Annotated in this window: 55 protein-coding genes and 3 pseudogenes (2 of these 58 running past the window's edge); 43 read left to right on the forward strand and 15 right to left on the reverse strand. The window is 32.9% G+C overall.

Annotation, left to right across the window (positions count from 1 at the left end; translation table 11 throughout):
- The 24 genes and pseudogenes from ACE1MS_RS23130 to ACE1MS_RS23245 form a co-directional block, all read left to right on the forward strand.
- Window positions 1–1,020, forward strand: partial view of a hypothetical protein gene (locus tag ACE1MS_RS23130; protein ID WP_447402980.1) — the 3' portion only. The gene continues 36 nt to the left of window position 1, outside the view; the window shows 1,020 of its 1,056 coding nt (coding positions 37–1,056); the start codon falls outside the window, past its left edge; the stop codon is at window positions 1,018–1,020.
- A 130-nt stretch (window positions 1,021–1,150) separates the two neighbouring features.
- Window positions 1,151–2,572: a hypothetical protein gene (locus ACE1MS_RS23135; protein WP_447402981.1), complete on the forward strand. Its 1,422-nt coding sequence runs from the start codon at window positions 1,151–1,153 to the stop codon at window positions 2,570–2,572.
- 44 nt (window positions 2,573–2,616) lie between these two features.
- Window positions 2,617–3,576, forward strand: a complete 960-nt coding sequence (locus tag ACE1MS_RS23140; protein WP_447402982.1) for an SAF domain-containing protein — start codon at window positions 2,617–2,619, stop codon at window positions 3,574–3,576.
- Window positions 3,576–4,469 (forward strand): hypothetical protein, encoded by an 894-nt coding sequence (locus ACE1MS_RS23145; RefSeq protein WP_274996954.1) that lies wholly within the window; start codon window positions 3,576–3,578, stop codon window positions 4,467–4,469. The genes ACE1MS_RS23140 and ACE1MS_RS23145 overlap by 1 nt, the downstream gene beginning before the upstream one ends.
- Before the next feature lie 7 nt (window positions 4,470–4,476).
- Window positions 4,477–5,283, forward strand: a complete 807-nt coding sequence (locus ACE1MS_RS23150; RefSeq protein ID WP_274996953.1) for a hypothetical protein — start codon at window positions 4,477–4,479, stop codon at window positions 5,281–5,283.
- Window positions 5,280–7,220, forward strand: a complete 1,941-nt coding sequence (locus ACE1MS_RS23155) for an ATPase, T2SS/T4P/T4SS family (protein ID WP_447402983.1) — start codon at window positions 5,280–5,282, stop codon at window positions 7,218–7,220. The genes ACE1MS_RS23150 and ACE1MS_RS23155 overlap by 4 nt, the downstream gene beginning before the upstream one ends.
- Window positions 7,221–9,284: a hypothetical protein gene (locus ACE1MS_RS23160; protein WP_447402984.1), complete on the forward strand. Its 2,064-nt coding sequence runs from the start codon at window positions 7,221–7,223 to the stop codon at window positions 9,282–9,284.
- Window positions 9,285–9,347: 63 nt separating this feature from the next.
- Window positions 9,348–9,821, forward strand: a complete 474-nt coding sequence (locus tag ACE1MS_RS23165) for a hypothetical protein (protein ID WP_090002793.1) — start codon at window positions 9,348–9,350, stop codon at window positions 9,819–9,821.
- 58 nt (window positions 9,822–9,879) lie between these two features.
- Window positions 9,880–10,254: a hypothetical protein gene (locus tag ACE1MS_RS23170; RefSeq protein ID WP_447402985.1), complete on the forward strand. Its 375-nt coding sequence runs from the start codon at window positions 9,880–9,882 to the stop codon at window positions 10,252–10,254.
- 19 nt (window positions 10,255–10,273) lie between these two features.
- On the forward strand, window positions 10,274–10,831 hold the full coding sequence (locus ACE1MS_RS23175; protein WP_447402986.1) for a hypothetical protein: 558 nt from the start codon (window positions 10,274–10,276) through the stop codon (window positions 10,829–10,831).
- Entirely contained in the window at window positions 10,828–11,814 is a 987-nt protein-coding gene (locus ACE1MS_RS23180) for a hypothetical protein (protein WP_274996941.1), read from the forward strand. The genes ACE1MS_RS23175 and ACE1MS_RS23180 overlap by 4 nt, the downstream gene beginning before the upstream one ends.
- A 13-nt stretch (window positions 11,815–11,827) precedes the next feature.
- Entirely contained in the window at window positions 11,828–12,415 is a 588-nt protein-coding gene (locus ACE1MS_RS23185; RefSeq protein ID WP_447402987.1) for a hypothetical protein, read from the forward strand.
- A 190-nt stretch (window positions 12,416–12,605) separates the two neighbouring features.
- Window positions 12,606–12,977, forward strand: a complete 372-nt coding sequence (locus ACE1MS_RS23190) for a helix-turn-helix domain-containing protein (protein WP_274996936.1) — start codon at window positions 12,606–12,608, stop codon at window positions 12,975–12,977.
- Window positions 12,943–13,659, forward strand: a complete 717-nt coding sequence (locus ACE1MS_RS23195) for an ImmA/IrrE family metallo-endopeptidase (protein ID WP_274996934.1) — start codon at window positions 12,943–12,945, stop codon at window positions 13,657–13,659. Before ACE1MS_RS23190 ends, ACE1MS_RS23195 begins: the two co-directional genes overlap by 35 nt.
- A 532-nt stretch (window positions 13,660–14,191) precedes the next feature.
- Window positions 14,192–14,821 (forward strand): hypothetical protein, encoded by a 630-nt coding sequence (locus ACE1MS_RS23200; RefSeq protein ID WP_274996932.1) that lies wholly within the window; start codon window positions 14,192–14,194, stop codon window positions 14,819–14,821.
- A gap of 541 nt (window positions 14,822–15,362) precedes the next feature.
- Window positions 15,363–15,714, forward strand: a pseudogene (locus ACE1MS_RS23205) (ArsR/SmtB family transcription factor).
- A 1,028-nt stretch (window positions 15,715–16,742) separates the two neighbouring features.
- Window positions 16,743–17,159 (forward strand): hypothetical protein, encoded by a 417-nt coding sequence (locus ACE1MS_RS23210; protein ID WP_274996930.1) that lies wholly within the window; start codon window positions 16,743–16,745, stop codon window positions 17,157–17,159.
- Complete coding sequence (locus ACE1MS_RS23215; RefSeq protein ID WP_447402988.1) at window positions 17,152–17,940, forward strand: ImmA/IrrE family metallo-endopeptidase; 789 nt, start codon at window positions 17,152–17,154, stop codon at window positions 17,938–17,940. The genes ACE1MS_RS23210 and ACE1MS_RS23215 overlap by 8 nt, the downstream gene beginning before the upstream one ends.
- 108 nt (window positions 17,941–18,048) lie before the next feature.
- A complete protein-coding gene (locus ACE1MS_RS23220; protein ID WP_447402989.1) occupies window positions 18,049–18,486 on the forward strand; it encodes a hypothetical protein in 438 nt (145 codons plus the stop codon).
- A gap of 17 nt (window positions 18,487–18,503) precedes the next feature.
- Window positions 18,504–18,635: a hypothetical protein gene (locus ACE1MS_RS23225; RefSeq protein ID WP_274996924.1), complete on the forward strand. Its 132-nt coding sequence runs from the start codon at window positions 18,504–18,506 to the stop codon at window positions 18,633–18,635.
- Window positions 18,636–19,424: 789 nt separating this feature from the next.
- A complete protein-coding gene (locus ACE1MS_RS23230) occupies window positions 19,425–19,973 on the forward strand; it encodes a hypothetical protein (RefSeq protein ID WP_274996922.1) in 549 nt (182 codons plus the stop codon).
- 168 nt (window positions 19,974–20,141) lie between these two features.
- On the forward strand, window positions 20,142–20,318 hold the full coding sequence (locus tag ACE1MS_RS23235) for a hypothetical protein (RefSeq protein ID WP_175445559.1): 177 nt from the start codon (window positions 20,142–20,144) through the stop codon (window positions 20,316–20,318).
- A 324-nt stretch (window positions 20,319–20,642) separates the two neighbouring features.
- Window positions 20,643–21,896, forward strand: coding sequence for an S-layer homology domain-containing protein (locus tag ACE1MS_RS23240; protein WP_274996918.1), 1,254 nt, complete (start codon window positions 20,643–20,645; stop codon window positions 21,894–21,896).
- A gap of 15 nt (window positions 21,897–21,911) precedes the next feature.
- Window positions 21,912–24,980 carry a DUF5704 domain-containing protein gene (locus ACE1MS_RS23245; protein ID WP_447402990.1) on the forward strand — a complete coding sequence of 1,023 codons (3,069 nt, stop codon included), beginning with the start codon at window positions 21,912–21,914 and terminating at the stop codon, window positions 24,978–24,980.
- Window positions 24,981–25,036: 56 nt separating this feature from the next.
- Here the strand turns inward: ACE1MS_RS23245 and ACE1MS_RS23250 are convergent.
- Window positions 25,037–25,229 (reverse strand): annotated as a pseudogene (locus ACE1MS_RS23250) (IS3 family transposase); the annotation flags it as partial.
- A gap of 72 nt (window positions 25,230–25,301) precedes the next feature.
- On the opposite strand from ACE1MS_RS23250, the gene ACE1MS_RS23255 reads away from it, so the two are divergent.
- The 4 genes from ACE1MS_RS23255 (at window position 25,302) to ACE1MS_RS23270 (ending at window position 26,573) form a co-directional block, all read left to right on the forward strand.
- Entirely contained in the window at window positions 25,302–25,601 is a 300-nt protein-coding gene (locus ACE1MS_RS23255) for a hypothetical protein (protein WP_447402991.1), read from the forward strand.
- Window positions 25,602–25,631: 30 nt separating this feature from the next.
- Window positions 25,632–25,790 (forward strand): hypothetical protein, encoded by a 159-nt coding sequence (locus ACE1MS_RS23260; protein WP_447402992.1) that lies wholly within the window; start codon window positions 25,632–25,634, stop codon window positions 25,788–25,790.
- A gap of 164 nt (window positions 25,791–25,954) precedes the next feature.
- Window positions 25,955–26,152, forward strand: coding sequence for a hypothetical protein (locus ACE1MS_RS23265; RefSeq protein WP_274996908.1), 198 nt, complete (start codon window positions 25,955–25,957; stop codon window positions 26,150–26,152).
- 151 nt (window positions 26,153–26,303) lie between these two features.
- Window positions 26,304–26,573: a hypothetical protein gene (locus ACE1MS_RS23270; protein ID WP_447402993.1), complete on the forward strand. Its 270-nt coding sequence runs from the start codon at window positions 26,304–26,306 to the stop codon at window positions 26,571–26,573.
- Between the two features lie 56 nt (window positions 26,574–26,629).
- Here ACE1MS_RS23270 and ACE1MS_RS23275 read toward each other — a convergent pair.
- From ACE1MS_RS23275 to ACE1MS_RS23295, 5 genes and pseudogenes are all read right to left on the reverse strand, one after another.
- Window positions 26,630–26,911 (reverse strand): annotated as a pseudogene (locus ACE1MS_RS23275) (IS3 family transposase); the annotation flags it as partial.
- 21 nt (window positions 26,912–26,932) lie between these two features.
- Complete coding sequence (locus tag ACE1MS_RS23280; RefSeq protein ID WP_447402994.1) at window positions 26,933–27,184, reverse strand: hypothetical protein; 252 nt, start codon at window positions 27,182–27,184, stop codon at window positions 26,933–26,935.
- Window positions 27,185–27,362: 178 nt separating this feature from the next.
- Window positions 27,363–27,467, reverse strand: coding sequence for a putative holin-like toxin (locus ACE1MS_RS23285; protein ID WP_374700723.1), 105 nt, complete (start codon window positions 27,465–27,467; stop codon window positions 27,363–27,365).
- 159 nt (window positions 27,468–27,626) lie between these two features.
- The gene (locus ACE1MS_RS23290; RefSeq protein ID WP_447402995.1) at window positions 27,627–28,436 is read right to left on the reverse strand and encodes an endonuclease I family protein; all 810 of its coding nucleotides are present in this window, start codon (window positions 28,434–28,436) and stop codon (window positions 27,627–27,629) included.
- Window positions 28,436–29,398, reverse strand: a complete 963-nt coding sequence (locus ACE1MS_RS23295) for a S8 family peptidase (RefSeq protein ID WP_447402996.1) — start codon at window positions 29,396–29,398, stop codon at window positions 28,436–28,438. The genes ACE1MS_RS23290 and ACE1MS_RS23295 overlap by 1 nt, the downstream gene beginning before the upstream one ends.
- 420 nt (window positions 29,399–29,818) lie before the next feature.
- Between ACE1MS_RS23295 and ACE1MS_RS23300 the strand changes: the two genes are divergently transcribed.
- Entirely contained in the window at window positions 29,819–30,706 is an 888-nt protein-coding gene (locus ACE1MS_RS23300) for a hypothetical protein (protein WP_198696132.1), read from the forward strand.
- Window positions 30,707–31,099: 393 nt separating this feature from the next.
- Window positions 31,100–31,576 carry a GNAT family N-acetyltransferase gene (locus ACE1MS_RS23305; RefSeq protein ID WP_150908129.1) on the forward strand — a complete coding sequence of 159 codons (477 nt, stop codon included), beginning with the start codon at window positions 31,100–31,102 and terminating at the stop codon, window positions 31,574–31,576.
- Window positions 31,577–31,889: 313 nt separating this feature from the next.
- On the opposite strand, the gene ACE1MS_RS23310 is transcribed toward ACE1MS_RS23305, so the two are convergent.
- The gene (locus tag ACE1MS_RS23310; RefSeq protein WP_447402997.1) at window positions 31,890–32,759 is read right to left on the reverse strand and encodes a LysR family transcriptional regulator; all 870 of its coding nucleotides are present in this window, start codon (window positions 32,757–32,759) and stop codon (window positions 31,890–31,892) included.
- 91 nt (window positions 32,760–32,850) lie between these two features.
- Here ACE1MS_RS23310 and ACE1MS_RS23315 point away from each other — a divergent pair, with 91 nt between their 5' ends.
- Entirely contained in the window at window positions 32,851–34,038 is a 1,188-nt protein-coding gene (locus ACE1MS_RS23315; RefSeq protein ID WP_447402998.1) for an MFS transporter, read from the forward strand.
- Between the two features lie 534 nt (window positions 34,039–34,572).
- On the opposite strand, the gene ACE1MS_RS23320 is transcribed toward ACE1MS_RS23315, so the two are convergent.
- Window positions 34,573–35,196, reverse strand: coding sequence for a DUF3885 domain-containing protein (locus ACE1MS_RS23320; protein ID WP_090002811.1), 624 nt, complete (start codon window positions 35,194–35,196; stop codon window positions 34,573–34,575).
- Window positions 35,197–35,226: 30 nt separating this feature from the next.
- On the reverse strand, window positions 35,227–36,042 hold the full coding sequence (locus ACE1MS_RS23325) for a hypothetical protein (RefSeq protein WP_090002812.1): 816 nt from the start codon (window positions 36,040–36,042) through the stop codon (window positions 35,227–35,229).
- Between the two features lie 660 nt (window positions 36,043–36,702).
- Between ACE1MS_RS23325 and ACE1MS_RS23330 the strand changes: the two genes are divergently transcribed.
- The 7 genes from ACE1MS_RS23330 (at window position 36,703) to ACE1MS_RS23360 (ending at window position 45,056) form a co-directional block, all read left to right on the forward strand.
- Window positions 36,703–37,683, forward strand: coding sequence for a GGDEF domain-containing protein (locus tag ACE1MS_RS23330; protein WP_447402999.1), 981 nt, complete (start codon window positions 36,703–36,705; stop codon window positions 37,681–37,683).
- Window positions 37,684–37,972: 289 nt separating this feature from the next.
- On the forward strand, window positions 37,973–38,449 hold the full coding sequence (locus ACE1MS_RS23335; RefSeq protein WP_447403000.1) for a hypothetical protein: 477 nt from the start codon (window positions 37,973–37,975) through the stop codon (window positions 38,447–38,449).
- Between the two features lie 503 nt (window positions 38,450–38,952).
- Window positions 38,953–39,723 carry a DeoR/GlpR family DNA-binding transcription regulator gene (locus ACE1MS_RS23340; protein WP_447403001.1) on the forward strand — a complete coding sequence of 257 codons (771 nt, stop codon included), beginning with the start codon at window positions 38,953–38,955 and terminating at the stop codon, window positions 39,721–39,723.
- Between the two features lie 457 nt (window positions 39,724–40,180).
- Window positions 40,181–42,232, forward strand: a complete 2,052-nt coding sequence (locus tag ACE1MS_RS23345; RefSeq protein WP_447403002.1) for a LamG-like jellyroll fold domain-containing protein — start codon at window positions 40,181–40,183, stop codon at window positions 42,230–42,232.
- A gap of 771 nt (window positions 42,233–43,003) precedes the next feature.
- Window positions 43,004–44,071 (forward strand): hypothetical protein, encoded by a 1,068-nt coding sequence (locus tag ACE1MS_RS23350; RefSeq protein ID WP_447403003.1) that lies wholly within the window; start codon window positions 43,004–43,006, stop codon window positions 44,069–44,071.
- Between the two features lie 19 nt (window positions 44,072–44,090).
- Window positions 44,091–44,681, forward strand: coding sequence for an RNA-binding domain-containing protein (locus tag ACE1MS_RS23355; RefSeq protein WP_447403004.1), 591 nt, complete (start codon window positions 44,091–44,093; stop codon window positions 44,679–44,681).
- Window positions 44,682–44,696: 15 nt separating this feature from the next.
- Window positions 44,697–45,056, forward strand: a complete 360-nt coding sequence (locus tag ACE1MS_RS23360) for a hypothetical protein (protein WP_447403005.1) — start codon at window positions 44,697–44,699, stop codon at window positions 45,054–45,056.
- Window positions 45,057–45,166: 110 nt separating this feature from the next.
- Here ACE1MS_RS23360 and ACE1MS_RS23365 read toward each other — a convergent pair whose 3' ends face one another.
- Both ACE1MS_RS23365 and ACE1MS_RS23370 read right to left on the reverse strand, forming a co-directional pair.
- Window positions 45,167–46,057, reverse strand: a complete 891-nt coding sequence (locus ACE1MS_RS23365) for a hypothetical protein (RefSeq protein ID WP_447403006.1) — start codon at window positions 46,055–46,057, stop codon at window positions 45,167–45,169.
- Window positions 46,050–46,595, reverse strand: coding sequence for a hypothetical protein (locus ACE1MS_RS23370; protein ID WP_447403007.1), 546 nt, complete (start codon window positions 46,593–46,595; stop codon window positions 46,050–46,052). Before ACE1MS_RS23370 ends, ACE1MS_RS23365 begins: the two co-directional genes overlap by 8 nt.
- 382 nt (window positions 46,596–46,977) lie before the next feature.
- On the opposite strand from ACE1MS_RS23370, the gene ACE1MS_RS23375 reads away from it, so the two are divergent.
- The 4 genes from ACE1MS_RS23375 (at window position 46,978) to ACE1MS_RS23390 (ending at window position 50,403) form a co-directional block, all read left to right on the forward strand.
- Complete coding sequence (locus tag ACE1MS_RS23375; RefSeq protein ID WP_447403008.1) at window positions 46,978–47,907, forward strand: hypothetical protein; 930 nt, start codon at window positions 46,978–46,980, stop codon at window positions 47,905–47,907.
- Between the two features lie 655 nt (window positions 47,908–48,562).
- Window positions 48,563–48,931, forward strand: a complete 369-nt coding sequence (locus ACE1MS_RS23380) for a hypothetical protein (RefSeq protein WP_447403009.1) — start codon at window positions 48,563–48,565, stop codon at window positions 48,929–48,931.
- 407 nt (window positions 48,932–49,338) lie between these two features.
- The gene (locus ACE1MS_RS23385; RefSeq protein ID WP_447403010.1) at window positions 49,339–49,434 is read left to right on the forward strand and encodes a putative holin-like toxin; all 96 of its coding nucleotides are present in this window, start codon (window positions 49,339–49,341) and stop codon (window positions 49,432–49,434) included.
- A gap of 243 nt (window positions 49,435–49,677) precedes the next feature.
- Window positions 49,678–50,403: a hypothetical protein gene (locus ACE1MS_RS23390; protein WP_447403011.1), complete on the forward strand. Its 726-nt coding sequence runs from the start codon at window positions 49,678–49,680 to the stop codon at window positions 50,401–50,403.
- Between the two features lie 188 nt (window positions 50,404–50,591).
- Here the strand turns inward: ACE1MS_RS23390 and ACE1MS_RS23395 are convergent, their stop codons facing one another.
- The 3 genes from ACE1MS_RS23395 to ACE1MS_RS23405 all read right to left on the reverse strand — a co-directional run bounded on the left by ACE1MS_RS23395 (window position 50,592) and on the right by ACE1MS_RS23405 (window position 53,227).
- Window positions 50,592–50,816 carry a hypothetical protein gene (locus ACE1MS_RS23395; protein ID WP_447403012.1) on the reverse strand — a complete coding sequence of 75 codons (225 nt, stop codon included), beginning with the start codon at window positions 50,814–50,816 and terminating at the stop codon, window positions 50,592–50,594.
- Between the two features lie 292 nt (window positions 50,817–51,108).
- Window positions 51,109–52,089, reverse strand: coding sequence for a hypothetical protein (locus ACE1MS_RS23400; protein WP_447403013.1), 981 nt, complete (start codon window positions 52,087–52,089; stop codon window positions 51,109–51,111).
- Window positions 52,058–53,227: a hypothetical protein gene (locus ACE1MS_RS23405; RefSeq protein WP_447403014.1), complete on the reverse strand. Its 1,170-nt coding sequence runs from the start codon at window positions 53,225–53,227 to the stop codon at window positions 52,058–52,060. Before ACE1MS_RS23405 ends, ACE1MS_RS23400 begins: the two co-directional genes overlap by 32 nt.
- A gap of 336 nt (window positions 53,228–53,563) precedes the next feature.
- Here ACE1MS_RS23405 and ACE1MS_RS23410 point away from each other — a divergent pair, with 336 nt between their 5' ends.
- Window positions 53,564–56,080: a DEAD/DEAH box helicase gene (locus ACE1MS_RS23410; RefSeq protein ID WP_447403015.1), complete on the forward strand. Its 2,517-nt coding sequence runs from the start codon at window positions 53,564–53,566 to the stop codon at window positions 56,078–56,080.
- A gap of 525 nt (window positions 56,081–56,605) precedes the next feature.
- On the opposite strand, the gene ACE1MS_RS23415 is transcribed toward ACE1MS_RS23410, so the two are convergent.
- Window positions 56,606–57,671, reverse strand: the 3' end of a protein-coding gene (locus ACE1MS_RS23415) for a lanthionine synthetase LanC family protein (RefSeq protein WP_447403016.1). It continues 1,250 nt past the right edge of the window; the window shows 1,066 of its 2,316 coding nt (coding positions 1,251–2,316); its start codon lies beyond the right edge, outside the window; the stop codon is at window positions 56,606–56,608.

Raw genomic sequence — 57,671 nt, forward strand, 5'->3', positions numbered from 1 at the left:
GTTGGGGGAGAAATAAAAGAACAAGAAACATTCAGTGATTATTTTTATTTAGCGTATAAGCCATATGATTTCTCAATAACTTGGGACTGGCAGCATTCAATTTTTGCTAGAGTTGGATTTATGCACGATGATGTTTATCATCCATTTATAAATCATATCAAGACTTCTGCTCGTAAACATCAAATGCGGATATTACATTTATCTACTGAAATGATACAAGATCAATATGTGGATAAAGATATTATTAACTTATACGATTATGAATTATTGTCGACTGAAGAAGGGGCAACAGAACTTGAAGAAACAAGAATGAAGTGGGTTCAACTTTATCTTAAGTTGTTGTGTTATGTAAATGGAAAAGAACGAGCCAATTTTATACCTCAAATGAAGTATTATCGGACTGAAGAAGGACCTCTTGCGGGTTATTTAAGAGCAATTGATGAAATGCCTGAAACAAACGAAAAGACAGTCTTAGTAAAACATTTGGAAAAACTACAAATAGTAAAGTGGGGGATTAAATATAACGACGATAAAGGTATAACTGATTTTTTATATCATGTAAATGGTTCTACATTTAAGGAACAATTAGAATCCTTTTTTATAGGGGCTTGGGCAATTACAAATATTCACTATGCAAGAGACTTTAATGATGAGCATATGGATAGTTTATTAACGATGATACAATTTAGTAAGAACTTTATTAATCCTTCAATAGATCAAACTGGACGAGATATTATTGAGGAAGTTATCCAATTACTGGCTAATTTAACTATGATCTCAACTGATGAAATCCTTATTAAGCAAAAACATGCTCTGTTTATTCAGTCTCCTCAATTGTTTCCAAATCATTATCCGCAAGTAAGCCATATGTTTTATGGGATGGATCAATCCGCAGACTTTAATTTACATTCAGTAATACCTGATTTAAAACCATTAATGCCAAATGAAGCTATATATAGAAGTAAAGTTATTCAAAATGAAGAATTTGTAAGGAAAGTTTTTTTGGCTATTGCAACCTGAAAAAGGATATGCTAATATATTCCACATAAAGCAACCAATTTAATACTAAAATTTTACAATGCGAAGCACGCATTATCCTTTAAAGGGGGTAATGTGTGCTTTTTTTGTTTTCTACAAAGGAGGGATAATTTTGAATCTTATTATCGCCACTTCAAATACTGATTTTGCAAAATCACTACGGGAAAAACTGAAAGAGGTGGATTGCAATGTCCTGGACATAGTCTCATGTGTAGAAGATTTGATTACTTGTATCAGTGAGCACCCAGGTAAAATCGATGGCATTCTTCTCAAAACAGATTTAGCAAAGAAAAACAGTGACTATCGTCTAGAAGTATTAAGTGACGTTGTACTAAGTATTCGACAGACACCCGAATTCCAAAAAGTTATTTTCACTGTGTTATCTGACTATCCAGAAGGACACCCATTATTGGCTGAGTTTTTTAATATGGGTATCTATAATTTCTTCGCTCGTAACGGGATTAAGTTTAATGTTCATAACTTGAAAGAATCATTTGAAAGCCCAATGTCATTTTCAATGGCTCTAAAGTATGGAACTGTTAACAGGGAAATACCGTGGAGAAGAGATTTATCAAAAACTCAAACTCTTGAAGTAAAGTTTATTAATCCTGAGTCTGAATCACAAAGTCAAGAACCGTCAACAGGGGATTCAGATAATAAAGATAGCAAAGATAGTTCTGAATCTAAAAAAAATCCAATGGACTTTTTAAGTAAACTTCCAAAACCGAACATTCCAAAACCTAATATTTCTTTACCTAAGATGACAGTATCTGAAAAGGACACAACTAATGAATCAGTAAATGATGAATGGATATTCGAGAAGAATGAAAATTCTTTTACGAACAAAATGCCAGTAGTTGGTACAGTACTAATTGGAGTTGCGGCTGTTGAAAAACATTTAGGTGCTACAAATACTGCAATTAACATAGCCAAGTTTCTAAGTAAGGCAGGTCATAATGTAGCATTGGTTGAGGCAAATAAGAATATGGATTTTGATAGAATACATTCGTTAATTGAGGGTGAAACAATAACATTAAATGAAAAAGAATTTAACTTCCAAGGCATCACGCATATCAAATATAGAGATGACATGGATCTTAGTGGAGTTTATACCAATTTCCAATTTGTTGTTTTAGATATTGGCGATATACGAAACTCACAATTTAGAACAGAATTCAATCGTTCCCATATTAAATGCGTTGTTGCAACAGCTGATGAATGGAAATATCACTGGATAGAGGAATTTTTACTTAATGTTGATTCGACAGAGGATCTTGTTTTTTTGGTACCAAGCAGTGACTTTAAGTCAACAAATGATCTTGAGTCAAGATTAAAAAAATATGTTGTATATCCACTTGAAAAACACTCAAATCCATATGAAGTACCAGAAGAGTCAGGAGAAGTATTTAAGCAACTTTTAAAGTTATACCTAAAGAGTCATGAACTAAGGATTAAAGGAAAACACCTATTGTTGACAGCATTGCTGGGCGCTTTAATTTCAGCTATAGGTTTTACATTCTTTATTTTTAAATAATAGAAAAGGTGGTGAATCCTGTTCGGTAATCGAATAGGGGAAATTTGGGGATTCGACTGAAGACAAAGAAATTAATACTAGTTGGAACAGCTGGATTTGTGTTGGCAACAGGCATTTATAGCGGCGGTGTTTATTATTGGCACTCTAAGGTCCAAGAGAACGAATTGAAGTTAATTGATAAATACGAGAAACAGATTGAGATGTTGGAAACGACTGCAGCACAAAACTTCACTGCTTATGCGTTAAAACAGGATGTAGAAAAAGGCGATTTAATAACTCCTGAAATGCTAACAGCGGTTACTGTGCCTGAAGCAGCAAGTGCAGTCGATATTATACGACCTGGAGATTTAAAAAAGGGTGACAAATTTGTGTTTTATGCAAAAACCGACATGAAAGCAAGAGCAGTACTTGTCCAGTCTATGGTATACAAAACAGTTAATATAACGAATGATATTCGTGAAGCTGAATACAGTTTCATAGAACTACCATCAAATATTTCGACAGATAGTTACGTCGATATTCGTATTCAATACCCGACAGGTGATGATTATGTAGTACTCACTAAAAAGCATATTAAGAAATTAGCGGGTATAACTGTTTGGCTAGATATTGGTGAATCTGAAATATTAACCATCAGTTCTGCAATTGTTGATGCATATCTAGAAGGTGCCAAAATTTATGCGATTCCGTATGTAGATGAACATATGCAAGAAAAATCAACTATGACTTATCCAATCAAACCAAATGTCCAGGAATTAATTAAAGAGTCACCAAACGTTGTAAATCTTTATCAAATGGAACTAGAGAAATTAAATCGTGGTCGTCTTGAGAACAATCTACGTGAATTGAGTGAAGAGCAGAAATCAAAAATTCAAGATGGGGATCAGCAAATACAATCCAAAGTCTCAGAAGAAAATGCTAAAGCAGCTGAGGAAGACCGTTTAAATGCTATGAATCAACAAGCTCAGCAACAGCAAGCTTTGATTGGAGGCGAAAGTGAGTAATGAAATTAGTTCAACTACTTGGTTCAAAAAGTAAATCTGATTTTGCAATTTATCTTGGGCATACTATTGCAGCATTAGGAAAACGAGTATTAATCGTTGATTCTACAAGTAACAACGAATATCAACACGCTTTTATTCAGTTGGAAGGAAATGAGCATCTGTATGAATTTCAAGATGTAGATATCCTTATCAATACAAAATCATTGCAAGAGTTAATAACTAAATTAAGCGATGCTAATGAAACATTAGAAAACTATGATTGCATTATCGTAGATGCTAACGACAACAGTACTATCATTAATGATTGGCCTAAGTTCCAACATGTTCTTTATATAAGTGACAATACTCGTTTTACAATAACTCAAGATATAGCTATTTTAAATGACTATGTAGATTCAACTGGAACTACTGTGCTTAAGCGGGTACATTTCGAATCTGCGTACAAGATTCCGAACGATTATTTAGATGTATTAATTAATAACCGATTGGAATTCAAATTGATTGATGATCCTTTAGAATACGACGATTTAGAACATAAATTGCGTAACTTTATGCAGCACGAGGGAGTTATTCCATATAGTAAATTACCAAAAGATTATAGAAGATTATTAAAATCTATTGTTACAGAAATTTACGATATTGGGAATAAAGATTTTGATGCATCTACTCATCGTGGTCCATTGGGTATCTTATTTGGTCGCTTCAAGTCAAAAGTTGCCGCTAATAATGAAACTAATTTAATAAATCATGTGGAAGAAATAAACCTTGATGAGCAGACACAGACGGTATTAGTACTAAAAAATACAAAGAAAAGTACAAATACAGAATTAAATAAACCTGATGTTAATAATAAGACTGGAAATAAAAAAAATAAAGAAGTTGTAGGAGGGTGATCATCATATGGGCAAGACAATAGTAAGTTGGTCACCAGTTCATGGGCAAGCCGCGACTACATCAAATGTTGCTGCATTAGCTGCCCACTTTGCACTAATTTACACACATCAATCGTTAATTACACATACTCAGTTAACGTATTCTTCCTTAGAATCATTATTTAAAAAAGAGATGACAGATTCCAGAGGATTTGACAGTGGTATTGAGGCCTTAGAACGACTAGCACAAAGTAGTTTACTAAAGCCTGATGCCGTTAGAGATTATACTGAAACAGTTTACAAAAATCGATTGGATTTACTCGGTGGAACTCAAAACCAATCACTAGAAACACCTCATCTTTTAGAAATACTGTTAAAGGTTGCTGAAAGTGCTTACGACATTGTGTGGATAGACGCCCATTCGGGAACTCGAAGCAATACTTCAAAAAGGTTATTGAAAAAGGCAGATTTAGTAATAGTTAATTTACCTCAGAATAGATTTGTGTTAGATCAATTTTTCTCTGGTGAAGGTATCCCTGAAGAATTAAAAAACAAGGATTTCATTGTTTTAATTAGTCAATATGATCAACATGTTAAACCAGGAATTCAAAAAATAAAAAGTAAGTATGGGAAGAAACATCCAGTGTTTGCGATAAATTACTCAAGTAAATTTAAAGATTCAGCTAACAAGTTTGAGTTTACAGAACTTTTTTACCGAGTAGTCAATTCAAGTAAAGGTTCTGATATACAAGACTTTATTAAATCGTTAGATAAAGTAAACAAATACATCTTGAAAAAACTCGATCTGGAAGAATTAGAGGAGGAAGACGAATGACTTATTCGCTAAATCTTCTTATCATTATCGGTATTCTTTCATTAATCCTCTTCCTAATACTTATGAAGCTTGCACAAGCTAAAAAAGAGAATAAAAGTTTGGAGTTAAAAAAAGGCGACATTAATAAAGAAGAATATACCATTGCAGCACTACAAGAGTACATAAGTGAAGTAATGATAGCAAATACCACGGGTAATATTTATGAAGAGGGCTTGACTGAAGAATCATTTAATCGAAAAAAAAGACGAAGAAATGAATTAAAAGAGGCACTTAAAAACTGTAATACGGGTAATTTGGCTGCGAAGAAATTAGTTAGGGCTTATATATATGATTCCCTAAAAAAAGATAAGAAAATTAACGAAACAACAATCAATTATGCAATTCCTTTTAATGTACCTTCAAAAATGACTGCACGCGATAAATTTGATACAGCATTATATGTAGCATTCAAAAAGAAGAAATATAACGCGCTAGGTTGGTTGATTGAAACATTCAAATTAGATGAACCTAAAGAAGATGGAGGATTACGCGTTTTAGCAGATGAGATTGATAACATTTATGATCAAGTAGTTCTTAATTACCCGTTGAAATTAGCTGACAAATTACATGTGTTGTCGCAAAGGATTTACAGCCATTACAAAGGGTTTGGAATTATAGACGAGATTCGTGATATGAACATTGATGGAACATCAGGAGGAGTTTCAGGTTTACCAGAGAGATTAACAAATCTTATGGATATTGACGACCCTTATTATCTTGAAAATTCGGATGGTACTGTAATTGATGAAGAATTTGCTGAACATGTGTTAGAGCAGAATCAAGATGATTTTACTTTTTTAAATAGTGCTTGGATTATGTACAAAGGTAAAACAATACACTTATCATTTCTATCATTTGAACATGAAGCCGAATTAATTCGAGTTACTAATAATGTTTATAAATTTGGTTATCCAGGACAACTTTCAGAAACAAAACCTGCAATTATCAATGAAATGGCTGATGGATCTAGGGTAACAGTAATGCGACCTAAACTAACGGAATCTTGGGCGTATTTCATTAGAAAGAAATTCAATGCTCGAAAAATTTCAGTAAGAGAACTCTTTAAACAAGAGAACAGTGAATTACTTATTACCTTGCTTGCATTTTTAGCAAAGTCTAACCGAACACTTGCAATAACAGGACAACAAGGAAGTGGTAAAACAACACTACTCATGGCTTTATTTGAATATTTAAATAAAACTCTAAATGTCCGTGTACAAGAAACCAAGTTTGAGCTTAATTTACGAAATCAATATCCAAATCATAATATTTTATCATTTCAGGAAACTGAAACTTACAGTGGACAGGATGCTTTGGACTTAGCGAAGAAAACAGATGGAGATATAACAATCCTAGGTGAAATTGCAACTGACCCAGTTGCAGCCCATTTTGTACAGATAGGACAGGTAGCTTCCCGTTGTGTTTGGTTTTCACATCATGGCAAAACCCTTTCACACTTAGTTTTTGCGTTACGTAATTCATTGCTTAAAACCAATGTCTTTAGTGATGAAAAAATTGCTGAACAACAAGTTGTAAGTGTACTTGAATTTGATATTCATATGAGACAAGACAAAGCTACAGGTGAACGTTTTGTAGAAAGAATAACTGAATGTATACCAATTACCTATAAAGATGAAAAATCATCTTTTGAAGCTTTAAACAACGCAAAAGATAAGGAGTCAAAAACAAATTTACTTATTGATTTAATGTCTAACTATTTCCATCAGAGAACGCAAATAAAGCAATTTATCGAAAATATAATTTTGGAATACCGTGATGGCAAATATGTACCTGTAAATCGAATCTCTGAAGAGAGAATTAAAGAAATAAAACTTGAACTAACTTTAGATGAACGCATACAGTTTGATGCATTCATTCGAGAATTTTGGGGGGAGTAAATGATGAATATGCTTGCTCAATACATCATAGTGGTTGCATTAATCATTACTATCCTGTATGTGGTCAACCAATATTACAAGTATTCACGGGCAAAGCGTAAAAGACAAGAGACAATTGGTGCTGGGAAAGGAATACCATTCCCAAGAATACTAAACAAGTATACTCAAAAAGGATACAACGTTATATTAAGAATTCCTATTTTAAGGACAGTTCTTATAAAGGTACGTAAGAAACTAGAAACACTATCTGTGTATGACGAATATACTCTTCGTCGTGAAGTCATGAAGATTATATTTTCTATAATTGCACTATTTAGTATCGGATGTCTGTTTTTAGTTATAATCCGGCCTTCTTGGCTAGTAATATTTTGGATTCTTCTAGGAATCTTATTGCTATCAGGAATATTAATAGACTTCTTTGTTTATAGAGTAGAAAACCGGTTATTAATTCAACTTAAAAATTTTATCACTCGAGTAACTTTTAACTACCAACAAACAAAAATGGTCGATGAGGCGGTATTTGATTCTATTCAGTACGCTGGACCAGAAATGAAAGTACACGCTGAGCGTATCAATAAAATTTTGAATGACCTTCATTCAGAAAAAGAACTGGCTGCTTATGAGGAAGTTGCACCATCTCGTTATTTACGCGTTTTTGCTAGTTTAACAGTTTTAGTTAAAGATCGAGGTGACAATTTTGATGATGAAAAAGGAAGTTCATTTGTTAGAGGTGTCACCTCAATTAACAAAGAGTTAAACGATGAGATTTTATATCGCTCCAAACTATCCTATGCACTTCGTAGTATTAGTGCATTAGCGTTAATTCCTATTTTCTTAGCACTACCAACAAAAAATTGGTCTATCTCACAATTTCCTACAACGGAATCTTTTTATGGCTCAAGAATTGGATTTTTAGCAGAAATTGCGGTATATGCAATAAGCGTCGCATGTTATTTAATCGTTAGAAAAATGCGAGAAATCAATGATAATTCTACGGAATTTAAGCCAACAAGAATTAAGTGGGAACAATGGTTATTTAAGAAAATACCCCTTTTAGAAAAGTTTTGTGAGGCACTATCGCCACAAAAGTTTACTAAGAAGTATCACGAACGCCAACAACTAATTAAGGAAGCCAATGAAAACCTGGAAGTTAAAGAACTAACTTTACAGCAAGTATTGTCATGTATTGCAGTTTTCATAGTACTAGTAACAACTCTTACATTAGCTCATGTTCGTGAAACTAACACGGTGTTAAATCAAGTTGCTACTCAGTCTATATTCACCTCGCAATTAACTGAAAAGGAATTGCAAGGAGTAGCAGAAAAGAACGAATTTGATAGGAACGTTATTGAAGACTTAAAAGAAATGAAGAAGTTACCTACTGACGAAGAACTGAGAGAATTGATTGCTGATCAACTTAATTTAGATTCAATGGATTTAGAGGTAACGAATGCTTATAAACGCATTACTGGAAAGTGGGCAACTATATCTAATTCGTTTCTACAATGGTGGGAAGTTTTAATTGCTATAGTAATAGCTTTTATTAGCTATCTAATCCCAGTTCAAATTCTTATGGCAAAACGAAAAGCACGTCTGAAATTAATGGAAAGAGAAGTCTATCAATTACTTGTATTGATTTCTATACTCCGAGATTTTGATGGTATGAGTGTATCAATTATCCTTAATTGGTTACAACGATTCTCACTAGTATTTAAAAAATCGATCACAGTTGCTATTGAGGAATTTGATAGTGGTCAAGAAATGGCCCTTGTAAAACTTTCTGAAAATAATACATTTGAACCCTTCCAACAAATAGTGGAGAGATTGAAGTTAACGATTGTTCGTCTATCTATAAAAGAAGCCTTCACTGATATTGAAATGGAACGTGAATTCTACTTAGAGCAACGCCGAGAAGATCAAAAGAGATCACTCGAAAAGAAAGGACAAATAGGTGAGTTCTTGGGACTAGGACCATTAGTTTGTCTAACATTCATTTACTTAATATTCCCAATTATTTATATCGGAGTAAATGAATCTAAAAATATGATAAATATGTTTACTTAGCTATTCGTGGCATTAGCCACTAGCATATATAAAAATTTTTAGGAAAAGAGAGGTTTTAATGCAATGTCAGAAACAACAGCAACCGCACTCAAATTCGCTGCCGGTATTATACTAGCAATTGTTTTAGTTAGTATTGCTATTATGGTATTTACACCAGCAGCAGACTCAGCTAAATCAGTAACAACAGATTTTACAGCAAACACTACAGAGTTACAGGATCAAAAATACTTAGTTTATGACAATACAGTGGTTAGTGGTTCTCAAGTATTAACAGCACTACGCCGTTTCGAGTCTCAAGCTAAAGACGAAACAATTGCACTTAAAGTACAAACTGGTAAAAATTCAACTGGTCAATGGTATTATTCACGATTTGAAGCAGATAAAGTAGATAAATCTGGGGCTGTTTCAGACATTTCAACAACAACAAATGTTACACATGCAGAGTATATTAATCCTTCTGGTATGTTTGCAGCATCTGTACACCGTGATTCAAATGGTGTAATTCGTGCAATTCAATTTGTACAAGAAAAACAATAATCCATTTTAAATGGAAAGGAGGAAGGGGGCCATTCCGTTAGGAAGCCCCCGCCTTATTATGAACAGTACTGTAACTTCAGCCATCAATTTTGGCCTGTCGGCTTTAATTTTCGCTATGGTTTTGGCTTATGCATTGAGTCCTATAACTAACATACAAAAAGAGTTTGAAATATCTCCTGGAACAGTTGATACCGTTTATTCTGTGCAAACGAAAATACCAGAAGAAGTGCTTTTCACTGGCACAGAAGTTATAAGTTCAATCTATAAGCTAAATCTTGATGGGATTACAGTAAAGGTAAATGGTATTACTTTTAGTACACCTAAAGATGTGAAGGAAAAGCTATTTCACATTTCGAAGTATGCCAACTACTCACAAACCATTACATACGATACTAAAGGAAAAGTTGCTTATATAACTTATACTTCAAAATAATGAAGAAAGGTTGATTTTAATGCCAAATGCGGTTTCGAAGATATTCGCTATCATTCTTATGGTGGTTTTGTTTTATTTTGCAACGTATCAAAACTATAAGAAAGAAGAGGATCTTGCTTATATAAATACATACAATTCGGTTACTGAATTTGTTGATAATGTTAGATTAAAAGGTTTCATCACACCTTCCATGTATGAGGATTTTGTTAATTCATTGCATACAGGGAATCAAGTATTATTCAATGTTGAATTAGAACATCAGAAAAAGCAATATACACCTGTTTATAGTGATCCTGCAAATCCGAATAGTTTTACAGGTGAATACAAAGTTCAGTATACAGGTGTCTATTGGAATCAAATTAAAAAAACATTATTTGAATCGAATGTTCCATATGAGAAGCGCATGTATAAGTTAGAAAACGGAGACTTTTTCAACGTATATGTTGAGAATAAGACCAAATTTAAATCGACTATGCTTTTTGACTTTTTAACAGCTGGAGCTGGTACAGATGGTCCTGTTATAGCATTTCCGTATGGAGGCATGGTACAAAATCAAGATTGGAATGATAAGCAATGAAATTACCTCACTATATAATTTTGTTCGTTATCATTTATTCATTTCCACTTTTATTTACAGAATATCGTTATCAATACGCTAAACAAACAATGCAAGAAAACCATAAGCATGAAGTGAGTATGACTACTGCAACTCATGATGCCGTAGATATCTTGAGAACCAATGTAAAGACGGAATTAGAGAATGGTTACGAATCTTATAAAGTCAATCCTGTAAACCCACAACCGGCATTTGAAACCTTTATGAAATCATTGTCTATACAGTATGGTGTTGAATTAGATTACTCAATGGATAGATTAGCCCGATACGTGCCTGTATTTGCTGTGGTAGATTACGATGGTTTGCTCTTAAATGTATATAAGGATTACAAGGATGCAAGAGGAGATAAGGTTTTAGGTCGTATTTGGCTGCCTAAAATTCCATTTTCGTATGTAGATAAAGAAGGAAATATTATTAACTTTACGATAGATGAAGAAGTAGAAGTATATGATGTAGGCTTAGGTGAATGGCTAGAAGGTACTCGAGAAGAGCTTCTTAAAGATCCAGAAGTGACTATTTCATTTTTAGAAGACAAAGAGACATTTCATAATGTCAGACGTACAACTATTGTCAATACACTACAAGAACATCTTGCCTATTATATAAACGAACATAATGTTTATACAAAAAGCTTAGATGTAACATATAAGTTCATGCTGCCTTATATTCCAAAGGAAGATTGGTATAACACTGTAGATGATATTTCAATATTAGCATTCTTCCAAGGGTATCCTTCCATTTTGGAAAATGTATTTTACCAACAATATGCGTTTGTAGGTACAAGACTTCAGTTTAATGATCGTATATTAGCAGGAACCGTTAATGGTCAAAATAAATTTTGGTATGAATCATGTGGTTATCCTTATTCAGCAAAAGAGATATATTCATCAAAAAAGGATGCAGCTGCCAAAGGATATAGCGAATTATCATGTCTTAACAATTAGGGAGGAAGTAAATATGGGAGTTTTACAAAGTGTAAATGAGCAGCCTAGAGTGCCAATCGGAAGAATTACATTTCATCTACAAACATCTCTTTATCGAAAAAAGGATGGGGAGTTTAGTAAAGTACGGGATTACCTTAAAATAGGGGAAACCAGGGATGTTTTTGATGTCAATGGTGATTACATTGAAATACAAAATGGGCTTTATATTAAAAACATTGATGAACACCAGTATACGATGACATTTGGAGAGATTATAGTCCAAGGGGATAGTGTGAGGTCTTGTTCTAAAAATGGCATTATCCTAAGAAAATTGAGACCTGGTTTAAAAGTAAAGGTTGTATCTTTAAAGTTTATTTCAAATGATGTAACAGTCTTTGGGATTAATGAAAAAGAGTTTATTAGCAGCGATGAAGATGTTCAATATGTTATGGGTATTTTCGAATTTGGTGCCGATTCAGCTGTATTAAAGAATGGTCAATCGATTAAATTCCAAAAAGGTGATATTACTCCATATCAAAGAGTAGAGGGCCATAATCTCTTATTATTGGATGGTACTTGGCTAGACATATCTACTCTAAGAGGAACATTATATGGATGCTAATGAGTCAGAATTAAAATATAAACAGGATTAATAGTAACCTTCAAAACATGGAGGTTACTTTTTTAACCAATTAAAATAATAAATGAGAAATAAAATTTGTAGACGTCTACGAAATAATTTATAATATGTGTAGACGTTGTATAGAGAATTTTTAGTTTTGGTTGTAATTGTAATGGGGTGGAGGATAAAGATGGAAACAGATGAAGTGGTGATCAGAAAAGTTCAGAAATGGCTGGAAGCGGAAGGTAAATCATATAAATGGTTATCTGAACAATTGGGTATTAGTAAATCACTTGTGGGATTTATATTGAAAGGAGAACGGCCTCTAAAACCAGAAAGAATAGCACAATTAGCAAAGTTAATTAATACAACTACAAAAGAACTTTTGCAACCTGAAATTGTAAAGAAAGATACACTAACAGTAAATTTAAGAGGGGAATTAACTAATCGTCGTTCCCACAGAGAGCTCGATTCTCTACTGTTTGCAATTAATGATTACATCGGACTAAAAGAGCAGGTGAAACAATGTGGACAGAAAGAAAGAGGCAGAATTAATAGCTGAAGCATTTGCTACGGATTTTTTAAAGGATAAATATGGATATGACATCTTTATAGGCAGTCAAATTGAACACATCTTGGCAGAAAAAGCGAAGATTATTTACCAATACGTTGAAGATGAAAAATTCTTTGGTGTAGCAATAACTCATGCAAATGGAGAACAGTTTATAATGCTAAATACTTATCATCCATTAAGAACGAGGTATTTCACTGCTGCATATGAAATGTGGAATTTATCTAGTTTAGTTGTATTAGATAATGAGTTTGATCATGTACGTGCTGCGGATAGATTTGCATCTGCAATAATGCTACCTAAAGCGTTAGTAAAGGATTTGTGGAGAAAATTCATAGACTTATATGATGAAGAAAGTTCAATAATACATCTTTCAGATTTTTCACAGGTTCCATATCTAATTATGGTTCGTAGAGTAAAAGAATTAGGATTCAAAATGTCAAGTTCACTAAAAAATAGAACAGAGCTCGATTGGAAAAATAGAAGAATTGAGTTAGGATTTCCATATTCCAATTTAGATGAACCAGTAAAAGAAACCCGTTTTAAAGCATATGAAGATGTTGTTAATCAAAATGTTGAACAGGTGGGCTTGAATACTTTAATTGCTGCAAATAAATTGGCTAAATTTTCTCCCCAACGAGCTAAAAAATATCAAGAATCGCTAAAGGAATAGGATAAATCTTTCTTATATTCCTCATTTGGTGAAGAGTTCCATTTACTATAACATACATGTATTCAAAGTTTATTAAAAGTGGTTACTTTTGAGAGGCGAAAAAATACATTTGTTGTTTGCAATTATGGTCATCGTTATTTTATTGCTTTATTTATAAATTTCACATCGATGGTAATATATAAAAAACAATATATTGAAAATAATGTATTTAAATGGTATGATAGAATCGAATTGATTAAACGACTATCATGCTCAGCCACACGGTAGAGCAATTACTATACACTTTCTCAATAAGTGTTCTAACGATTCCTTTTAAGGGATTCGTTTGAGCTTTATTTGAGGAAGTGTTTTTTGTCGTTCTCAAGTAGAGAAAAGGGGGGGATAATTATAATTTTTAAAAGTATAAGTTTTATCTTTATGGAGAAGAGAGAATTAGAGTAGCAGTTTTTTAAACAAAATATAGACTATGTAGGATTGGCTACTAAATAAGAAAAGCATTATCAAAAATTGTTGGATTCAGGGGTAAATCATATTGAAACGTTATGGCAAAGTTTTTATTGATTCAAATATATTAATCTTTGCAACAGAGTACAAGATAAGTGATGTTTTTGAATGGATTGATTCACTATATGAAGAAGTTTTTGTACACAAGGTAGTTTATGATGAACTTTTGTTAAATGAAGTCAAGTTAAAAGTTGACAACAAAATAGAATATGGTTGGACGTTATTTGATCCTTATGATGATTCTACATTATCTGATGATATGTTTGTCATATATGAGATGTACTTAAAAGATATTAAACAAGGGTTTTCAGATTTAGATGAAAAGAAAATAAAAGCAGGAAGATCCCTAAAATATACAAATGATTTAGGCGAAATGCACAGTTTAGCAGCCGCTATGTTGTTAAGTGCGTCCATCATTTTTAGCAATGATTATGACATTCTTGAGGTTATTCAAGATTCAAAGCTTTATATAAGTGTAGATGAGGCTGAGGATAATGTACTTATTCAACTTGATTCGCTAGTTGATTTCTGTATCTATCTGGTTTTTTTTGAAATTGAATCTAAAGCTTCTGTACGTAAATTTTTAAAGACATTTCATCGACAAAGGATTGATGATTTCGATGAACGTCTACAACAATCCTTAACCCATAATATATAAAAGATTAGAAAACTCGCTTTATATTATTAAGTTTAAAGCGAGTTTCTCTTTCAATATGAATCTACAAAGTTAGATAAAATGACTATCCTTATTCTTCAATTTTTCGAGCAATCCTACTTCTAATATTTTATAAACGACTAATACTTTTACAGCTAATTAAGGTATAAAATGAATAAAAGTACGACCCTTATCATCTTCTTCAAAAATCAATAATTCCTTGTTGTTGATTAATAATAAGTAAATAACTTTTTTCCTTCGTGTCGTACAGCTTTATACTTCTCTTATAAGTCAATCAGAAAATTTATGGCAACGTATGCAACCTGTAAAGTACATTAAAATGCTTTCCTTTCTGTTAATTTATTCTTGTTTTTAATCCTTTTAAGTAATACATGAAATCATTGTGTCATTTGGGTATTGCGATTTAAAACTTATGAACATAATATAAGTATATAGTTATATACAAATTAATTATTTTTCATTTAAAAAGGTGATTTTATTTAAAATTTATATATAAGCAAAGTTAAATAAGGAGTGCAGATAAATGGAAAATACACTAATTGAAAAACAATTAAAAGCAGCTGCAGATTTAAATCGGATTAAATTACTTGCATGCATGAAAAATGGGGAGGTATGCGTTTGTGATTTTGTAGATGTTCTCGGAATATCGCAACCAGCTATTAGTCAATATTTACGAAAATTAAAGGGGGACAGACATTATTACGGAACGAAAAGTAGGTATTTGGAAACATTATCGTTTATTAGAGGGTCAAACGCTACTGATGAAGGGAATCTTAGAACAAATTCAGCCTTTAAACAGGTGCAACTGTAGAACAGATTGTTGCCATGTAGGAGGTTCCATAACAGCTTATTTATCAGATAATGAAGAAGCTTGAAAATGTGTGGAATTGGAGTTGCCTGAAACAGGTGTATGTGGTATAAATCTTACCAACCAAGCTTATTCTTGTTGTTAAAAATACCGATTGTTAGAGAAAGCTAGCAGTCTTTTAAACTACCTGGGAGGGAATGGGGTGGATTTATATAACAGGTAGAATATGTTATATTATATGTGAATTTATTCCACTGAAAAGGGGAAAGTATATGAAATTGAACGCAAATGTTGATGCATTACGAATGTTAGTTGCTCGTACAAGAAGGAAGGGTTTTCTGGTTCGATTTATAGTCTTTTGGATTGTTATTTTTGCCGTGGCTCCTGGGTTTTTAAGATACCCAAAAGATACTTGGAAATTGTACTTAGAACATCGTGCTTCAAAAAAAATGTAGGTTAACGCAGAGAAAGCTATCCCCTTCTTAAGAAAATGACCAATAGGGGCGTAGCTTCTAATATTCACAACATTCATTTTTGAGAAATGTTTTTTGTTTCCTATGTTTGCAACTACGGTAATCATTATTTTTATAATTTCCACTATTATTCTTTCACCGTGGTTGATTTACTTAAAATTAATATATATTTAGATGGTTAGTTTAAAGTAAATTTGATTAAAAGACTATTCAGCCTCAAGGCAGAGCTATTACAAAACACTTTCTTAATGAGTGTTCTAGCGATTCTATTTAGGGATTCGTCTGAACTTTGAGAAAGTGTTTTTTGTTGTTCTCAAGTATTAAAAAGCGTCGAAAACACGCAAATCCAATCATTGAATGTAACTTTTGATAGTTTTATTTTAGGAAATATTAAAAGCTCATTCAAGTAGAAGAAAGGGGGGCTACTACCCAAATTATTGCAGAAAAATATCCCAGAATAAGGTTAGTTTTTATGATTAAACTTTTAAAAAATTGAGTGTAGGTATCTTTAAAGTGTACTTAATTTAGTTTATTGTTATTTATTTTGAAATATATAATCTCATTCTTTGATTTAGTTTACTTTGGTGATACTTTTTGTATAATTAAGTAGAGGTGGAAAAAAGTGAGATCAAACAAAGATATTAACGAAATCGTAGCGTCGAATATAAAACTTTATATTGATGCAATTGGTCGTTCGCAAAAATGGGTTTATGAAAAGGCTGGAATTCCAAAGCCATCGTTTTATAAGCTTCTAAAAGGAGAAGGAGATTTAAATAAGACTATTCCTAAATTGAATAATCTATTTCGAATTGAGGATCCATTTTATTTTTACAATTTAGAGTTTAATCCACCAAGAACTATTAAACAGATTAGAAGTAGTTCGAGTATCTTGGCGAATAGCTCTCTGGCAAATACTAATGATTTGAATCTAAATGATACATTAAAAATGTTAGAGGATTTTATTTCAATGATTGATGTTCTGGAAACGATGAAAGAAATTACACAAGTTCATCGTAAAGGAGGAGATATTATTGATTAACAAGGATAATATATTAAATTTACTAGAGAATTATCGTGAAATATTACCGATTATAAGAAATCGAGTCTCTGAAACTAAGGACAGATCATTATCTTTCCGTTATAAGCCTATTAACAGTATTAAGGCATATTTATCAAAAAAAGTACATGTACTTCAATTTCCTTCAAAGAGTATAAATTATGGAAGTTTAATAACTAATAGAAATAATCGTTACTACATCTATATTAATACGGGTCAACCAAAAGTGTATGAGAATTTAAGATGGGTGTCCGGATATTATTACTATCAATATGAATCAGAAGAAATTAGGAATTCTGATATACTATCCATCTTTGAAGAAACAATTGAAAATGAGAAATTGTATTCAGCAAACTTGTTTGCAATCGAACTATTAATTAATAGTAGGCTTTTGTTAGAACAATTTAACTTAATTAAGGAATTATATGTTGATGAATCTTTGGAGAATCGCATTGTTCGATTAATTCCAATATTTAAATTACCTTTTAAGCAAATTGTAGTAAAGCTTGCTTTAGATGGGATAATTTTAGATAGGGAAGTTGTAGAGATTATTGATTTCAGATATCAAACTAGTTTGCCAGCTGATTTTGACCAAACAATTCTCAAATCAAGTATGGCAATACGAATTAGTAATCTCAATAGTCTTTTAAACAATGAAGTTGTTAAGGTAAATATGTTAGAAGCTGATTTAAGAAGTTTTCAGACAGCGTATGAACAACACATAACTAGTTTGGAAATTCTCCGAGAAAGACAACAGGAGTGAATTATAATTGAGCCTCATTTAATTTTGCAATCTATTAGACAATTCCTGACAATGGACTATTTGTGTAACAGTTACAAACAATTAGTTTATGTAATGGATAATAATGCAATGAGTGATTTAGCTTTTACAGCTAGGGAAAATCCTGATGATTTCATTCATATTTTAGAGGCAATGAATATATCTGAATATGATGTCATCATCCCTTCAGTTATCCTTGAAGAAAGTGGTCGAAATTCATGGATGAATAATGAAAAGTATGAAAAGTTGTACCATAACATGTTCAAAGGTTTAGCAGAGAAAACCAATATATTTATTATAAATACAATAGAAGCTTTTGATATCCTCAGTGAGGGCTATGTTAATAAGAGAGGTGCCTGGCTTGAATTTCAACTAATTGCTAGTTCGTTAAATCGAGCGAATATTGAGATTAACCAATCAATACAAAAGGCAAATAATGTTTTTGATATTGATATTGATATTGATATTGATATTGATATTGCTTTGCAAAAAAGCAAAAAAGATGCAGGAGAAAGCCAACACATCTAGTTGTATGTTGCTTGTTGATGAATGGAATTAAAGCAGTATCATTAATTAGTAATGAGGAAAAAGAAGTATTTGGACTACGTATATTGTCTAGTCATGATGCAATCTTATTAGAAACAATGCGTATGCCATCACAGGACTTTTTTTTTTAGAATCATACTTACTTGAATCGTTTGAAAGTTTATTATGTAAAACGCTGAAAAGAAATGGTGATAAATGGTCATTAGATGAAAAGCATTCATTTATAGATCGAAATCGAAGAAATCATAATATTAAATGATTACCTCGAATTAAATTATCTGAACATACATTTGATAGGCGGCAATTAGTAAATGCTGAATTTGTAAGCATTATAAACAACAATTTGTCTGCTTCTATTATTTTTTAATTTAGTGCATTACATAAAAAGCTGATACAATAAGTATCGGCTTTTTACTGTTTCTACGAAATGAATAACCCAATACTAGCTATAAAAATACTGTTTAGAGTGGAGATTTTTTGAGAAGGAAATTCTTTTATCTATACTTATCATACTTTATGAAAGTCACTGCCCTTTCGGAAGATGGCATGGCGAATTTTGGAATGTTGATACATTCATGGTCGTGAAGGCTGTTACATATGGACAGCCACATTCTCGGTAAGATTCACATGCTAGTATTAGCAATATAAAATGTATTTACAATATATTCATTAAATGGTATATTGGATCTATACTTGATTAAACGACTATTTATGCTCAACCACACGGTAGAGCAATTACTAAACACTTTCTTAATGAGTGTTCTAACGATTCTTTTAGGGATTCGTCTGAACTTTATTTGAGAAAGTGTTTTTTTGTCGTTCTCAGGTAAAGAAAAGGGAGGGATGTATATAAAGAAAGTTCTTTATAAAAGAGATTTGCAATAGGCATTATGCCAAAAATAGAAGGGAGTTTGTTTTCCATGGTAATTATTGATACTTTGATATCCATGAAATTTTCTCTGTTTTATCTGGGAATAGTTATTTTTCTAGGAACAGTAGAAGGTGTTTTAACAGAATACTTCAAATTCGTGGATAAGAATGAAGGCTTGGATGTAGCGACAGTTGAAGATGAACAGCCGAATCCAATACAGCCAACAACTTTTTGGACAAAACATAGAAAAAAGAGATTTATATTTAAACTATCACGTATGTTAGTGATTTTAATAATTCTTTCTATTTCTTTTGTATCTTCAATTAAAGTTATATTGGCTATCATGAATGTTGGAGTTGATGGTATTAACTGGAACTTCTTGATGCTGATACCTTCATTTAAGATTTACAAGGCATTCACTAAAGTAATGTCTGATGTGGTTAATGATACTGATGATGCAGCAAATGATGCATATAAGATGTATCCAAGCTACAACACAATATTGGGAATGTATGAAAGCTTAAAAACAATACAGTCTTCAACTATAGAAAGAGAAGCAATAAAAAAGACCAATAATACAGGGGATAACATTCAGTAAACTGAGTTATCTCAAGTATTATGGTCTCCAAACATAATTTCATTTTAGCCATTTACAGTTAAAAAGTCAAATTCTTTTACTTCTGTGAATGGCTGAATGAAATATCAAACACAGCTCAGAATAGGTTATGCTAAATGGTAAATTAAATCTGGGTAGGAGGGTGTAAAAATGAAATTGAACGCTAATGTAGATGAATTGAGAAGTCTGGTAGACAATACGAGAAATAGTAATTCTCTTGTACGTTTTATTGTTTTTGTAAAGGTTACTAAGGCTGTTGTTCCTGGTTTTTTAAGATATCCAAAGGATACCCTAAAATTATTCATAAAACATCTTGCTTCCAGTTAAAGTGAGAAATTTACAGTGTAAATTCTCAAGCTTTAAGACAGAGTGGCATAAGATATTAAAATTCACTTGTAGAAATAAATTTCATTTGTTAAAATATGACTAATGAAATTAATAAGTCGGGAAGAACCCGCTTCAAAAATCACTATTTGTCGTAACTATTTTGTTATGGCTACTTGATGGTGTTTTGAAGCGGGTTCTTTCATTTTATTAAAATCTTTTTCAGGAATGGGGGGACTAACTAATGACCTTCGGGAGTTTGATAGATCCTCTAAAAATGGTAAAATTAGAGTATACAAGAATCTAATTCATTTGGAGGGAATAAATATGAAACGTGGTACTTTTAGAAAGAACTCAAACAAATTATTACTTGCGACTTTAGCTCTAGCTGTGGCGACTCCCGTGTACGCTATACCTGCTACTTATACTGTTGCAGAAGCGGCAACGAAAACGACATTTAAAGATGTCCCTAAATCGCATTGGGCATATGAGTCTATTAAGCAAGTAGCAGAAAAAGGGCTTGTGGCAGGTTACAGTGACGGTACATACAAACCATCTGCACAGGTAACACGAGCAGAGTTTGCAACATTCCTATCACGCGTATTCGACGGAAACGACCGTACACCATCTAAATTTTCAGATGTTGGAGCTTCACATTGGGCAAATGACGCTATTCAAGAAGGACTAGCAGTTGGATTCATTAAAGCTAGTGATTTCTCAAATAACAAATTTGAACCAAACAAAGCAATGACTCGCGGTGAAATGTCTCGTTGGTTAGCAAATGGTTTAGCACATGCGAACGCTGATTATGGTAAAGCAATTGAGGAAATGGCGAATTCAAGCCTTACACTTATTCCGATTCCTGAGTTTTATGGTGGCGGTGTAAATAAGAAGGATTTACCGTATATCGGGGTAGCACTTGGTACTGGATTGCTGTCAGGTTATGAAGATTTCTCATTCAAACCAAATGGCAATACAACACGTGCCGAAGTAGCAACTATCCTTATCCGCTTCATGGATGCTATGAAGAAAGCACCATCCGACTTCACAGGGTTAAAAGAACTTCGTGAGGTTGCTGAAACAGGAACAAACATTTTAACAATTTCTAACTTCAAGAAATCAAAATATGGTGGATTTGAAGATATTCTTGGTAAACCTCATACGTATTTAAATAACACAGGTGTCGCTACAATTGAACATGCCATTTTTGTAGATACAACAGGCACTAAACCAAAAGGTATTTTTAAAGATATGTTCTTTAATGAAAAAGGTGAAGATAAAATTCTACTGAATAAAGGGATTTATGCAATCTACTATGAATACACATTCAAGCCAAATAGAGACGTAAGTGTTCAAAGTGTTAGCAATGGATCTAATCTGCACTTTGCTTCAAACCTATTGGTAGATAAAAGTAAAATTGCGCTGTTTAATTTATCATCCCCAAAAAGTACATCTAAAAATGAATTTTTAAAGGGTGAAACATATCGCTATTGGGCATCTAACGGAGTATTGCCTAAACCTGGTGAAATGTTTGGTAGCAGAACAGATGATGATAGCATGTTCTATTATGAACTGAAATAGGAGTTGATAATTCAATTGAAACTAATAAAAAAAGGTACGATTGCTATCGTATCTTTCTTTTCATTATTTATTTGCTTGTTTATTTTAGATGATTCACTCCATGCATCAGCAAAAAGGATTTATTATGAGTCAGAAAAGATTCCAATAACTCCAGCTGTTCATTGGTGGCAAATTGATAATGGGAACTTTAGGGCTAAAAACTTTGATGATGAAAAAGAAGTTCCAATGGTTGGAGATAGGGATGAAACCGCACGACCTAAACAGGAAGAGGTCAATAACAGATTGAATTTACATAACTATCCTATGCCGACCGAATTTATTAATGTCAATGACAAAAGTGATAAAAAATCTCCATCTGACCTAAAGGGTGTTGAAGCACTAAATCCTGAATGGAACGAACTTGCCAATGGCGTTCAATATATAGGCAATAGTAAAAGAGTCGTAATGGGGCATTACCTAGAAATAAATGTTACAACGGGTGGTACCCTAAAAACATCTGACGTAGAAGTATATGGTCACAACGAAGATGGCGAAACAAAATTAAATGTAAAGTACGATGTTCCAATGTGGATACAATGGAGAGGCTACATCGATGAAGGTGACGATAAAGACCCAGAACCAATCGAAGCTTGCTCTATTGAATTTCTATTAGAGGGAGACGGTGCCTCACAAAAAAGTAGCCTAATTCAACCTTCTCCGTCGGGCAGTATCAGCTCCGATAGTGGTGAGTTTGATGTAATACAAGGGATTCCATCTAGTGAATATCTGCGAGCAGACGCACAAAGTGAAGAATACCTATACGAGCAAGATTTTGTTCAAAAGAAGGGTAAGACGGTATTCAACAATGTGAATGCATCTAAAGAGTTTACATTAACTTGGACAACCTCAAAAACTGATTCCAAAGGAAATGTAACTTACACTGACCATGAAGAAAACGTAACAAAAAAGGTTGCTGTAAGTGGTATCGAAAGAACGTTTTCTTACTGGGAGATCATAAAGTACAACATATGGAAACTAACACATTCAGAGTTTACAAACTATGCATTACCTAATGATTTTTTACGGATCGATGCAATGACGAATGTCACTGCTGATGGTAAGCATAGCGATAATGTGGAAGATCACGTATTCCCACCTGAATGTCCTGAAATTGAACTTCCTTCTGAAACAATCGATGGAGGCAGTTCCAAACCAAGTGTACCTGATATTACAGATGAGGCTACAGCAGCAGCAGAAGCCGAAATCGGAGAAAATGAAGTAGAAAATGACCGTGCCGAATTTAAAGGATCTGTGATTATGGATGATACACGTACAACAACGGATGGTCCTACACCATCTGATGTACCTGCTCCTGGTATGATTCAAATGACAGCAACAGGATTGCTAATCGATCCATTAAAGACAAACTACTTTGAATCACCAAGCACTGGTAAAGTGTTCTATGAACCTGTATTCTCAATAGATGGTTCCGCATCGGCTAAGGATTTTCCGTTTGACGTCAATGTAGTTACGGTACATACGCCTGTCGTAATTTATTCAAGGGCTTCTGACGATAAGGAACATGACCAACGCATTAAGCCGCCGTTACGTTCTACACCGCCAAGTCCTGATCAAGATCGACATGCGTTTATACTTGATAGACCGTTTACAGTGTCATTGCCGACAGGAGGGCAACACCGCAATATTCCAGGGTACGGCAATCGTGATTTCTCAAAATATATTAAGCTGAAACAAGTAATGTTCCCGTTTGATGTATATACCGCAACTAAGCAAGGTTTTTACCCTGCGAATACATGGATTTCTGTACCAGTTGATATGGAAACTGTGGAGTTTTTCTTACCAGTATGGGTACCAGAAAAACAATACACAATCCAGTTTAGAGCGTTTGCGATTAATGCATTAACAGGTGGAGATTTTGGTGGCTCAGAACACCATGCAAACATTACGATTCCAAACCCTGCCTATAACGTTCCACCGGCAGGCAATTTATCAGCTGCTCATGTAGCTATTGATTCTATTCAGGTCGATATAGTTGGCCGTTTATATGATTTCCATGTGACGGATATTTCCGACTACAACTGGAAGTCTGTTTTCCGTCAAGGAGATGGTGTAACACCAACTAATAATTCGTATTGGGTAGGGTTAAATGGCATCGATGGAGCACCACGAGGCAACACAAATCCGTTTGTCATGCCTGTAAGACATGGTAGTCATCCGAATGGTTTACAAAACGTAGCGGTCAAAACAGGTTATAAATTCCGCTTCGACATGAAAACAAAAGGTGATATGGAGAGTATTAAAGATGCCATCCGTATTAAACCAACTTTTTACCATGTGTCGAGTGACGGAAAGAAACGCCAAGCTGTAGATTTGTATTATCATGACGATAATAACTACTTTGTTAAAATCGGCTCTGATAAAGATAAGACATACCGTACTGTTGCATTAAATGAGACAATGCGAAACGTACCAAAAAATGAAATCACAAATAACGCTTTGCATTATTACAATTTTGCTGATCGTTTCAATTTAAAGGAAACAACAAGTCAGTATTATGAAACTGCATTTGCACGTTATTACGCGAGATACATGTCCAAGGGACCGGTTCAAACAGGTCCTTATGGATGGCAAATTCAAAACTGGAAGCTTCGTACATACAGAGGACCATTAGCAACTCAGGTTCCTCCAAATACGATGGTTCCGCCAAAAGAAATCGTAACGAAAGAACAAACGTGGTATGGTGAGTACAGTCTACCAGCTAAATTATACGTAGTGCCACAGAATGCGAACATTCAAGAAGCGGGGCGTGTAGGGATGCTGAATGAAAATCATCCATTGTTCTTAAGAGATGGTTATATTATTGTAAATTTTGACATGGAGACAATTCAAGAGGGAGATCTTAATAATCCGTATCTTTCCTACTACAAAGCTCACTATATGAGCCAGTGGACAGATATGGAGGGCTTCAAGAATAGTTTTGTCGATAGTTACGGTAATACATTCAATCTGCAAGAGGGGGACGTTATCTTCTATCATGCAGACCAATCATCACTAGATGACTTCAAATCATCGGTTACGCATTAATATTATAAAAAGCTTAGGCTCTAATGATCTGACCCAAAAAAGTTAGACATATTTAGTTAAGCAACTGCTAAGACCTGAGTTCGGTATTCCACCGGGCTTAGGTTTTTAATTTGGCCTTCATTCGTTTGTGTGATTGTAATAGCGAATATAGTTTTGGAGTTCCTGTTCAAAATGAGCCTTGAATTCAAATTCTTGTAGATACAGGAGTTCAGATTTTAATAAGCCAAGGAAATTTTCGATGACTGCGTTGGAGTGTTATCTATAGCAATTTTTGATTTTATATTATCCGTGAGGCCATCTCTATATGTAATAGGGTCAATTGTGATTCTAGGTGCATTAGAAGTTGTATTGGAGGAATACTTCAAATTCAAGGATAAGAGAATTTTAGAGGTCGCGGCTGCTACGGAAGATGATCAGTCTAATCCTCAATCAACATCCACCTTTTGGTCCAAGCAAAGGATAGTTAGATTTATCTTCAAATTGTCACGTATGTTGATAATTTTGATCATTCTATCGATTTCCTTTATATCTACTTTAAAGGTTATTTTGGCAATTATGGATGGTGGAGTTGCTAGTATGAACTGGAACGATGTGTTGCTAATGCCTTCATTTAAATTGTAAAAGGCATTCACTAAAGTGATGAGTGAGGTGGTGAATAATACTGATGAAGCGGCTAATGATGCATCGAAGGTATATTCAGGTTACAACACAGTATTTGGGCTGTATGAAAGTCTAAAATCACTTCAGCCGTTTACTACAGAGAGAGAAGAAATAAAAAAGCCGACCAATACAGAAGATGAAACACAGTAAACTGGTTTATTTAATGTATTAGGCCGAGCAAGGTAATTTTATTCTGTCTATTTACAAATACAAAGTCAGTTTTTTGTTGCTGTAAATGGCTTAATGAAATCAATTTTACCGCTCAGAATATGTTATACTAATTGCAAGTATATTCTGAGTAGGAGGGAGAAAAAGTGAAATTGAATGCTAATGTGGATGAATTACGCAGATTAGTCAATAACACACGAAATAGAAATGTATTTGTACGTTTTTTAGTCTTTTGTACAGTAACAAAGGCAGTTGCCCCAGGATTTATACGTTATCCCAAAGAAACGTTGAAATTGTATTTAAAACACCTTGCCTCGGATCAAAAGGGCAAGTTTCCAGTGTAAACTATCCCCCGCTTCAACCAATCTATATGGAGTGGGGGGGTTAGGATACACATGAATATTAGAACAAACGTGGTATGGTGAGGACAGTCTACCAGCTAAATTATACGTAGTGCCACAGAATGCGAGCGTTCAAGAAGCGGGGCGTATAGGGATGCTGAATGAAAATCATCCGTTGTTCTTAAGGGATGGTTATATTATTGTGAATTTTGACATGGAGACAATTCAAGAGGGAGATCTTAATAATCCGTATCTTTTCTACTACAAAGCTCACTATGTGAGCCAGTGGACAGATATGGAGGGCTTCAAGAATAGTTTTGTCGATAGTTATGGTAATACATTCAATCTGCAAGAGGGGGACGTTATCTTCTATCATGCAGACCAATCATCACTAGATGACTTCAAATCATCGATTACGCATTAATATTATAAAAAGCTTAGGCTCTAATGTTCTGACCAAAAAAAGTTAGACATATTTAATTAAGCAACTGCTAAGACCTGAGTTCGGTATTCCACCGGGCTTAGGTCTTTTAATTTGGCCTTCATTCGTTTGTGATTGTAATTGTGAATATAGTTTTGGAGTTCCTGTTCAAAATGTGCCATGGATTCAAATTCTTGTAGATACAGGAGTTCAGATTTTAATAAGCAAAGAAATTTTTGATGACTGTGTTGTCCAAACAATTGCCCTTACGAGACATACTTTGCGTAATATCATGTTGTTTTTAATGTTTGTTGATACTTTTTTATTTGATAGTGCCAACCGGATTTTCAACAATGTAAGAATCAAGCGTCAATATTATTACTCCTTTTACTCATAAATGTTGCAACGCCTTTGGCCATGAGCTCAGGGTCGATATTGCTGATACCAATTTTCTCGAAATTTTGTACGACTTGGTCCAAGGATGGAGCATTTTCAATCATGATGTTCACTACTTCATCAGTATTATCGACCAAGCGAACATAGCGTTTGAATTTCTCCTCCGTCATGTTCTTCGTACTAACGAAGAGTTGCTGAAGCAAATCCATTACTGGCATGTGCACCTTGTCATCTGGGACTTCTGGCGACCAAGGGAATCCAAATACCTTCTATGATTTTGAACGTTACATTTTCCGAACACTATATAAATCTTGATTCTTCGGATTTAGATGATTACATTAAAGGCGATTGGCAGGACTAGTAAATCACCCTACCGTGTAAGGTATAGAGGGTGGTTTACTTTTTTTTTGAAAAAGTGAATGACAATGCAAGAATCGTTACAATAAGTGTAGCGAAACTAAACATGAGCGTTATAGACTCATAAACTGTCATTGGAATCATCTCCTTTACCTTCGTTTGAAACGAAGTTTTGGAATAAAAGATGACCAATCACCCTTAATACCTCGACCTACTACATGTAGCAGTTATACCATTATTTGCGTTTAATATAAAAAAGCGAACACTAATTCTCTTGTACTTTTATAAGGGAATTAGTGTTTTTTAATTTGTTACGAAACTTTCTGCAATCTCTGGAAAATCAATAAATGGATTCCGATTGCCTTGAAGTTCATGGATAGCTAGGTTGCGATGCTTTTCATAGATAGATACTGGAAAAGATTGATGCCATTTTAACAATAAAGAGACATTCTCTAGTTCTTTTTTTATAGTGTTTGGATAGCGAATTAGGAAATAGAGTGTTGCTCTAGCAACGATTCCTTTCCCGTATTCTGGTTCGAATTTACTTTCTTCAGCTTTGCCGCAGTCATCTTTGATTCCTAAAATTAATCCTTCAGGGATATAATCGTGGAAATCGTAGTAAGGGTAGTTGCTGCGACTGCTATTGCAGGTGGTTTCGCAGGCGAATAGATGATGCAAGTCTCCTCTCATCGGTTCTTTTTTATCGAACCATGATTGAGGCACTACATGTTCACAGTTAAATAGATCATCCGAAAAGATGCTGATTAACCCTTTTGCCTGCATTTCAAGGAGCCGAACGTCCTCATCTATAACAAAAAGTGGATCCATTCTATTTCCAGAATAAAGGCTTTTTAATGAACCGTTTTCCTGCAAATCAACCCAAGGGTACACATAACGGTGCGGGCTGTAGTTTAACTGATCTGTATGTGTTTTTTCAAGCAATGTGCGAAGGCTGTCTAAAAGATTAGCATCCGTTAATGAAATGCTCTGATAGTATTGATTTCTGACTTCCTTATCTTTCTTTTCGTCATAATAGGGTCGATTTGCCTTATAGTTTAAAAAGTCTGACTTGGCCGTTTCCCATTCACAGTATAGCAAATCTAGTTTTTCCATTATATTTTCAACGCCTGTGCAGATATCTTTTGGTTGTACACATCCGATAAGTATTCCTCTGTTGTTAAGTACAGCAATCCGTTGCCTTCGAGTTTTGGCGAGTTTCCTAAAGGAATCGTTCTCTTTATTAATTGTGCATACAGCTCAGCCTCTGTCAGATTTCGCTCAAAGTTTCTGTTGGAATTCTCTTTTATGAGTGCAAGAGCACCGGATATATGCGGTGTTGCCATCGAAGTTCCGCTTAGTTTTGCATAAGTTCCGTTTAAATACGTTGAAAGGATTTCTTCACCAGGGGCTACTATGTCGACTTCATTATTCGAATTTGAAAATTCAGAAGAACTGCGTTGCAGGTTAATGGATCCGACGCTGATGACTTCATTGTAGCAGGCAGGATAGGCCAATTCATTTGAAGAACTCTGTCCATCTCCCTCATTACCAGCAGCACAAACTACTAGAATTTGATTAGTGATTGCGTTTTGAATAGCTTGGTGTAACTCAGGTACATCGACAGAACCTCCGAGGCTCATGGAGATGATATCCACCCTTTGTTCAACTGCATAGTTAATACCATTTATGATCCAGTCGTATTGCCCTGATCCACTTTTATCAAGCACTTTTAAAATCAATAAACTTGCTTCAGGTGCAACACCAACTACTCCTGTGCCGTTATTGATTGCAGCAATTGTACCAGCCACATGGGTTCCATGGCCACTATAATCAATGTATACATCAGGTTGTCCATCATCATCACGAGTGAAATTCCGTCCGCCGATAATACGCCCACCCAAATCAGGATGGGTGACGTCGCAGCCTGTGTCCAATATCGCAACAGTGATTCCCTTCCCTTTAGAATTCTCCCAAATTTTTGGTGCTGCAATAAGTTCAATACCTTTTGGCACCACTTCGACCACTTCGACCACTTCATTCACTTGATACGGAATTAAATGTAACTTTTGCTCCATTTGTATCCCTCCTGAAAGAATTAAGTTTCAAGTGTATTCTTGGTATTTAATAATAGTTTAACAATTCTGAATTCTTATAAACAGTTACAATAGATGGATTTTTATCTAACTATAGTAATTTTTTACAGTGAAAATAGTATTGGTATCTATTAGTCAATTACGCATGATAACATCTTAAAGATTGTGAATGTTTGTACTTAAATTAAACTGCGTTAGTATTACAAAACATGTACTTATGATCTTCCATAATCGGGCGCGTTTATTTAGGAACGCGTCTTTTTCATTTAAGGGCCAGATTATGTAGTGACTTTATTAATTGTTTCGTTAAGATTGTGAAGAAATGTACTTATGCCAATGTGGCAGCTTATTTAACGGAAAATGTTATAATATTATCAAAATTTAGGAAATGGAGTTTAGGAAATGAAGAGTATTAAAAGATTGATTCAAGTTATCTTAGCAAGTACATCAATCCTAATTCTTAGTGGATGTTTCTCTAAAGATGATCTGAATCAACCAATACAAGAATATTTAGAAACAAACTATGGAATACAAGGTGAGTTTTTTGTTATTCAGGCAAGTAATAACTGGTTTGCAAGTATTGACCATCAAACATATATAGAAATGAAAGAGCCATATCGTGCTTATCCGTACCTAATGATTGATAGAGATACATTGAAGGTTATAGGAAAGGGCAGTCATGACGATATTTACCTTTCACAATTCAAGGGTGCATATATTGAGCAACATCCAAAGGTAGTTCAAGTAGTTGAACAGCTAATAACAAAATATGGTTTAGTGAAATACCCTAATGAATATGAACCAGTAAGAAATGGACCTGTTTCAATATTTCCCTACGACAATATTGAGATAGGTGTAGGTAATTATCAAGAGCTACTTGACGATTTTAAAATGACACAAAAGATAGATACTATTAAACTTTTACCTACATTGGTACCAAGCGACCCAAGAAATAATATTGGTGATGACAGGTATGGAAGGTATGCATCGAAAATAGGTGTGGTAAATTTCCAATTTGAGTTTGACATAAATGAAAATAAACACAATATTCCAAACGCCAAAGAATTAATTGATGACTTCAAAAAAAGTGAAGTATTAGAAAAGGGAATATACAGCATCTATATGCTCGTAGATGACTCAAAACATTTTGTGGGATGGGAACATAATAGTGTAGTTTTGTTTGAAGTTGAGGAAAATGGGGAATATACAATAATTGCCACTCCTAAATATGGTGATTTTTGGGACACTTACTTTTATGGTGATTACGCAGCTAAAAAAAATATAGAATAGAATTTTAGGTTGAATTACTTAATTGGAATTGACTAAAAATACACATGGTGCTACCCCATTAGTAATATTTTGTAATTAGGATTAGCGCTTGTTTTCATAAAGGGGAAGATTAATTTAATATAAAACTGAGTATGAAAACTGCGCTTATATTCGTTATGGAGAACTGTATGTAATTAAATGTCGAGTCTATATCGTGCTAAGATTTAATATTCGTTATTCAATAATCGGGCGCGTTTATTTAAAAACGCATCTTTTTCTTTTAAAGGGCCATTTTCTTGATAACCCATTTAAAGAAATCGTGAAAATTTTCACTTAAACTAAAGGAGCAGTTTATTGATATAAGGACTTTGATGATAAAATATACATATCTTAATGTAGAGGGGTATAAGGGGAATGAATATTATGAAATATGATGAAGCTGATATTGAAGAAATCGTTTCTTTGTTCTACGAAACAGTTCATTCAGTTAATTTAAAAGATTATTCACAAACAGAATTAGACGCTTGGGCACCAAAGGAAGAAAAAAAATCAAAGATAGATGGCTGGAAGATTTCATTAGGACAGAACATATCTTTTGTTGCAAAAATTAATGATAAAGTAGTAGGCTTTAGTGATATGACTCATAGTGGGCACCTAGATCGACTGTATATTCATAAAGACTATCAAGGTCAAGGTATCGCTAAGGCTTTAGTTGATAAGCTAGAAGACGAAGCGAAAAAATTAAATCTACTTAAAATCGATACAGATGCAAGTATTACAGCTAAACATTTTTTTGAACTTAGAGGTTACAATACCATTTGTTCACAAACTGTTGAACGAGAGGGCGTTAAATTGACTAACTTCAAAATGATAAAAAAAATAGAATCTTAATTTTAGTTACTTCTTTAACTATTTGGTTCTTTACTTTAACATGCAAAAGACAAATCACTGACTTGATATACCGCAATCGGGCGCTTTTCTGTAATAAGGAAAGCGTCTTTATTCATGAAAAGGGCCCTATTATTGAAAAACATTTTTTAACGAAAGGCTCCAAAACGACGCTTGGGGACGTTCCACTACACTTGTTAGGTGTTTTTAATAAATCTAAAAGGCCATACATAAAAAATTCCTTTTTTTTTTCCCTTTTATCATGAGTTACATGAATAAAGGAAGTTCTATTTTGAAACGTAATCGCTACAAATGTTCACTTAAAAACATTTTTTGCCACATGGAGAAATTCCTTAACTGCAGGAGAAGCATTTGCAATAGAATGACAGGCAAGTGCTACTTCACGGCTGTTTTCAATATTTAGTTTGCTGATTTTTATGTTTTGCTGTGTCTTTAAATATAATTCTGGACCTATCGTAACGCCAAGTCCTTCCTGTACCATATTAGCAATGGTTGTACAGTCGTGTACTTCAAAAAGAATAGATGGTTTAATTTGCGCTTCTGCAAATAATTCCTCAACATGTGATTGGTACATCCCTGTTGGCATAATAAAGGATTCATCCATTAAATCATTCATTTCTACTGTTTCTTTAAAATGAAATTGATGATTAGGGTGATAAGCGACTACCATCTTGTCTTTAATCAAAGGAACTAAATCGAAATTTGGATTTGATTTTCCTTTTACTACAAATCCAATGTCAATAATGCCTGAACCCAACCATTCTGTAATTTCCTCATAGGTTCCTTCGTAAAATTTAAATTCTATTTTAGGATGTTTTTTCCGGAATTTCACAAGTAATTTAGGCAATAAGCAAGAAGAAGCACTTGCAAAAGTGCCGATACGAATAATACCTGTTTCCAAGCTTGTCATAAGTGCAATTTCTTGATTAATAACTTCCACTCTTTTCAATATTTCTCTAATATTCGGCAGAATTTTTTTCCCTATTTCTGTAAGTGTTATTCCTTTTTTTCGATCACGAATTAATAAAGAAACTCCCCATTCAGATTCTAAACTCGCAACTGCATGACTCACGGCTGATTGAGTCATATTTAATATTTGAGCAGTTTCTGTAAAGCTTCCTAGCTCGACTACTTTTGCAATGATTTCGTAGCGCACAATAGTCATGAGTAAATACTCATCTCCTTTATTAAAAACATCAATTTTACTTATATTAACATGGGACTTAAAATAAAAACAGCAGTTCAAATATAAGGAGATGTACAAATTGAAAAATAATATAAATCAACTAATCATCATACTTTTAGCTTTAGGAGCTTTTGTAACAGGAACAGCAGAGTTTGTTGTTTCTGGAATTTTAGAACTGATTTCTATTGAATTAGATGTTTCAATTTCAATAGCTGGCCAGTTGATTACGATTTATTCTTTATCTTATGCCATTGGAGCTTTGATTTTGGTCATGCTAACATCTAAATTCGACCGTAAAAAAGTGCTTTTATATGCTATCTCTATATTTATTCTAGGAAATCTAGTTGCATTTTTTAGCTATAATTTTGTCTTTCTTATGTTATCCAGAGTCATTATGGCGATGAGTGGAGGGTTATACATTGTTGTTGCCACCAATTATGCTGCGCAAATTGCAGTTCCAGAAAAAAGAGGTAGTGCTATGGCAACAGTCATTACTGGTTTCACTGTTTCATTAGTACTTGGAGTGCCTATCGGCACATTTTTAGCTGGACATTTTGATTGGCACTATATTTTCTTAATCATTGCGTTTGGCACAGTTTTTTTATTGATAGGACTTTACAAATTATTACCATATATAGAAGGAAACCAACCGCTGCCATTTAAACAACAGTTGCAAATTATTAAAGATAAACAAGTCCTTATGGGTTTAATGACAACGATCTTTTGGATTTTAGGATATACTATGGTGTTTGCCTACATTGCTCCATTATTAAGTCATACTGCTGGCTTTTCTATTGAAATGACAAGTATCGCTTTATTTGTTTTAGGCACTTTTGCTTTTATTGGTTCACGCTTTGGAGGATATGCGGTAGACAGATGGGGACCTAATCGAACAATATCATTAAGTTTATGTGTTAACATCATCTCTTTATTTGTACTAGCATTTACACAGTATAGGGCAGTGGGTGTATTTGTCACACTAGCTTTTTGGGGAGTAGCAACTTGGACAACGACACCAGCAAAGCAGTTTTATCTGATTTCACTAAAACCACAATCCTCTGAAACAGTACTCAGTTTTAATACCGCCTTAATGAATGTGGGAATGATGCTGGGCTCTGCATTAGGAGGAATCATTATTCAATATACTAATATAGAAAATTTAAGCTGGATTGGTGGATTATTCGTTATACTCGCACTTATTTTTATCAGATGTTCTTTCTACCTAAATAAAAAAGTTATGAAGCACCATCGACTTTAATAAATTAAAAAGTAATTTCTAAACTCAACTGCCTTGATATTCAGTTGGGTTTTTATTTTTTTAATACTCTTCGATATTTGGCATTTTATAAAAAATCTTGTTGAAGGTTATGGAAGGAGGAATTCATCACCCACATTTGCAGTTGCGAAGGGAGAGGAAATACATGTTAGAACGAACGTACCGAATGGCAAGTTCGCTGTGCATTTTAACGCCTTTTGTAAACGAGTATTGAAGAAGATAACAAGGAACTTTCATTAGAGTATAGGATTTAAAATCTTAGTTATTCCATTAAAGGGCGCAATTCTTTAACTGCTAGTGGTAGTGCTTCACATGCTGAAGGGCAAGAAATCGTTGCTCGAGGTGGTAATTCACATGCTGAAGGAAATAATACAGTAGGATTTGGAATTGTTTCCATGCTGAAGGATTAATAACTACAAATGCAGACTTTTCACAAACAGAAGGGCAAGACACCATATACAGTGGAAACAAGAAAAAGAGTATTAATCCAAAAGATTAACACTCTTTTATTTCTTATTATGGTTTGGATTGAATTTCCCACTCTTTAAAGTAATCTAAAAGCTCTTTATGAAACTCTATATCCGTATTTAGGATTTCACAGCCTCTATCATCATAAACATGGAAAATACAATTTGTACTAATATTCACTAAAAATACATCAGGTGCATATAGACTATGTTTTCTTTTTAGTCGAGGATTTTGAGTAGAAAAGTCCTCATGAATACATGTTTTTAAGAGTAATTCTAATTTTAAATCTAACACTTTACAATACAATTCCATTTGTTGAACTAAAACTTTATCTTCATCAAATTGCCACACATATTCTTGTAGGTGTAATGAATACTTTTTCTTTTGATTTTTTACATAACGTTGAAAAAAGTTTGGATGTACAGTATTTTTTGTCTCATCAGGGTAAGAATTGACAACAACAATGACATCATCCGTTTTTTTAAATAGCAAATTTACAATTTCAGATACTTGTTTATACTCTATATGAAATTTAGGCATATTAAGTTCATCATAATTTTGAGAATTATCATTACCTAACTCAACATGGATACCTGTACCCCATGTATGGTAAAAGTCTGGTGATAATGCTAATCCATTATAGTGTTGTTCCATAAATTTTTTTAATTGCATACAGAGTCACCCTATTTCCAAGTTAATATATTATTCATCAATTACGTTACCATTCTTATCGAGCGAAGCAGTTCTTTCACTTGCGCCTTTTTTCCATACTTTCCATGCCTTTTTCTCACCATTGTATCCTATATGACCTGCTGTATCTTTTTCCAGACGCCATTTGCCATTAGTGAATGGTGGACTAGAAGTTGTTTCTTTAGCTGATTTTCCATGTTTATTTTTAAACTTGCCTAAATCAACTTGCATGTCATCTGATTTTAAATCATTTGGAATTTTACTAGCGGCCTTTTCAGCGGCTTTTTTTGAAAAATAAACTGAAACTTGGTTGTAAACCCATGAACCAGCCTTTATCACAGCACCACCGATAATAATAGCACCAGTAATAGTTATTGTCACTTGTCCAATACCAGGGATAGCGTAAATACCTGCTGCAGCAGCGATAGCATAAGTTTGAATTTGACCATTACCGGAATTTCCAATTGTAACAAGTGAATCAGGATGATACGGGTTTAAATATGATTCAGGTATATAAATGATTTCTTCTTCAGAATAATAATTTGGTTCGAAAAGCTCTTTTGGAATATCTTCAAAGCTTTCAAAGTCTTCTAAACTTAAAGAAGATGGCACTCTTAATTTTATATCACTTTCTATTAATTCATTAATAAGTTGATCTTGGTTCAACTCTTCAACTTCTCCTAATGGTGTACTTAATAATTCCTCATTTTCATTTCCGATATTTGTTGTTTCTGCATTCACGTAAGAGGGAATTGCTGTAGAAATAGTACTAAATAGTAGTGCGCTACTTACTACACTTGTTATTCCTTTTAAGTATTTTTTCTTCATAACACATCACTCCATTTTTCCTTTTTTGTTAGTAATAACCAACTAGAATGTATTATTACATTATACTATCATCTTTATAAGGAACTTAATTACCAAATCATAAAAATAATACTTTAGTATAGTGAGTGAAATTAGGAGATATCACCCTGTAGCATCTCTATTTTCCAGGGGATTATGGTAAGCCACTCCTGAATTTCCAATTTCATTTCGCTTGAAATTGCGCTAGTTTATGTAAGAGTTGGCTGCTTTTATTCTCCATAAAAACAGGATTGTCTATTATTAAAATATTTGATAAGATTCAATTAACTAAACATTACGGGAAGAACCCGCTTCAAAAACCAATTGTCATGGTCTTTTTTAATGACTTCTATTGGTTTATTGAAGCGGGTTTTTGTATTGGATGGAAAAAGGACATACGAGATTTTAGTCGGTTATTAATTATAAAAAGGGAGATAAAAAATAAGAAATATTTAATAAAAACATGTAATAGGAAATTGTGAATGAAGAAAAGTTAGTTTGATATGTGTTTAAAGAGTTTAGTACCCGTATATAGGACCCAAAAAGAAGGGGTTTTTATTTAGTGATATTTAGAAAAGTGAGTGTTTTAAACTCAAGAAATGATTAATCAATTAGTAGTATAAAAATGAAAGGACGATATCAATGCCATTACTTACTATTATATTGAGTGCTTTGTATCAATGCATACGATTACAATTTAACATGTCTATAAACATGAAAAACGCAAGAAAAGAGAACATGTTATTGTTATTTAGCCAATTACTTTTGTTGTTGTCGGCAGGTATCTATATTTGGTTGCCTCTACAGTTGAATTTTTATATTCCATTTCTAATTATTGGTGTTTTCTTAGTAGAGTTCAATAAACCTTGGTTAACGAATGAACATTTTATAAGTAAAACAGCTATAGTTTTACTAGTATTAGCTACTTTTATTCCATTTGTAAAAGGGATAGCTTTGATTGTTTTAATAATTTACATGATTTACGGAGGCTTTAAATATAGTGAACTGAAAGATCGTTCAGGTGTTTTAATTATGTCAGTTTTAGCATTCATTACGGTTACAACTAACACCGATACTTTTGTATGGAGTGGTGCTACAATCTACTTTATTATGAATCATATAAAGCATACAAAACAGCTTTTAGGAATGATGAAAAATGCTAGTAAGAATGTCATTACTGATACTCTCACAGGACTTTATAATCGACGTTGGCTATATAAAAAGTCTGAGCAATTAATTCAGCAGCAAGAGATTGGCATAATTTTTTGTGATATCGATAATTTTAAAAAGTTAAATGATGAAAAGGGTCATGATCATGGAGATCTTGTATTACAGCAAACAGGTGAAATCATGAGAAGAATTCTAAATGGAAATGGTTTCGGGGTAAGATATGGTGGTGAAGAACTTATAGGGTTAGTAACAAATACCATGCATACCTCACGTCTTGCTGAAAAAATATTAGAAGCAGTGAGAAAAGAAATAAAAATCACTATGTCAATTGGTATTGCTGTTGGGCAAGGCTCTGTAGAAGAACTAATAAAGACTGCTGATGAGCGTATGTACATCTCCAAAAACACAGGGAAAAATAAAATAACAATTCAGGAAGAGATATTACCATCATAAATAAAGGTTCGATTAAAGCACCACTGGTTACAATTGCCAACCTAATAACGATAAGCTATATTCATTCAGCTTTATTTTTAGAATAGTCAGGAACCTGATATTTAAGATAATAAATGATGAATTCTAATGAAATATCTTCTGCTAAGATTTGATAAATCGATCCAAAGCATAAAACTAATAAGAGGGAAAGTTCTATTCTATGAGGTACTAGTCCCTTATATACAGTGCTATAATTAAATCTATAAAGTCCTCTAAGTAGAAGACTTTTTTGTAGAGAGGGGGACAAACAATGAACATCTTTCCATCAAAGGATAAAGACTTATTAAAAATATATATCAAGTCGTACACAATTCTCATGTTATTAGTGTGTAGTGCTTTTGGGGCTTACTTATTAAAACAATCAAATAAGAATATTGCTTTCTATATAGTTTTTATATTTGGCTTAGTTTGTTTACATACATTCATAAATAGATCCATGGTATTTCTAATTCGATCTAATCAGATTAAAAAAACGCTAATAAATAGAGAAGCCCCCTATCAAGAATTAACAAAAAAGGAACACCTACTAAATTCAGTATTTTTAGCTCCAATAACAATTATAATTTCGGTTGCTATTTACAACACTTATAACCTAATCTTACAAATAATAATGTTCTTTATAATTCTTTTATTTCTCCTAATTGGGGAAACAGCAAAATTTCGTTATACATTATATAAGAACTGGTATGATAAGAATTTAAAACAGCAGATGGATGTGAAAGATTAAGTGGAATAGAATCATAAACATAGTAATAGTGCTATGCCCCAGGATCATTAGGGGCATAGTTTTTTTATGATTAAGTTATGAGATAAGTAATCTTTCAATAAAACAAAGATTAACTTATCTTCGAAATCGTTAACATATTTAGTTAAGGCATAGTTATTTAAACTATTATGAGATTGACTAGATAGGAGGGAGAGTAACAACTTTCAAGAACAACTGTTTAGAGTGAAAATGAGCACAATGGAGAATAGGTCAATTGAAAACATCTGTTTTGCTGTTCTCTATTGTTGTTAAACATGGTCTATATAATTAGCTAAACTCTTGCCACCGAACTTATTGCAAAAGAAAAGGTGGAAGAGAAAGATATCATTATTTGGAAGAAGCACTTCTTAATCTACAAGTTATTTTTACGGAGCTAGAAAAACATGGTATATTTGTTCGAGAAGAGGTAAAGGAACTGTTACTCTTGATGATATTATCTTAGCTTAAAACAGGGAGTATGATACATGTCTTTATTAGCAGAAGAGAGAAAAAAGAGAATAGTTGACTTGATTGAGGATCATGGGCAAGTCAAAGTCAATGATCTAGCAAAAGAATTTAATGTATCAATGGAAACCGTTCGCCGCTATTTAGAGGAATTAGAATACGAAAAAAAATTAAAAAAAGTGTATGGCGGGGCTGTGAAAGTGGAGTCTAGTATAATTGAACCGTCCATGTTTGAACGCGAAATAGTAAGAATAGAAGAGAAAAAGCGAATTGGTATGAAGGCTGCTTCTCTTATTAAAGAGGGGGAAGTAATTTTCATTGATGAAGGAAGTACTACCCTGCAAATGGTCTCGTCACTTAAAGACCTGTCGGATGTTACGATCATAACTAACTCTTTTCCGGTAACCACCATGTTAATGGACTATGCCAATAAGCAGCTTTTTAAAGGTGAAATCATTTTTCTTGGAGGATATGTCAGAAGTAAGCATTTTCGCTCCTCCGGCTCATTGGCAGAAAATATGGCAAAGGAATTTTATGTAGATAAGGCTTTTATTGCCATTGACGGTGTTCATCCAGTATCAGGAATCACGAGTTTTGATTTAGAGAAGTGTCTATTGTCAAAAATCTTTATTAATAATGCGAATGAAACAATTGTCCTCGTTGATCACTCAAAAATCGATGTAAAGGCAAATTATAAAATCGAATCGCTCAAACTTATCGATTATATCTTATCCGACACGCCAATGCCTCAAAATTGGGGAGTATTAGATGTAAAGTGGGTAGAATGTTGATACTTGGGTGAGGATATACTTGTATTATTGGATTATTACCTTATTAAAAACAACTCCGGCTTCCAATATATAGCTTTATAATTACGACTAACCGTCAATTAGAAAAAACCTTCCAAACTAGTAAATATGGAAGGTTTTTTTAGTCTACTATGAAGAATGTTTGATAATTTTTCAAATAAACCAGCAGCATATATCGTTGATATCTTTTGAAGAAATAATACCTACCTAAACGAAACAATTCTTCTTCAAAAAATATGTCCTAACTAATCATAAGGGAAAATATAAAATCCTTAAAACCAATTAAAACAAAAAAAATCAATGAAATAAATGACGTTTTGTATTGTTTGATGTGTTTTTTTACAGACATTATAAAGAAATTCACAAAAGTCCAATTATATATTTACATTCCCTTTCTATAATTGACATGTAAGATTATTTTAAATTGGAGGAAAAATGAATGAAATCTAAATCTAACATGTTTAAAAAAGTAGTAGTAGGAACTTCATTAACTTTGGCGATGGCACTTTCTGTAACAAGTACAGATATCCCATTTAATGTTTTATCCAACAGTAGTATGTCATCCGTTGCATTTGCTAGTGAAGGAACAGTTCTTGACATTAATTTTGACAACAATGTAGTCGATAGCTCTTCAAATGCTATAACTCCTCAAATTAAAGGGAATCCAGAATATGTGAAAGGACGAATTAATCAAGCAATTAAATTTACATCCAAAGAACAGTATGTAGATTTGGGCAATCGTGACGATTTACGTTTTGGAGAGACCACAGATTTTTCAATTGCCTTTTGGATTAAATCAGATAATATTCAAGGAGATCCTGCTATTATTTCAAATAAAAGTTGGAATTCGGGAAGTAACACAGGTTGGAATTTATCGTTGAACAGTTCAAAACAACTTGATTGGAACTTTAAGACATCCGGAAGTGCACGAAAAGATTATAATATGGAAAATGTAGCTGATAATCAATGGCATCACATTGTTGTTACGCATGATCGTGATGGAAGTGCCAGATTTTATAGAGATGGTAGCTTAGTTCATTCTATTGATATTTCTGGAATGAAAGGAACTCTTGATACCTCCTATACGACGAAAATCGGACAAGATGGTACAGGAAATTATGGTTCTACACTTACTGCAGCAATGGATAATCTTAAAATCTTTAGAAAAGTTTTGAGCGAATCGGAAGTCCGTGCCATGTATGATAGTGCACCTCCACTTCAGCCGACATCAGTAGAATCTATTTCTTTAGATCAGACTGAGCTCAATCTGAAGGTTGGAGCACCAATGCCACTTATAGCAACAGTTTCTCCATCAGATGCAACAGTAAAGGATGTGGAATGGATTACTAGTGATGAAACAGTAGCGAAAATTGAAATGATTAACGACCGTCCTACAGTCATTGCAGTGAAGGCAGGCAAAGCAACGATTACGGCCAAAACGGTTGATGGGGGCAAAACAGCTACAACTAACGTACATGTATCAAATTCCATTGACGTTTCTGGAGATGGATTGTTAACAGAAGATGATTTAAAACTCATCAGAAAAAATCAAAATAGTCATGAAGGTGACAAACGTTGGATACACGCGCAAATAGCGGATATTAACGATGATAAAAAAGTGGATCATTTAGATGTGCAAATGATGGAAGATAAGCTGGCTCCTTACAAGAAAGACTTTCTTTACAAGCGAGTAGTATTCATTGGTATCGATGGAGCAGGAAATGGAGTAAAAGATCCAAAAGCAAACGCAATGAATATACAGAAGCTAATGAGTGAAGGCGCTGGAACATATGAAGCAAAAGCAATGATGCCTACGATTAGTGGGCACAACTGGGGATCCATACTCCATGGGGTTGTACCTTCAAAACATGGATTGACTAATGAAAATATAGGGGATCCTTACCCTGAAAAAAATCCTTATCCATCTTATATGAAATTGCTAAAACAAGAGCGTCCTATGCTTAATCAAGCGTCTTTTACTACATGGTCTCCGATTAACAAAGGAATTATTGAAGATTCTTCAGGCGCTTATAAAGTAAATGGCGGTAATGATAATAATACGACACAAAAAACTGTGGATTATATCAAAGCAGAAGGTAAGAATAGTCGCAATATTTTTGTTCATTTGGATGAAGTAGATGGTGCAGGTCATAACCATGGCTATGGGAGCCTGAAATGGTATGAGGCATTACAAAAAGCTGATCAGCATGTTGGGCAAATTCTCCAAGCTATAGAAGAAGAAGGCTTGATGAATGATACTCTAGTTATCATCACAACGGATCATGGTGGGAAAGGTACTGGTCATGGTGGTTCCTCTACAGAAGAACAAACTATTTTCTGGGCTGCTAAAGGAAAGACTATTAAGCCTGGCACTGTATTGACAGATGTAGAAAATATAGATACTGCTGCCATCATTGCTCATACGCTACGACTTGATATTCCTGAAAATTGGGATTCACAAATCCCCCAAGGACTATTTCAAAATAAATGATAAGAAAAGTAAAAAACAGATGCATTTTTCATTAAATAATACTTTTACTTAATTAGTGTGGGTTGGATGCAACAAATTAGGTTATTAGATAACTAATCTTTCAATAAAAGAAATGGTTAAATTATCTTCATTATCGTTAACATAATTTAGTTAATCCATAGTTATTTAACGATTAATAATTATAGATAATATTAACACGAACAGTTAAATAGAATATGAAATAAAAATATCAATTTTAACTGTTCAAAGAGTGGACATACTAATAAGAATAGAGTAATGATAGAATAATAGATAAGACATTGTTACCTCCATCCAAAAGGTATAAGAGTTTTTTTAAAAGCATGTAAACGATCAGTGGGTTAATTATCCCTTTAATCGTATTACATGTTTTTTGTTGCAAGAAATATGCTTGATACGAAATAGGAAGTGCTACAAATTCTCAAGGAATTCAAAGGGAGAACTTGATAAAGGCCGATGGCCATCACTTTTAAAAGCGAATGAAGAGGAACATATAGTAGAGAAAATACAGCAAAAAGAGATGAATATATCTTTGAAGAAGGGGAGAAGAGTGTCTATAAAAAGGAGCTGAAAGAAGAGAAAAAAGCATGCTACAACACTCATGAGATTATCCTTACATTATACAAACACAATACATATACATTACAAATAAGTATATCCCCACACACCTCGATAGACCACATAAAACAAACATTGCACCCATGTTCTACTCTTCCGAGCCATATTTATCCCTGGTGCTCGAATGACAAACGCTTGAAAAACACATATCGCCTCCCATCTTCCTTGGGCTGGAGAAAGATTTTTGATGGCAATTTAAATTTAGAAAAAATCAATTCTCAGTTTGAAGATGAGTGGTTAGATAAGTTTTATTCATTATGGGTTGATGATGAAGGTATGGAAAAGGTAATTAAATCTGCATGTGTTCCAACGCAAGACAAAAAATTTCATTTTATTGATAATGTCTTTTACGATTCCAATATCAACGACGAATTAAAGGGAATTTTATTTGAGTTAGATTCCTCTTATAAAAAGAAGCTAATGGACTGTAATATTTCTGCATTTGATTCTTATTATCACCAAAATCCCTCGAAGTTAAAAGATACAAAGTCATGTGCTGAAAGAATCGAAAATAAAGTGACTGCTATTCTTTCGGAAGAGACCGTTAATCAGGAAGAGAGAAAAAGCGAAGTACAAGCCACTTTTAATAAATTGACTGACTTTTTTTTGCAGGAACCTGTATTATCCGAAAAACTCTTCCCTAAGAGTTTATCTAAAAGAATGCTGTTATCTTCACCTAAAGAAACTTTACGAAGAATGAAAATTGCCGAAAAGGTTGAGCGAAATGGAATAGATGAGGAAGGTTTAGATAAACTCTTAAACAACTACCAACAAATCAAAAACATTTTAGCAAACCCTCATTTAGATATCGAAGAAATAAGGGGATTATTAGAGCATGTTGTAACACCAACACCAGAAATGCGAAAGCATTTCGTGGCACTGCTAGAAAGGAGTGTTTCGAACGTCTATAATTATTTGAGTAAATCACAACAATATATCCTTCCTTCAACCTTGGAAGAATGGAAAGCTACGCAATATACAGAAACGATATTCCCTATAAAAAAAGGTGACAAGGATCTTACAATTGTCGTTCGTCCAACTGATGGAAATCAAATTATTTTTTATGGAGAAGGCGAATTAGAAGTTCTTGATAGTACGGAGTATGAGTTGTGGACAGATAACGGTACTGAACAGAAGAGTATAACATTGGGTGATCTTCTCAAAACGACTGGTATCACAAAGATTCCTCTTAGAAAATTATAAAATTAGAGGTGTAACAATATTGAGAACAAAAGATGAAATTATACAAGCTATCAGGACTTGCGATAGAAATAACAAAATATATATACACCCAGCTTTAACTCCTGAAAAAGCAGCTAAATATATTTCTGCTTTTTCAAATGGGAGTGGAGGAGATATTATATTGGGTGTACATGATGATGGCAGAATGCTGAGAGTTAAAAATTATGCAGTTCCCTTCCGAGTTGAAAATGCACTGAAACATTTAAATATCAATGTAAACTGTAAACTGGAACTATTTCAATTTGAAGGCAAGAAACTTTGTTATATTTCCATTGACAAATCAAAGGAATTAGTCAAATTTAATGGTATTCCTTATATATTTAATCCGAATGGAGAGTTGGTAGAAATGAAAACTAAAACAGTATTCCTATCTTATTGTCATGCTGATGCAGACCTTGCAAACATTATTGAGAAAAGTTTAAATGAACATGAAGATATCAGCGTAAGTAGAGACATAAACATTACTCAATACAGAGATGATTTGGATGAATTCATGAAAACAATTAGAAAGCATGATTTTGTTGTTTCAATTGTAACTAGTAAATATTTAAAATCTTTAAATTGCATGTAAGAAATTACAGAGCTGATGAAAGATGATAATTTCACTGATAAGTTATTATTCATTGTCGTTAACAAAGGTGACGCTGAATATTATACAAAACAGAATTTATATGATGATATTGGAGCAGGAATTTATGATTCTAATAAGCGTTTATCATACATCACGTACTGGCGGGATAAAGGGGATGAAATGGAGAAGAACCTTAAAAATGCAGACCTTCCTTTCGAATTGATGGCCGAATTTGCACTTGATAAAAGAAAATTAGTATCTATAATTCCCTCAACAAGTAGCTTTATGCACTTATTACAAAATAAAATAGGCAGGACATTTAAAGATATTAAAAAGAATGACTTCAAAGGAATTTTAGATGTAATTAAAGATTGATTATTGTAGATATACCTCACTTTTAATCTTGAATAATAAAAGGCTCCACACTATGAGCTAAAAGTGTGGAGCTTTTTGTGTAGACATATAAACTCAAAAAAGAAAAAATGTTAAATGTTTTTGCTGTATAAAAACGAATGTGTATCTAATATAAGTTGCTCAGGGTAAGCTTCGAGTAGTTCTAGTAATTCATTTATTAAATCTTTATCTAAATTATCTTGAATAATAATTTCAATTTTACGGTGTTCCTCTAAAAGATTTTCAATATCGGAAATTGTATCAAAAAAGTTGTGTATAGATAGGTTTAACTGATAATTATTTTGCTCCAATGATGGTAAAACATGTAGATTATTATGTAAAGAAAGTATAAAATCATCAGCTAGCTTTTCTAGAACGCTTTCATGACTTATTAAATTTGACCAAAATTTATCTTTTAATGATGAACTTAAATACCTGAAACCATTAATTGGACTATCAGTAATAAATACATGAGTTGCAATTGATAATAAATCCTTATACATTTGCATTGCAGAAATCGAGTTAAAACATAAGATTATCTGCTTATTTAAAGAACTTGCAAAGCCTAATTCAAATATAGTACCAAAAGGATTTGAATCTTTTGCATCTAGCCAACAAAATATGTAATCTGATTTTGAAATTTGGTGTAGACATATGTCTTTTATATGCTCTGATCTAAGTGTGGTTCTGTAGTCGTCTCCATTATAGTAGTTTGGCTGCTCTATATCTGTACCTAGTGCATGAAGACTATTTTCGTTATGATAACTGCCATGGTCATCTGACATAAAGAACGGACCTGTTATTGTTAAATTCTTTGAAATTGAGGATAACTCAGTGTATTTTAAGTGATTTATTGTTTCCCTTCTATTTGGTATACCGTACCAGCCGCTAGAAGTTACACAAGAAGCTTCACGTAGGTTAGGAACAATGTCATGACGCCAGCAGTTTTTCATGATTTTACCAGCAAGATAGATTTTACTCATTTAGCAAAGCCTCCTTATACTTTTCTAAAGTTGTATTTAAATCAGCTGCTGTTAACTTTAAGGCATGATTTATTAATAAACCTGCGGCCCCTTTAGTTAAGGCTTCAATTTGAAAGTCAAAATCGTTTTGCAGTACATCTATTAAATATTTGTTTTTCTTTTGCTTTAATAAGGCATTTAAGTATTCTATTTGCTTTACAGTAATTAAATTTTCTTTAATTCTTTTGTTTTTGAAATGATCATTTAAAATTTCCTTGGCCTCTTCCAATGAAGTCGGCTTTTTAGAAATAAACCATTCAGTACAATTTAAACTAAACCAAATATCCTTTAGGCATGATTCAAGTTTTAACGAAATTAGAGAAATATAATCTATATTAGAGCCTTTTAAAAAGCCTAATTTAAGTAAGCTTTTATGAAGATTATCTTCTTCAATATAAACGACTACCTTACCGTTACCACTAACATAATTTAAAGGATTATTTACAATGTCATCCCATTGAAGATGATTAAAATGATTGGAACTATCAATATAAAACATTGAACCTCTCCTTGCTATAAATTGTTATAATTGTAATTTACATTGTACATATAAATAAGATATATGTAAATTTGAACTGCTTACCACTTAATACCTCGGTCGTTTGGAGTGGGTTCTTCTTGGTTAAGTAGGTACTTTTGCTTGTCATCTGAAGTAAGCTATTTTAATCAGAGCTCTAAATATTTAGACAAAGCAAGATAGGGTATGTATCTATACACTGCTTCTTTTGCTTATAAAAAGGTATGAGAAGGCATTGATGTAAATTGTATCAAATTTAAGTAAGTGCTAATATTTGAACTACAATACTTAATATTCTTACAAGTTGTTTGAAGTGGGAGAGTTAGGTGGAAGTAGAAAAAATATGAACATAAGGAGTGTAACAATGTTTTACGGATATGATTCAGAGTTAATTACAATGTTAGCCAGAACGTATATAAAATATGGTTTAAATACTGACGAATTCATAGTGTTAAATGCGGCAATTGCTACGAATGCATATGAAGAAAAACTGAATTTGAAAGAAATAAGTAAATTGACTAGTAAAAGTCCTGATGAAATTGAAACAATATTAACCTCTTTATTAGATAAAGGAAAAATTAAAATTGTTGGTGAAAAGATTGATTGGCAAGCTTTATATAGCGACCTGAACAGCATAATTCGTTCGGAAATGACTTTGCCAGATTTAATAATGGAATCAATGGAAAATCGTCAAAGAGCAGGTTATGAACAGGGCGGGGTTCACATTGGACAAGTGGAACTTATTCCTGTTGATATTAATGATGAGGTTCAAGGCATTGCGATAAAAGAACAATCAGATTTTTGGTCAGTCCCAGAAATGTGGTCCAAAAAAAGAATGATTGAATTAGCTAATTACATTTTAACGTTTACTGAATACGTTGATGATCAATGGATTAACCAGTATAACAATAAGACTCATGAACAAAGAGAGAAACAAAAAGAAATTGAAAAGATGAAGGAAGAAGAGCGTAAAGAGCAGAAGATAAAGCGTAATATACCTAAAAGTGGTTACATAATTCTATTTCGGCTATCTGATGGCATGTATAAGTTTTCATATACAACCTCATTATTATTGGAGCAGAAAATTATAAGTATACAGAGGGAATATGGAGATAATGTTCAAATTATACATACTTTAGAAACGTTTGATACTATGAAGTTTTATCATAAATTTATTAAAACACAATTTTCTAATCGATTAAATGGGGATAAATATGAATTAAATGATGATGATGTAATTTATATTAAAACTGAGAAGTTCCCTTCAAATGCAATGGAATGGTTTGAGGGATAATCAAACTTATATGAGTAATTTCCCAACAATCTATCATGTATCGAAAGACGAATAACGGATAATGATGTCAATTTATGTTTCAAGTAAAGTGCTAAAACGAATAGGATAATAAAAATACCCCAAATAAGTATGTAGGGCAATCGCGTTCTAAGTGATAGAAATGACCGAGTTATACTATTGAAGAAAAATGTCTTAATTGACCTACTCTCTCTTCTCCAAATTATAGTATAAGTGTTCGAAGTGTTCGTACATGTAATAATAGATTTAGTTCACGGTCCTGTAAAGTTTTCCGTCGAGTACCTCAATATTGTATATATGTATAAATCTCTAGTTTCATTTTGATATATTTGGTAAAATAATAGAAATTAATTTAGTTCACGGGAAGAACCCGCTTCAAAAAATCATTTACCATGGTCTTTTTTAACATGACCATGAAATGATATATGAAGCGGGTTCTTTTTATACGAAGAAATCACGAAGTTTTAAAACGACGAAATGAAGATTTTGAAAGGCGAACAGGTATATATGTTCAATTATCTTTTATCATGCGGTTAAATCATCATTAGACCATTTAAAACGAGCGTTACCAATGATGAAGAATGAAAAGCTTAGGTCCTAATTCTATTCCTAAGCTATTTTATAGGGGGCTTTTCTATTGAACAATCAGTTATATGTATTCCCGAATAATATGGAGCTAGAAATTATGAATTCCATCAGACCGATTTCTACCTATGGAGAGTTAAAAGAAGAGCTACTGAAAATAAATGAGTTTGACCGTCAATATGAGTATTTAGGGTGGGACCCTAGTGATTATACTGAGGAAAACATAGAAGCCTTTCACCACTCATTTGATGAAATAAGAGAACGCATACATGCTGCTTCATCACCGGAGCAAATGCTGATGTACTTAAAGGATGAGGGTATTAGCCTATCGAATATACATCCTAGAGAAGTAAGATTCGAAGATTTAGATACGGCTATCGTAAATTTTGAAAATCTGGAAGTACTTCTAAAAAGAATCTAATAGCGGTATTTACGTTATATCAAAAGCGCCATCTACAATAAACCGTAGACGGCGCTTTTCTATACTCGATATTTGAAATTTTAAAAACAGACTTATACCAAATATAATAATAAGGATAGTCCAAATAAGTATGTATGGTTGAACAACTGTATTCCATGTAATAGAAAAAATGCGAGTTACACTATCGAAGAAAATTGTCATTTATGGCTCACTTTCTTTTTGCATAAATTATAGCATAGTTGTAAAACGTTAACGATATGTGGTTACAGTTAGAGATGTTCATAAAAGGGATTTATCCCAATAATATGATATAATTAAGAGGTAACTAGATAGAGGTTTCATGGGCGGTTTGGCTAAAATTCCACTTACTCTCCTTCAGCTTTTTGAAGAGAAAGGAGTTGATGCCAATGACAGTTTTTGAGAGTATGATGATTGCAATAAGCTTTTCAACACTTATTGTATCAGTACTTGCATTGTCATTTACTTTTACACAAAAAAAGTAAACCGCCTCTAAGCCTCGCAAGCATGTGAGATGGTTTACTTTTATCACTTTTGCAAATCGCCTTTGAAGCGATTCATCTTGTTACAAAGGCCATTTGGCGTTCCAGCGCCAAATGGTCTTATTTAATTTATATACTACTTCTACAAAAATTATAACATGGAGGGAATTTTTGTACAAATAGAATTAGTTACTCAAACTGATATGACAAAAAAAGTTAATTATGAAGAGTGATAGGAGGAGCAAAATGGATTCTAAAATAATTGATTTTGGTTGGCGTTTACCGGAAGGATTTAGTAAAAACCTAGGCAATTGCTTTGATATGGTGACAATTGATATGTATGCAACACCAGATCTTACAGAGAGACATATCCCAATGTTTCTAAGTGAAGGGGAATATATGTTAGTAACTGCGAAGAGTAAAGATCGTGTGGATTACCGAGAACTCGGACAATTTACTATATTAGATGGAATATTTAGCAAAGGAGATTACTTTCATAGTTTTTTTATTGCAGAGAATATTTTTGATAACATGAATGGAAAAAAAGTAAAGCTAATTGCATTGCTTTATGAGGAAAGAGGTATTGTTCACAAATGGAATCCTTTTTTTGAAGAGCTCTTTCTACCGCTTATTCAGGACGATATAAACAAGGGTGTTGATTCACATTGGAGAAGTTTATTAGAGATTCAACAAAACTGCTCTCTTGATTTAGATGTATATGAAATTGTTTTGGCAAATCAGGTTGATTACGAAATAGACGTTGACTGGAATAAAGGAGAAATTTTTACAACCATAGTTTATTACGCTTTATTAAACCACATTTTTTTGGTAGAGAATGAGAAATATCCAGGGATACCTGGTTCTGCAAGAACGCTTCAGGCTTATAGAGATTTGTATGATGATCATTTAAAAAAACAAGTTGATTTGGACCAATGGAGGGCAAAATATAGACTTAGAGATCCTTGGAGTTAATATCAATTTAGTTATGCATTCAAAAGACCCCTCTATGTAGATGGGGTCTTTTTAGAAGCGGTATCTCCATTTTATAAATACACCTAGACAAAGCAATATCCAGATAATCAAGTAAGGTTGAATAAGAACATTCCAAGTTAATCTAATAATGTGAAGAATACTATCGAAAAGAACTGTCATATATACATCTACATTTTCTGTAATTCTGCAATAAAATCTGTACCCTTAGCAGAAATATTAAATTTGTAACTGTATTTACCGTCTACACTGTTATCTATAACATTGGTTATATAACCTTTTGCGATTAGAGAATCGAATTTTTCTTTCAAATTTTCAGTTTCAATTACAGTTTCAGTTCCTGATTGATAATGCAAATTTAGTAGTAGCTCTAGCTCATCCTTTGTTAATTCCATCTAAAATACCCCCATTGAAATATGTATTTGTTTTCCAATTATATTGTAACCCACTTGGTAAAATAATAACAATTTAATTAACGGGGAGAACCCTCTTCAAAAACAAAACCATGGTCTTTTTAAAAATGTACATTACTAAAAAGGAATTACATTAATGGGAGTAATAGGGATGTTAAGTATTGATTTAGCATTACTACAAGTATACTTTAGGAGTGGCCTATTTTTTATGACTATTGTGTTGAAGATAGATTGAATGAAGGATGTCTAAACTAAATTAGGCACCCCATTAAATTTAATAATTTTCGTAATCAAATAGAGAAAGTTGATCTGGGCTTTCATGGATTGGAGAAGTTTTATTATTTTTTCTTTCCATATACTTATTGTAAACATTTTTTAGCTTTTCTCCTAGTTTTGCAGGGGTAGAATAATCTAAACCTTTTAGTTCCCAGTTTTTGTCTATACTATCCCAAATAAGATTCTTATTTAACTCAAATTTAGACAAGTCTCTTAAACAACGTTTAATTTTTTTATTTACGGAAGATTTAATGTCGGCCCCTACAATATTTAATAAATAAGGGACTGAACAATATGTATTTTCTATTATTTCATCCACAGTAAACCTATCTTTTCTGTCTAATAGTATTCGGAAAATTTCAGGTATGACCTCTGCGGCTATGTCTGTTTCATCAGACTCTTTATCAAACTTGATAATTAATGGTGGCGTAATAGTTGATAGAATATTAGGGTTGGAATTAATATCATGAGCGATAGCTTGATCAATCGTATGAATTTCATCTAGTGAAGCAGTTAAATGATTAGAATCCAACCCTAATATTGAAAATTTATATCCATACTGCTCTAATTTCTCTCTTACATAAGAAAGTCTTGATGAATTAACCATTAGTACAGTTTCCATTTTGTGAGCATTTAAATCTTGTGATGGAATACCACTTAGATAAATAAATTGTTCCAACGGGACATTTTTATATCTATTTAGTTGATCTTGATCTATATTAGACGCACTATCTCCCTTTATCTCTATGCCTATCGTCAGTTCCTTTTGTGTTGAAGTTAAACAAATATCATATTTTAATGTACCAACAGCAGTTGAAATAGAACGATCAATAGAAATAATTTTATAATTATGCTTGTATAAAATATTATTTACACCATTTGTATCGCTTTCAAGGCACATTAATATTGCTAAATTGAGTAGTTCAATTTCTGTATAATATTTTATATCAATCGGACTCATTGAGGATAAAGTAGTCATAAGGATTTCCTCCTGTTATTAATTCAGCTGTAGCATCAATATTTTGGTGAATATTTGTTAATAATCTTGCTAATGTATTGGCACAAGCTCCGTGTGGGAAAATAACCCTTATATTATTAGGGGTGATATCTAACTCCATACTTTTCCCCAAATTACCTACATGAAGATCAACAACTTTTAATGAACAATATTCTTCAGATGACCATTTAGGAATTCCCCAAAGCTTAAATACTTTATTTCCTGAAGAAAGTACATCTACAAGTTTTGAAAGTATAATATCTTTGCGGTAAAATTTGATATTGATTATTCGACCCTTTATTTGCTGTTCATCTAAATTGAAATTAAAAGCTATATTGTCTTCTAAGAATTGAAGTTTATCACGATAGTTACTGAAAATTTCATATACCAGTTGACTATGCTTAGAATAGGATGTTCCCTTAGCAGTAAACTTACCGAAATAAGTAATATCGTCTACAATGAAATCGTCATCTTTTAATGAATCGGTTTTCAATATAGAGATTCGATCTAAAGCTATATTTTCTTTAAATTCAGATTGTTGGAGTATCTTCAACATTTTTGATGCATTGAATTTTCTGATTTTAAGTTTAAGCTTATCTTCATTTGATAAATATGAGGAAACAATATTTTCATCATCATTTAAAATCTCATTATATGAAACACCTATGCCATAAATTGAACCAAACATATTCATTGAATTTATGAAAGAGCTAGGTAGCCAAATATTATCCATAGATTCTTCACGCAGTAGCTCATTGAATACCATATCAGAACTTTTAGCTTTAATTGCAGTGTTAATAGACCAAAAGCGAGTATCCGTAATGTCTATAAATATTTCCCCGAATTTAGAATCCAATATTATCAAATTTAAATCATTGGTTGAACGTATTTTTAAATTCCATTCGCTTTTCGAGGGGCTTTTTTCTAAATTCAATATCCAATCATTTAAAAAAGTAGATATGTTATCATTTTTGTTTTCATCATTTTTAAATAAATGATTTTCTATAAGATATGTTTTAATTAGATTAGTTTCATTTTGAGAAGTCTCTTTAAATTTATCAAAATTTTTATCAAGAATTTCCTCAAACTTTGTTATCATTTCACTTTTTGTAGATACCATGTATTTCACCACCTTTTAAAGTTAATATATTTATTCTTTCCTAAACATCTAGAATCCTTTTCTTCATTCGATGATTAAAAGTATTCGTTAATGTTCCCATAATCCCGATTTTATCAAGTGTTTAATAAAATGTAACGTGATTTAAATTATGAAGATGAAGAAATAAATTATTTGATGTTATTAACGAAATGTATTGAAACTCAGTAGGCCGTTATTTTAATCGTGATAACGATAATTTCAGCCTATTAATAGTACTAAATAGCTCAAAATTCAATATGTTATATATTGGTATTGTGTTACTATTATATTACAAATATTTTTGTGAGGTGTGCCAAAATGATTGATTTCGGTGAACTATTAAATAAATATGATGATGATTTACCTATATTCCCTAAGGAAATTTTCGAATCAAGTATAAGACAATCTAAATTTTCATATCTAAGAGGCGATCAAGAAAAGGTTCTAGAACAATGGTTTTCAAAAAGAAATGAAAAAGATACTGTTATAAAAATGAATACTGGTGGAGGGAAAACTACTGTTGGGTTACTACAGTTACAGTCGTCTATAAATGAAGAACTAGGGCCGGCATTATATTTGTGTTTAAACAATCAATTAATTGAACAAGTCATTAGAGATGCTGTAGATTTAGGTATCAAATGTGTAAAAATAGATGAGAATAATGAGTTACCTCTGGAATTTTTAAATGGAGAGGCGATTTTAGTAACAACTTTTCAAAAATTATTTAACGCAAGATCTATCTTTGGAATTCATGGAGATACATCGAGAGATATTATAGAAATTGGTGCTTTAGTTATAGATGATGCGCATGCAGCGTTAGTTAAGGCTAGAGAAACTTTTACATTGAGTTTTAAGGTTGGAACAGAAAATTATAAGAAACTAATTCCTCTTTTTAAGGATTCATTGATTAAACAAGCTATTGGTTCGGCAGAAGATATACTTGAAGGAAAAGATAGATATGGAATAATGATGATTCCATATTGGTCTTGGCTAGAAAAATTATCTGAGGTAACCAATTTATTAGGTGATTTTGATGATGCAGATATAGAAATGAAATTTAAGTGGGCCTTGGTAAGAGACTATTTGGAATATTGCTTTGTATTAGTATCTGCTAATTCTATTGAAATTGTTCCTAAGTGTCTTCCAATTCATATGATTCCTGGTTATGAGCGAGCAAAAAGAAGAATTTTCATGTCTGCCACTCTAAATGATGATACCGCACTTATAAAAGACTTCGATATAAATTTGAATACTGTTCTAAATCCAATACAATCTGAAACATTTAGTGATGTTGGAGAAAAACTAATTTTATCACCTTTTAATGTAGATAAAAGACTTACTACGAAGATTTGGACAGAAATATTAAGAAACACAAATGGATTTAATATTGTTACTTTGGTTACTTCAGATCCAAAAGCAAAAATCTGGATAGATGCAGGATTTACTAAACCAAAACCAGCGAATATTAATAAAGAAATTGATAAACTTTATACCAGTGTAAATAACCATATGGTTTTATCAAATAGATATGATGGAGTTGATCTATCAGATAATTCTTGTAGGGTTCTTGTATTAGACGGAATGCCTATTTCAACAACGCTACTAGAACGTTTTAATATATTTGCAAGACCAAATTCTAAATCAATGCAAATGAGTCAAGCACAAAAAATTGAACAAGGTTTAGGGAGAGCGGTACGTTCAGTAAATGACTATGCAATAATATTCTTATTAGGAAATGACCTTGTCTCAAAGGTTTCTACAAAAAAATTCCAATCATTTATGTCTCCACAAACTGTAAATCAAATAAATTTGGGGGGACAAATAGTAGATTTAATTAAGAAGTCAGGAAAAGACTCCGTTAAAGCTATTGGTGAAGCAATGATGCAGGTTTTAAATAGGGATTCGAACTGGGTTCAGTTACACAAAAAACAAATCAGTAAATCGGTTAAACCACAAGTAAATAAAGAGCTAATTGAATCAGCTAGATTAGAAAGAGATGCGTTTAATTCTGCTTTATCTAGACAGTATTTAAAGGCAGCAGAAAGTCTAAGAACACAGATTGGAAAATTAAGTAACGGTGATGCTGGTGATGAGGGATGGTTCTTACAATTGGCAGCTTCTTACCTTTATAAAGTTGATAAATCAAAATCAATGGAACTACAATTAGCTGCGCATATAAAGAATCCATATTTACTTAAACCACCGACAGGTATTAGTTATAAAAAACTCACAACTAAGACAACAGTACAGGCTGAAAAAGTTAAAGGATTTTTAAGTAACTTTAGTGAACCTAACGCTGTTATCCTTCATATGTCAGAGGTATTGGGGAATTTAGTTTTTGAACATGATTCATCAACGCTTTTCGAAAAGGCTTTTTCAGATTTAGGCAATAGTTTAGGCTTTGAAGCACATCAGCCGGAGTCCGAATATGGGGTAGGGCCAGATGTTTTATGGAATATTTTTGATGATGAATATTTAATTATTGAAGCAAAAAATGAGGTCAAATTATCTCGAGAATGTATTTATAAGTCTGAGACAGAGCAAATTTCAGAGGCTATGAATTGGTTTGATGACGAGTATAAGGGGAAGTCTGGAGTTCCAATATTAGTTCATCCTTCTAGAAAGCTGCACAAAGAAGCGTACGGACCCTCAAATTTAGTTATTTTAAATGAGAGCAGTTTAATGGAAATAAAGAATAATGTTGAGAGTTTCTTTGCGAAATTAGCAACTAAACCATTAGAACAATGGGATTTAAGAGATCTAACAGTAGAAATAGCAAATCATAGAATTGATAGAAGAAATATAAAAACTTATTTTTTAAATACCCAAGGTTAAGTATGATATAAGTTTTAATAGCATCTTTCTTACAAAATGATAATACTTAATAATAAAAGGGCTCGCATTTTACCAGGTTTTTTGCAAAATACGGGTCTTTTTTTATGATAAATATCAACGTTTATACCACACTTTTAAATTAAACTCTTTGCATTAGTTTAATCTCTTTGAATAGGATTTTTAGTTAGACTTTTTTATAAATGAACAAGACGACATCATATAGATGGATGTCGTCTAAAATAATCATTAAAATGTGCAACATTCTAATAAATTAACTGAGATAACAACTTAAATGAATTAGAAGTTCCTAAGCTTTTCTATTGACATAAAGTTATCGTGTGAAGTAATTAAAATTAAAGGGTAGTTTAGTTGAGCAAAAAGGCAATCTTTTTATCGGCTTCTTTTCCACTATAAAGGTGTCGTAACTTTTTAAGATATGACGCCAAAAATAGAAAAAAGCATACATGAAAAAATAGGACTCTTTTTTAGAGAAATTATGACTAAATCTACTTCATATTCTATATTTTATTTCTTCAAAAAATCTTCTGTTCTCAACATTAACAGTGAAGGAACCTCAGGATTGTTTAACCTTAGAAAGAAATATCCGACACCTGCTAAACCAGTCATAAGCCCTGGTATTTGATTAGTTATTGTTCTACGAAACCGAGTAGAGAAGTACATCTCTTCAATTACATTCCCAACATCTAAAGCAAGTTTATAATTTTCTATATATTTCTCCCCTAGTACTTGATAACCATAAAGGAGAGATTCAGCATTGCCAGCAAGTCCATGACAAAGACAAGGGTTTTCAGTGCCTGAATAAAGTAACATATTGACTGTTTTTTTTGTTGTTTCAAGTGCCGTAACTGCTTCAGTTTTATATACTTTATTTTTTAGTATCTCGTATGCACGTAACCGTGAGAAGGCAATACCTGGCGCCCCATGACACCAAAAAGAAGAAAACGATTTTTGAGAGTTTTCACCTTTGGCTTGAATTGGTTCTTTACGAAAATCAGGCCAATTACCTGTATTGGCATCAAACCAAAAACGTTCATAATCAAAAGCCTTTTCAGCTGCTTCTAGGTACTTTAAATCACCTGTCATTTGAAATAATTCAAGTAACGCGTATCCTACTCCAGCAGTTCCATGGGAAAACCCCGTTAAATTTTGATGATTAGAAAATTTAATTGACTTCCATGAATATCCATAATCGTCTTTCTCTGCACTGTTAAGTAGTTCGTCACCTAAGCATACTGCAAAATTCAATAACGATTTATCATAGTGAAGTTCTTGTATAATACGTATTGCAGCGATAGCTCCTGCCCTGCCCGATATAATATCAAATTTATTTCTTTTTTGTTGTTCTTTCATAAGGTGTTTGAGTAACTTCACAGCATCAAGTATTAATTCTTCTTGCTCGAACATCTTTCCTATACGTACCGCAGCAAATGCAACTCCCACCAAACCAGTATAAAGTCCTAAACGATTATCACAGGAAATATTATCACAATAGGAAAGCGCCTGTCGAATCGCTCCTATTGCTGTGCTACGCGTTTTACTATCACCTGTAGCCATATATAATTCAGCCATA

This window comes from Lysinibacillus sp. fkY74-1 (assembly GCF_053165895.1).

Excerpts from the sequence above, each read along its gene's own strand:
- ACE1MS_RS23315 (WP_447402998.1), top strand. The coding sequence starts at position 32,851 with ATGTACAAATTGAAAAATAATATAAATCAACTAATCATCATACTTTTA.
- ACE1MS_RS23340 (WP_447403001.1), top strand. The coding sequence starts at position 38,953 with ATGTCTTTATTAGCAGAAGAGAGAAAAAAGAGAATAGTTGACTTGATT.
- ACE1MS_RS23155 (WP_447402983.1), top strand. The coding sequence starts at position 5,280 with ATGACTTATTCGCTAAATCTTCTTATCATTATCGGTATTCTTTCATTA.
- ACE1MS_RS23235 (WP_175445559.1), top strand. The coding sequence starts at position 20,142 with ATGAAATTGAACGCTAATGTAGATGAATTGAGAAGTCTGGTAGACAAT.
- ACE1MS_RS23240 (WP_274996918.1), top strand. The coding sequence starts at position 20,643 with ATGAAACGTGGTACTTTTAGAAAGAACTCAAACAAATTATTACTTGCG.
- ACE1MS_RS23375 (WP_447403008.1), top strand. The coding sequence starts at position 46,978 with ATGTTTTACGGATATGATTCAGAGTTAATTACAATGTTAGCCAGAACG.
- ACE1MS_RS23305 (WP_150908129.1), top strand. The coding sequence starts at position 31,100 with ATGAATATTATGAAATATGATGAAGCTGATATTGAAGAAATCGTTTCT.
- ACE1MS_RS23410 (WP_447403015.1), top strand. The coding sequence starts at position 53,564 with ATGATTGATTTCGGTGAACTATTAAATAAATATGATGATGATTTACCT.
- ACE1MS_RS23370 (WP_447403007.1), bottom strand. The coding sequence starts at position 46,595 with ATGTTTTATATTGATAGTTCCAATCATTTTAATCATCTTCAATGGGAT.
- ACE1MS_RS23170 (WP_447402985.1), top strand. The coding sequence starts at position 9,880 with ATGAACAGTACTGTAACTTCAGCCATCAATTTTGGCCTGTCGGCTTTA.
- ACE1MS_RS23395 (WP_447403012.1), bottom strand. The coding sequence starts at position 50,816 with ATGGAATTAACAAAGGATGAGCTAGAGCTACTACTAAATTTGCATTAT.
- ACE1MS_RS23270 (WP_447402993.1), top strand. The coding sequence starts at position 26,304 with ATGCTGAATGAAAATCATCCGTTGTTCTTAAGGGATGGTTATATTATT.
- ACE1MS_RS23325 (WP_090002812.1), bottom strand. The coding sequence starts at position 36,042 with ATGAAGAAAAAATACTTAAAAGGAATAACAAGTGTAGTAAGTAGCGCA.
- ACE1MS_RS23310 (WP_447402997.1), bottom strand. The coding sequence starts at position 32,759 with ATGACTATTGTGCGCTACGAAATCATTGCAAAAGTAGTCGAGCTAGGA.
- ACE1MS_RS23145 (WP_274996954.1), top strand. The coding sequence starts at position 3,576 with ATGAAATTAGTTCAACTACTTGGTTCAAAAAGTAAATCTGATTTTGCA.
- ACE1MS_RS23385 (WP_447403010.1), top strand. The coding sequence starts at position 49,339 with ATGACAGTTTTTGAGAGTATGATGATTGCAATAAGCTTTTCAACACTT.
- ACE1MS_RS23280 (WP_447402994.1), bottom strand. The coding sequence starts at position 27,184 with ATGCCAGTAATGGATTTGCTTCAGCAACTCTTCGTTAGTACGAAGAAC.
- ACE1MS_RS23360 (WP_447403005.1), top strand. The coding sequence starts at position 44,697 with ATGAAAGATGATAATTTCACTGATAAGTTATTATTCATTGTCGTTAAC.
- ACE1MS_RS23160 (WP_447402984.1), top strand. The coding sequence starts at position 7,221 with ATGATGAATATGCTTGCTCAATACATCATAGTGGTTGCATTAATCATT.
- ACE1MS_RS23150 (WP_274996953.1), top strand. The coding sequence starts at position 4,477 with ATGGGCAAGACAATAGTAAGTTGGTCACCAGTTCATGGGCAAGCCGCG.
- ACE1MS_RS23185 (WP_447402987.1), top strand. The coding sequence starts at position 11,828 with ATGGGAGTTTTACAAAGTGTAAATGAGCAGCCTAGAGTGCCAATCGGA.
- ACE1MS_RS23390 (WP_447403011.1), top strand. The coding sequence starts at position 49,678 with ATGGATTCTAAAATAATTGATTTTGGTTGGCGTTTACCGGAAGGATTT.
- ACE1MS_RS23225 (WP_274996924.1), top strand. The coding sequence starts at position 18,504 with ATGAATGGAATTAAAGCAGTATCATTAATTAGTAATGAGGAAAAAGAA.
- ACE1MS_RS23180 (WP_274996941.1), top strand. The coding sequence starts at position 10,828 with ATGAAATTACCTCACTATATAATTTTGTTCGTTATCATTTATTCATTT.
- ACE1MS_RS23290 (WP_447402995.1), bottom strand. The coding sequence starts at position 28,436 with ATGGAAAAACTAGATTTGCTATACTGTGAATGGGAAACGGCCAAGTCA.
- ACE1MS_RS23285 (WP_374700723.1), bottom strand. The coding sequence starts at position 27,467 with ATGATTCCAATGACAGTTTATGAGTCTATAACGCTCATGTTTAGTTTC.
- ACE1MS_RS23190 (WP_274996936.1), top strand. The coding sequence starts at position 12,606 with ATGGAAACAGATGAAGTGGTGATCAGAAAAGTTCAGAAATGGCTGGAA.
- ACE1MS_RS23220 (WP_447402989.1), top strand. The coding sequence starts at position 18,049 with ATGAGTGATTTAGCTTTTACAGCTAGGGAAAATCCTGATGATTTCATT.
- ACE1MS_RS23345 (WP_447403002.1), top strand. The coding sequence starts at position 40,181 with ATGAAATCTAAATCTAACATGTTTAAAAAAGTAGTAGTAGGAACTTCA.
- ACE1MS_RS23365 (WP_447403006.1), bottom strand. The coding sequence starts at position 46,057 with ATGAGTAAAATCTATCTTGCTGGTAAAATCATGAAAAACTGCTGGCGT.
- ACE1MS_RS23330 (WP_447402999.1), top strand. The coding sequence starts at position 36,703 with ATGCCATTACTTACTATTATATTGAGTGCTTTGTATCAATGCATACGA.
- ACE1MS_RS23165 (WP_090002793.1), top strand. The coding sequence starts at position 9,348 with ATGTCAGAAACAACAGCAACCGCACTCAAATTCGCTGCCGGTATTATA.
- ACE1MS_RS23230 (WP_274996922.1), top strand. The coding sequence starts at position 19,425 with ATGGTAATTATTGATACTTTGATATCCATGAAATTTTCTCTGTTTTAT.
- ACE1MS_RS23175 (WP_447402986.1), top strand. The coding sequence starts at position 10,274 with ATGCCAAATGCGGTTTCGAAGATATTCGCTATCATTCTTATGGTGGTT.
- ACE1MS_RS23320 (WP_090002811.1), bottom strand. The coding sequence starts at position 35,196 with ATGCAATTAAAAAAATTTATGGAACAACACTATAATGGATTAGCATTA.
- ACE1MS_RS23400 (WP_447403013.1), bottom strand. The coding sequence starts at position 52,089 with ATGACTACTTTATCCTCAATGAGTCCGATTGATATAAAATATTATACA.
- ACE1MS_RS23335 (WP_447403000.1), top strand. The coding sequence starts at position 37,973 with ATGAACATCTTTCCATCAAAGGATAAAGACTTATTAAAAATATATATC.
- ACE1MS_RS23300 (WP_198696132.1), top strand. The coding sequence starts at position 29,819 with ATGAAGAGTATTAAAAGATTGATTCAAGTTATCTTAGCAAGTACATCA.
- ACE1MS_RS23405 (WP_447403014.1), bottom strand. The coding sequence starts at position 53,227 with ATGGTATCTACAAAAAGTGAAATGATAACAAAGTTTGAGGAAATTCTT.
- ACE1MS_RS23295 (WP_447402996.1), bottom strand. The coding sequence starts at position 29,398 with ATGGAGCAAAAGTTACATTTAATTCCGTATCAAGTGAATGAAGTGGTC.